Below are 56,588 nucleotides of genomic sequence, written 5' to 3'. Positions count from 1 at the left end.
GCTGGCGCGCCAGAAACCTCAGCCTCGTTGATACGGCTCTGGGCCTCGTTCTGCCGGTTGCGGTCGGGCACAATCCTGTCCGCCAGACCCGTGAGGCCGCCAAGAAGTTTGCCAAGCAACATCCACATCAGCCTTCCTCCCTCTCAAGTTCAGCCAGATACTGGTTCAAGGCTTTGACCCGGTTGCGCCAGCCAGTCAGAAAGACCTGCATGGAGGGCCGCCGCGCGGCGAGGTCCCGGTAAAACATGTCGCGCAGGCGCAGTACCTGACGGGCCGCGAACCAGTGTTTGCCGCCCTGTTCCAGCGCCTCGGCCAGTTGGCCCGTGGCTGGCCCCATGACGCCGTCCTCGGCAATGGCAACATAATGATCCAGTTCAGCTTCCCCCACGGTGTTCATGGCCCGCTGCATCTGGCGCACGGCCCGCGCCGGGCCCATGTTCACGGCCCCGTCATACAGGGTCACGGCCAGGGGCAGAGGAAGTCCGCCGCAGCCGAGCTTGTCCCAGAAATGTTTTTTGAACAGGGCGGCGGCCTGCGCCTTGGTGCAGGCGCGGATGTCGTCGCCGTCCACATCCCCGTCCATGTCCATATCAAGGCTGGCATAGCCGCACCGTGGAGTGCGCGCGTCGGAGCAGCCGTCACAGCTGCGGGTCTGACGCAGGCAGTCCTCGCGGGCTTGCCGGGCAAGATCCTGAACCCAGCGCAGCGAAACGCCGTACTTGGTCAGGCCGCCGGGATCAGCAGGATGGTCGGAAAGGCCGCCTTCCCATCGGGCGGTGAATTCGTGGGCTTTTTGAAAAAATGCGGTCATGGCATGTCTCCCGGTCATGATGGCTGTGAGCGTTGCGCCTCCAGCAGCGGCGGCGTGGGTACAACATGCCAAAAAGGCGGCTCTGCGTAAGACTGAACGGGTTCAGCACCGCTATTTCCCCGTATGGCGCGGGTCGGAACTGTTCAGACCCCCCTTTCAGGTCAAAAATGAAAATGAAAAAGCCCGCGATTTCGCGGGCTTATAAATATTTTTACCTGTGTAGTTTGTCTTTTTTGTTATTTATTGCAGGTGGTTATCCTGATTTTCCTTTTGCGGGCCCATTTCCTTGAACTCGTGGAGCAAATGGCCTTGCGCCGGAGCGGAGGCCACTTTTTTAAGGATCTTCCAGACCTGGCGATCGGACAGCCCGTGCCGCCGGGCCAGGCTGGCCACGGCAGCGGTGCTGCTTTTGCCCTGCGCGGTATGACGGGAAAAAGTATCAATGATCTCCTGCTGGCGCAGCTTTGTGAGCACGGAAGAACAGCGCGGCACGTACAGCGGGGTTCCGCCAAAGGCTGCCACCAGTTTGGCCGCGCAGCGTTTTCCCAAGCGGCGGCACAGGGGGTGATGGCGCTCGGCGGGTATGACGGCGGGCACACGGATGGTCTGCCCGCCATAGGTGTCGAGCAGCCGCCAGAGGTCGTCAAGCCGGCCCAGTTCCCGTCCGCCCAGGGCGTGCCAGATTTGCCGCATGTTTTCGGGCAGATGCTCCAGCAGCTGCTGCCAGCGTTTTTTCTGATCCGCCTTTTGCAGGGCCTGCCCCCACGACCGCCGCCCGCCAGAGGCCGTTGGCCGCTGCGTTTGGTCATGGGGCGCGGGCGCGGCGCTGGCAGTTCGGGCTGCGGAATGCACGCGGGCAGGGGCAGTGCCGGATGCGCTACTGGCGTACATGATGCGCCTCTTGAACCCGCCGCGCGGTTCCGTCCGTGACCGGTCTGAACGAACTGTCCACCATGTGCGAACTGTCCGGCCTGCGCGAACTATTATCCTGCCTGTACGAAGTATCCGCCAGGCACGAAGTATCCGTAACGGGCGGGTATGCGGCCAGCCGCGATGTGTCGGGCGTGGGCGGGCCTGAGGGCAAGTGCGGCGGGCAGAGCGCCGCATCGTCCATGCAGCGGGCAAGCAGGCGCAGGTGGTCGCCCAGCAGGCGCAGCACAGGCTTTTGGGAGGGGAGGGCGTTGTTTTGCAAAATATCCAGCACAGCGCTTATGGTTTCGATGTTGTTATTAAGTTCTGACATGCTATGCTCCCTGAAATGAATATGGAGTGTAGTGCGTATGGGAAGATTTATAATTTTTTGTTTTAACGATCAAGTGAAAAGTTTTTAAATAAAAGAAAAGATTTATTATACTGTTATGTATGAATTATTTTGATATAATAAACCCAATTTCAAGGCAAAAATCCTAGTCATTCGCTGCGTGTTTGCGCAACTTTAAAAGAAAAACTTGTAAATGTGAGAAAAAGTGGCTATGGTCGGGGCGGGTGAATAAAACCTTTCAAGACTTTTTAAAGAAAAGTTTTAAACCGGTATCTTTTGCCAATGGAATCGCCATGAAAACAGCAGCAGGAGTGAGTTTGTCCAGAATGTTCGCACAGCGTTTGCGCCAGCGGCGCGAGGCCCTTGGCCTGCACAAGCAGGATATGGCCAACAAGGTGGGGGTAAGCCTGACCACCATCCAGCAATACGAAAAAGGACAGATGCCCAAGGGCGAGTTTGCGGTGCGCCTGGCCGAGGCGCTGGACTGTTCCCTTGACTGGCTGCTGGCTGGCAAGGAGGCCGTTGACGACGGCGGCACTGGCGAGGCCAGACTGGTCATGGTTCCCATGGTGGAGGCCAGGCTTTCCGCTGGTACGGGCAGCTTTGAAACGGGCGGGGAGGTGCTGCGGCACTATGCCTTTCGCTGGGATTTTCTCCACCGCAAGGGCAATCCTTCGCAGATGGTTCTTTTGCGCGTTTCAGGCGACAGCATGCAGCCGCAGATCATGCATAATGACGTTGTGCTCATAGATCAGGGGCAGCGTGATCCCGTGCCGGGCCGCATCTATGCGGTGGGCGTGGAAGACATGGTGTACCTCAAGGTGGTCAACGCCATGCCGGGCAGGCTCATTCTGACGAGCTTCAATCCCGACTACGCGCCCATTGAGGCGGATACCGGCGAGCAGTTGGCGGATCTTGTGCGCGTTATAGGGCGCGCCGTGTGGGTGGGGCGGGAACTGGACTGAACGACACTGGCCTGAGCGGCACTGGCCTGGACGGAGGGGACGCGACAGCCCGGCGGGCCTTTTGGGGCCATGTCTTTTGCGGCCATGTCTTTTGCGTTCTGACCATTTATGGCATGCCCATACGCAAAAAGCCGCATAGCGGCCTTGGTACAGTATGCTGCGTAGTGGTGGTGCGCTGGCATGATGCCGTCCCGGCCTTTGGGCCAGAGCATTTTTCCTTTAAAATTGCCCTGGCCACAGTGCGGGCAGTTGTCAGCAGTGAAGGCCTCTGTGCCGCTTCGGGCACCAGCTGCGCGAAGACAGCGCCGTTATTTATGTGCGCGGTTACGCGCCGGGGCAAGCGTGGCGTAAACTTTGAGAATATGTATTCACAAAAGTAATCTGCTCTAGTTTTTGAGGGGCGGACGCGGGTTCGCCACTGGCGCGGGGGTAGCGTCCACGTCATTGGCGCTGGCCAGGTTGCGGTTCCACGCCCGGATGGCTGCCCCCTGCGAGACGGACCATTGCTGGGAGGTCTGTCCACATGAGCAAACCACTCGCCAGACTTCCTGCCGCCGTCCTGGCGGCAACATGGATTCCAGAAAAACATTAGTGCCGCCGCAAACCAAGCAAGGGCGAATCGTGTGTGGGTCAAGCTCTTTCATGCCCGGCAGCATAGCAGCTTTGGAACGTGCCCACAAGAAGTACGTGACGGCAGTTCGCCAAAAGCCCTTGACGGGCGCATGTCTTCCCAGGGAAGCACTGATTACAGAGCCTCCTGGAAACGCGCTGGTATTTCCTTTGGCAAGGCGCGATCTTTTTTCAAGCAGGAGTGGACTCTTGTGTCCCCGACTGTTTCAAAAAAAAGTGAAGCAGCGCCGCCAAACGGAATAAATCAGCGTTCCCCTAACGCTTTGCTGACGCCCCGTGGCGCAGGTTGTATCCGCGTGGCGCGTCATGCGCCCCAGCAACATGATAAACAAAATTTCTGGAGGATTTATGCGTTATCTTCTCGTTCTGATTATGGCTGCCGCCATTGCTCTGCCTGTTCAGGCGGCCAATGCCGCTGGAAACACCGCCTCCGTGGGCGATTCCCAGGACGTTGCGGCCCCGGCGCCCCGCAAGGCCAAGGCCTCGCACGATAAAAAGCAGGCCGTGGCAAAGCTGCAGGAAGTGGATTCCGTTTCCAAGGCCCTGACGGCTCCCAACAAGAGCCCGGCCTTGATCGTGGGCACCATTGTGGAAAAGGTCGACGGTCAAAAGAACCACTATATTGTTGAGGACGGCACCGGACGCATGACGGCTGCCATCGGCCCCAAGGTTCTCATGGGTAAGAATCTGGCCCCCGGCACGAAGGTTCGCCTCAAGGGCAGAATCAAGGTTGCCGCCGACAAGGCTCCTGTCATGGGCGTCAGGGCCGTGCACATTATCAAGTAAATTTTTTTCTGTCCCGTGGCGGACGGGAAGCCTCATGCCCTGCGGTCCGCTTTATGCCGCAGGGCCTGCAAATTCCGGCTTGGCATCGCGTGGTCTGTTTTTGATGGCTTTTGAGCTGTCCCACATGAAAAGCCGCGCAATTGTCTTGCGCTAAACCGCAAAAAAATCCACGCTGAAAATCATGTGGCCATATGCCGCAAGCAGGCATACGGCCACGATCAGGTTACAGGGGGCACGGCACGGTATGGCCCAGGCCCAGGCCCAGACCCAGACCAAGGTGCAGGTGCAGGCCAGGGTCAGGCATACGGCCCCTGGGCAAGCGCCAGCGGTGCGCCTGCAAGGCGGCCCATAACTCTGCGCCGACCCTGCCCCTGCGAAGGCCCTGGCCTCTACGGAAGCCCCATGTGCTGATCCTCGGCCTGGCTTCGCAAACGGTTTGCCAATGGCTCCGTACCTCAGTGGGCACAGACCGGGCAGGCCAGGACAAATCAGGCAGGCCAGGCAGGCCCAGGCAGGCCCAGGCAGGCCCAGGCAGGCCGGGCGCCGGGTCGCGCTCCTTCACAGCTTCGAAAAACAAGGATAACAGCTACCGCAAGAAGGCTTCAGAGCCACAAGCCGAAAAGCGTAAGCACAACATATAGGATTAATGCCATGCGTATAGCACTGTTATTGATATTGCTCCTTTTGTCCGTACCGGCCCACGCGGCTTTTCAAGGCCCCGGCGCTGGCGGCTTCAAGGGCCCCACGGTGGGCGTTGAAATCTCCTCAGTCAAGCAGGCGCTGGAAGGCACTGATGATGCCCCGGTGCTGCTTACCGGCACCATTGTGGGCCGCAAGGCAGGCAGTGATGACAAATATATCTTCAGGGACGCCACGGGTGAACTGACCGTGGATATTGACAAAGAGGTCTTTGCTGGCCGCACCGTTACCCCTGAAAATACCGTGAAACTCTCCGGAAAGGTGGACAAGGACCTGCTTGAACCCGCCAAGATTGACGTCAAGGTTCTGGAGATTCTGAACTGATTATGCTGCGCGGCCGGGTGTGCATCTGGCCGCGCGCTGTATGGAGACTGCGTATGCGAGTGTTGGCAGTGCTGTTGGCCCTGGTCATTGGTTTCGCCGGGGAGGCTTTTTCTGGCGGAACCGCGTGGGCTGCGGGCTTTGAAGGCCCTGGCGTGGCGGCCACCGTTACCCGCGCCGCGGATGTGCTGGGCGCGCAGGACGATGCGCCCTGCGTGCTGGAAGGGCATATTGTTGAAAAGCTGCCCCGCCGCAAAAACCGCTATCTCTTTGAGGACCACAGCGGCAAGGTCATTGTGGAAATCAAGAATGACGTGTTCGGGCATCTAACGGTGACGCCGCGCGACAAGGTGCGCCTGCTCGGTCATATTGACTGGAACCGCAAGCGTACCAATGAGGTTCAGGTGGAAGCCCTGGCAATCACCGGCACTGTGGACGCGCACGACTCGCCGGGGCGGTGACCCATGTCGTGCGCTCTTTTGCTTGTGGAAGATAATGAGGACATCCTCGCCAATCTTTACGCTTTTTTTGAGCCCATGGGCTATGTTCTGGACTGTGCCCGCAACGGCAAGGCTGGCCTTCAGATGGCCCTTGAGCACGATTTTGACTGCATAGTGCTGGATGTCATGCTGCCGGGGCTGGACGGCGTGAGTCTGTGCCGCCGCCTGCGGCAGGAGCACAAATGCGCCACGCCCGTCATCATGCTCACGGCGCGGGATGCCGTGGCCGACAGGGTGACGGGGCTTGAGGCCGGGGCTGACGACTATCTGGTCAAGCCTTTTGCCTTCAGGGAACTGGAGGCGCGCATCCGGGCCTTGCTGCGGCGGGGCCGCCTGCAGAGCGCCACGGGAATGGACAGGGGCGGGCTGTGGACCTGCGCCGATCTCACGCTGAACGCAGAGGAACATTGGGCCGCGCGTCAGGGGCGGCGGCTGCGTCTGAGTCCTACGGGATTCCGTATTTTGAAGGAACTGCTGCGCGTGGCGCCGGGGCTTGTGCGCCGTCAGCATCTGGAGCAGGTGCTGTGGGGCGACGAGCCGCCGGAGGGCAGCGCGCTGCGCACCCATATTCATGAGTTGCGCCGCGAGCTGGACAAGCCTTTTGGACTGCCCCTGCTGCACACGGTGCCGCACGTGGGCTACCGCCTGAGTCCCGACCCCGCCGAAGGCGGCGCGCCCGATATTGCGCCCGATGTTGCGGCTGATGTAGCGCCCGATGTTGCGGCAGACGCTGCGGCAGACACTGCGGCCAACGCTGCGGCCAACGCTGCGGCAGACGCTGCGGCCAACGCCACAGTGCGTGAGGCTTCGTCAGGCCCGGCCAACCCGGCCAGCGCCTGTACTGACAAGGATGTGGGCTGATGTCTCCCGCTTTTACGCCGCCCACTTCTTCACGCGTCAGGCCGCCAGCCCGGAGCGGCACCGTTTTTGCGCGCCGTATCCTGGTGGCTTTTGTTTTTCTGGCCCTGGGCATGGGGACGGCCCTGAGCATTGTGGGGCATCTTTCCTTTGATTATCTGGGCACCTATCTGGTGGGCTGGCATGCACGTCCGGTGATGGAAACCCTCATCGAGGCCGAAAAGCGCGCCTGGGAGGCAGAAGACCGCGGGCGCGACCAGCTGTATTATGGAGAAGACCTGGCGACGGCCATGCACTGGACGTTTCTGGTGGGCAAGCAGGTCTCGCCGCAGTGGCGCGACCTGCCCGACGGCCTGCATTTTGTTGAAAGCGATGCCGAGTTTGTTCTCATAGAGCGCCGCGACGGTGTGGAATATATGCTCCGGGGCGGCACTGGCGGCTTTCAGGCGCTGAAGGATCGCCTCAACGGCATTCTGCTGCTTTGCGTGCTGGCGGGGCTGGCCGTGGCGGTGCTTCTGGCCGTGGTTTTGAGCCGCCGTCTTACGGATCCGCTGCGGCGGCTCACCCTGGCGGTGGAGGGGCGTCCCGCTGCGGGAACAAACCGCATGCCCGCAGGCTCTGATGCCGCGCGCGACCCGGACTCCGGGACGCGGGCCGATCTGTCTGCCTACCGGGCCATGACCCTGCTTGCCACGCCCGCCGACATCCCCATGACAGATATGGATGACGAGGTCGGCGTGCTGGCCCGCGCCATTGCCGCCCGCGAGGAGGCGCTTTGGCGTTTTGTGCAGCGTGAAAGCCATTTTACGGGCGATGTGAGTCACGAGCTGCGCACGCCGCTCACGGTTATGCAGGGCGGGCTTGAGGTGCTGGAACTGCGCCTGGAACGCCTGCAGCAGGGCGAAGATCTGGCCCCTGTGGTCAGCAGGCTTTTGCGCACCACAGGCCGCATGAGCGATACGGTGCGCACGCTTCTGCTGCTGGCCCGCCGCCCTGAAGAAATACAGTTTCAGGTGCTGGACTGCGCCGCCTTGCTGCGGGAAGTCATAGGCGAGATGGAGCGGGAGGGGCTGGCGCGCGCGAAAAAAGTGGCTGACGTATCCGACAATGCCTCTGCACCAGGCTGTTTGCCCCACATGGTGGAGCTGATGCTGCGCAGCGAAGCTTCGCCTGCGTCGCACGGCGGCCATTCGTCAGATATTGAGCCGCGAGGCGGCGATTTTTTCGCGCCGGGGCCACAAGACGGCGATTTTTCCGAGCCTGACCCGTCCCGCGAGGCGTCTGCATGGCCGTCCCGCGAGACGTCCGCAGACCCGTCGGCCCGACCGCGTTCCTTCGCGCCCCCAACGGTCGCCCTGGCCACGTCCATACCCGCGCACGCGCCAGCCCGTGCCCAAAGGGAACTTGCGATAATCATTTTCAAAAATTTGCTGGACAATGCCTGCAAGTACACCGAAAATGACCGCGCCTTCGTGCTCCTTGAATCCGGCAGGATGCTGGTGGGCAACAAAGGCCGGACACCAAGTGATGTCGATATTTTTGCGCGCGGCGTGCGTCGGCGCAAATCCACTGACCACAACGGCTACGGGGACGGCGCAGGGTACGGGCTGGGGCTTTCTTTGGCCCAGCGCGCCTGTGAACGCCTCGGCTGGTTGCTTGAACTGCTGCCCTCCGCCTATGTCGGAGCGGAAGAGATAACGGTGTTTCGCCTTATTTTTCCTCCGGCAGCCCAAGGAGAAGACGTGTAATGTCAGGTTCTCAGATCAGTCCTGTTGGCGGTATATTTTCGGGCCGACGCAAGCTGGTGGCGGTGGTTCTGGTTCTGCTGGCCGTGGCGGCGGGCTGGAAGCTGCTGGGCAAGGGGGGCGGCCGCCCCGGCATGAACATGGACGCTCCGCCAGTGCGCGTGGCCACGTCCCTGGCCCAGAATGTGCCGCATTTTCTTAACGGTCTTGGCACGGTGTTGCCGTCTGGCGACGTGCTTGTGACCAGCCGGGTTGACGGTCAGCTGCAGCGTCTGCACTTTACCGAGGGCCAGCGCGTGAAAGCCGGTGACCTGCTGGCGGAGATAGACCCGCGTCCCTTTCAGGCCAGCCTGGATCAGGCCCTGGGCAATCTTTCCAAAGACAGGGCCCAGCTTGAAAACGCCCGCAACGACCTTGGCCGCTACGCCAAGCTTGCCCAGGGCAACTACATAGCGGCGCAGCAGTATGAAACGCAGCGCGCCCTGGTGCGGCAGTTTGAGGGCGTTGTGCGGGCCGATCAGGCCGCCGTGGATTCGGCCCGGCTGCAACTGGAATATAGCCGCGTTACCGCCCCCATCAGCGGGCGGCTCGGCCTGCGCAATGTGGACGAAGGCAACATGATCAAGGCTTCGGACGCCAACGGTCTTGTGCGCATTACTGAAATCAGTCCCTGTGACGTCATTTTCACCCTGCCGGAAAGTCAGGTGCCGCTGGTGGTGCAGGCCTTGCGCCACAGCGAGAGCCTGCCTGGTTCCCCGCCTCTGCTCGTTCAGGCCTGGGACAGGGAACAGAAGCGACTTCTGGCCGTGGGGCAGCTTCTTTCGCTGGACAACCAGATAGACAGCGCCACCGGCACGGTGCGCCTCAAGGCCAGCTTTGCCAACAAGGACGGCGCTCTCTACCCCAACCAGTTCGTCAACGCGCGCCTGCTTGTGCGCATTCTGCCGGGAGCCGTCACCGTGCCTGCCTCCGCCGTGCAGTTGGGCACGCGCGGGGCCTACGTGTACGTGGTTCGCCAAGGTGAAAAAGGGCCAGGCGCAAAGGGGCCAGGCGCAAAGGGGCCGGGCGCAAAGGGGCCGGGCGAAAAAGGGCAGGGTGAAAAAGGGCAGGGTGAAAAGGGACCAGGTGAAAGTGGACAGGATACTGCCCAACTGCAACTGGTGACGCCCGGCGTCAGTTCCGGCGGCCTGACGGTCATCGAAAAGGGGCTGGAACCTGGCGAAAGGGTGGTGGTGGACGGTCTTGACCGCCTGCGGGACGGCATTGCCGTGCGCGTGGCGGCCACAGTGGAAACGCCCAGGGCAGAGTCCGTGGACGGAACCGCCGCCGCAGACCCCGGTGCAGCCCAAAATGCTCCGCAGGGGCAGGTGAGCATGCCGTCGCCCGAATCCGGGCAGGCCCCGTAGAAACGCAGTGCCGCTTTTGCCGTACAGGACAATGCCGCCATGAATCTTTCGCGCATCTTCATTCTCCGGCCCATAGCCACGTCCCTGCTCATGGTGGCCCTGCTGCTGTCTGGTCTTCTGGGCTACCGCTATCTGCCGGTGGCGGCGCTGCCGCAGATAGACTACCCCACCATCCAGGTGCAGACGCTGTACCCCGGCGCTTCGCCCGACGTCATCGCCTCCGTGGTGACGGCCCCGCTGGAGCGCCAGTTCGGCACCATGCCGGGCCTTGTGCAGATGAGTTCGCTCTCGTCCGCCGGGGCTTCGGTCGTGACCCTGCAATTCGACCTTTCAATGGCTCTGGACGTGGCGGAGCAGGAGGTGCAGGCCGCCATCAACGCGGCGAGCAACCTGCTGCCTTCCGACCTGCCCACGCCCCCCATATACAACAAGGTCAACCCGGCGGATCCGCCCGTCATCACCCTCGCCGTCACCAGCGACGCCATGCCCCTGACCCGGCTGGAAGACCTGGTGGATACGCGCATGGCCCAGAAGATTTCGCAGTTGCCGGGCGTGGGGCTGGTAACGCTTTCGGGCGGGCAGCGCCCCGCCGTGCGCGTGCAGATGAATCCCAGGGCGCTGGCCAATGCTGGCCTTACCCTGGCTGACGTGCGCACGGCCATAGCCAAAACCAACGTCAATGACGCCAAGGGCAGCTTTGACGGGCAGGAGCGCGCCAGCACCATTGACGCCAACGACCAGCTCTCCTCGGCGGAGGAATACGCCAATGCCATCATAGGTTACAGGGACGGCGCGCCCCTGCGCCTCCAGGATGTGGCCGATGTGGTGGAAGGGGCCGAAAACGCCCGTCTGGCGGCCTACGTGGCCGGTGACGCCATGAGCTTTCGTCCGGCCATCGTGCTTTCGGTGCAGCGGCAGCCGGGGGCCAACGTCATCGGCGTGGCCAACAGCGTGACGCAGCTTTTGCCCGTATTGCAGCAGACCCTGCCGGGCAATGTGGAAGTGCGCGTGGTTACGGACCGCACCACCACCATCCGCGCCACGGTGCACGACGTGCAGCTTGAACTGCTGCTGGCCGTGGCCCTGGTTATCTGGGTCATCTGGATTTTTTTGCGCAACGCGCAGGCCACCATCATTCCCGCGCTGGCCGTGCCCCTCTCACTGGTGGGGTCGCTGGGCGTCATGCACCTTGCGGGCTATTCGCTCAACAACCTCACGCTCATGGCCCTTGTCATCGCCACAGGCTTTGTGGTGGACGATGCCATTGTGGTCATTGAAAACATTTCCCGCTATCTGGAGCAGGGCATGCGCCCGCGTGAGGCCGCGCTTACGGGCGCGGGGCAGATAGGCTTTACCATCATATCCCTGACCATTTCGCTGGTGGCCGTGCTTATTCCCCTGCTCTTCATGGGCGACGTGGTGGGCAGGCTGTTCAGGGAGTTCGCCGTTACCCTGGCCGTGACCATTCTTATTTCAGCGGCCATATCACTGACGCTGACGCCCATGCTCTGCGCCGTCATGCTGCGGCCCGAACGCCACGCAAGCCAGAAAAGCGAAGGCCGTTTTTTTACGCGTCTGCTCCAGTGGTACGAGGGCAGGCTGGACTGGGTGCTGGCCCATCAAAAGTTCACCCTGGCCGTGGCCGTGGGCACCCTGGTGCTGACCGTACTGCTGTACATTCTGGTGCCCAAGGGATTTTTTCCCGTGCAGGACACGGGCGTCATACAGGGCGTGGCCGAGGCCCCGCAGGACACGTCCTTCACGGCCATGGCCACACGGCAGCGCGAGCTTGCCCAGGTCATTCTTGAAGACCCGGCAGTGGAAAGCGTGGTGTTTTTTGTGGGGGTGGACGGCATCAACCAGACCATGGCCACGTCGCGCCTGAGCATAGAACTGCGCCCACTGGACGACCGTGACGCCCGCGCGCCCGTCATAGCCCGGCGCATCATGCAAAAGGCCGCCACGTTGCCCGGCATGACGCTGTATCTGCAACCCGTGCAGGATTTGACCATTGAGGACCGCGTGTCCCGCAGCCAGTACCAGCTTACGGTGGAAGCTCTGGACAAGGAGCAGCTTGACTCATGGGTGCGGCGCATGGTGGACGCCCTGCGCCAGCAGCCCCAGCTTGAGCTTGTGACCAGCGACTATCAGAGCCCCGGCCGCATGGCCTGGCTCAATGTCAACCGTGACGCGGCCGGAAGGCTCGGCATCAGCATGTCTGATATCGACAACGCCCTGTACGACGCCCTCGGGCAGCGCCTTATTTCCACCATCTTTACCCAGACCAATCAGTACAAGGTCGTGCTTGAGGTGGCCCCGCGCTTCCGTCAGGGGCCGCAGGACATTGAAAATATCTACGTCAAGGGCGGCGACGGCAAGCCCGTGCCCCTCACCAGCATAGCCACGGTGGAGGAACGCCCCACCCAGCTTTCCATAGCGCGTCAGGGGCAGTTTCCCGTGGCGACCATATCCTTCAACGTGGCCCAGAGCTCTTCACTGGGCGCGGCTGTAAAGGCGGTCACCACCACCTTTGAAAGCCTGCAGGTGCCGAGTTCACTGCGCATCCAGTTTCAGGGGGCCACCCAGGCTTTTGTGTCGTCCACCAACAATCAGGTGTGGCTCATTCTGGCGGCCATCGTGACCATGTATATTGTGCTGGGCGTACTGTACGAAAGCTATATCCACCCCGTGACCATTCTTTCCACCCTGCCTTCCGCCGGAGTGGGGGCTTTGCTGGCTATCATGCTTGGGGGCATGGAGCTTGGCGTGGTGGGCATTATAGGCATCATTCTGCTCATCGGCATTGTCAAAAAGAACGCCATCATGATGATAGACTTCGCCCTCGACGCCGAACGCAATGAGGGCAAAGCGCCGCTGGCCGCCATACGGCAGGCCTGCCTGCTGCGCCTGCGGCCCATTCTCATGACGACCATGGCGGCCCTGCTGGGCGCGCTGCCCCTCATGGTAGGCTGGGGCATGGGCGCCGAACTGCGGCGTCCCCTGGGCGTGACCATGGTGGGCGGCCTTATTGTCAGTCAGGTGCTGACGCTCTTTACCACGCCGGTCATCTATCTGTGGTTCGACCGCCTGAGCCGCCGAGTGCGCGGCAAGGGTGAAACTGACCCTGATGTGCCTTCCGATGCCGCAGCCGGTGCCGCAGCTTCTGGCCAAACCTCAGGCCAAATCTCAGGCCAGGCCTCAGGCCAAACTTCCGGCATGAACGCGCCCGCGCGGCCCCAGGAGGGCAGGTCATGAACCGCCCCCCGGAAGCCGGAACAGGCGGCAAACCGGATACCCCCCCTGTGCGCAGAAAACCGGAGCCCGGCCATCGCCTCGGCCCTCTGGTGCTGCCCCTGAATATTTCCGCGCCCTTTATCCGGCGGCCCGTGGCAACAGCCCTTCTGACCATAGCCATCACCCTGGCGGGTATGGTGGCCTTTGGGCTTTTGCCCGTGGCCCCGCTGCCGGATACGGATTTTCCCGTGGTTATGGTGCGGGCGAACCTGCCCGGCGCAGGGGCGGAAACCATGGCCGCCACGGTGGCCACGCCGCTGGAACGGGCCTTGGGGCGTATAGCCGGCGTGACGGAAATGACCTCAAGCAGCAGCCTTGGAGCCACCCAGGTCATCTTGCAGTTTGACCTCAACCGCAATATCGACGGCGCGGCCCGCGACGTGCAGTCGGCCATCAATGCTGCGCGTTCCACCCTGCCGACCATGCCGTCCAACCCCGCCTATCGCAAGGTGAACCCGGCTGGCGCGCCCATCATGATCCTGTCCATCACCTCTGACGTGCTGACCCGCTCGCAACTGTACGATGCGGCCTCCACGGTGCTGGCGCAAAAAATATCCCAGCTTGCTGGCGTGGGTGAGGTCATTGTGGGCGGCGGCGCACTGCCCGCAGTGCGCGTGGAGGTCATACCCGACGCCCTCAACAGGCTGGGCCTGAGCATGGCGGACGTGCGCAAGGCCCTTGCCGCAGCCAATGCCTATCTGCCCAAGGGGCAGATTGAAAGCGACACCAACTACTGGCTGGTGGGCGCCAACGACCAGTTGCACAAGGCGGAAGACTACAAGCCCCTCATCGTGGGCCGCAGCAACGGCAAGGTCATACGCCTCGCCGACGTGGCCGAGGTGGTGGACAGCGCGCAGGACGTGCGCGCCATGGCTGTTTCCAACGGCAAGCCCGCCGTGCTGCTCATTGTGTTTCGCTCACCCGGAGCCAATATCATCGAGACTGTGGACAGAGTGAAAGAAATGCTGCCCCAGTTGCGCTCCTGGCTGCCGGAAAGCGCTGATCTTGATCTGCGCATGGATCGCTCGCTGACTATCCGCGCATCACTGCATGAGGTGGAAAAAAGCCTGGTGCTGGCCATGGCCCTTGTGGTGCTGGTGACCTTTCTTTTTCTGCGCAACGGGCGCGCTACAAGCATTCCGGCTGTGGCCGCGCCAGTGTCGCTCATTGCCACCTTTGGGGTCATGTACCTCTGCGGCTACAGCCTGGACAACCTCTCGCTCATGGCGCTCACCGTCTCCACGGGTTTTGTGGTGGACGACGCCATTGTGGTGCTTGAAAACATCGTCCGCCGTCTGGAACTGGGCGAAAGTCCCCTGCGGGCCGCCCTGCGCGGCGCACGCGAAGTGGGCTTTACCGTTGTGTCCATTTCACTTTCCCTGGTGGCTGTGTTCGCGCCCATTCTGTTTATGGGCGGCGTGGTGGGGCGGCTGTTCCGCGAATTTTCCGTGGTGCTGACCACGGCGGTGCTCGTTTCAATGGTGGTTTCACTCACCACCACGCCCATGATGTGCGCCATGCTTTTGCGGCCCATGAACCAGAGCGCGCACGACGCCAGGGCCGCCGCACAGGCGCAGCGCTTGTGCGCTGGCGGCCTCTGCGGCCTTGTGCGCAGATTCTTCGCCAGGCTGGGCGACGCGTGGGGCCGGGTGCTTTCGGGCATGCAGGCGGGCTACGCCAAAAGCCTGCCAGTGGTGCTGCGGCATCCGCGCCTGACCATGTTTGTGCTGCTGCTCGTGGTGGCGGCCAATGTATGGATGTATATCACCGTGCCCAAGGGCTTTTTTCCCGAGCAGGACACGGGCGTCATCATGGGCGGCATCCGCGCTGACCAGAGCGCGTCCTTTCAGGCCATGCAGGTCAAGCTGGCCAAACTTGTGGAAGTCATACGTGCTGACCCTGCGGTGCAGCAGGTTTCTGCCCATATTTCCGGTGGGCGTGGGGGGGGCGTCTTTATCGCCCTCAAGCCTCTGGCTGTACGCAAGGTGAACGCGCAGGCCGTCATAGGCAGGCTGCGCGGCAAGCTTTCCGGCGAACCCGGCTTGCAGATTTTTTTGCAGCCGTCGCAGGATATCATGATGGGCGGGCGCGGCTCGCGTTCGCAGTACCAGTACACCCTTCAGGCTGACAATCTGGACGATCTGCGCACCTGGGGCCGACGCATGCAGCGGGAGCTTGCGTCATTGCCGATATTCAAGGATGTGGACAGCGATATTGAAGAGCGCGGCCTGCAAACGACGGTCACGGTCAACCGCGACGTCCTGGCGCGGCACGGGCTGACCATGAAGGACGTGGACTCGGCCCTGGGTACTGCCTTTGGGCAGAGCCAGGTTTCCACCATTTATCGCGACAAGAACCAGTACCGCGTGGTGCTGGAATACGGGCCGGACTGGCTGCAAAGCGAAGACGCCCTTGAAAAGGTCTACCTGCCGGGCAAAGAGGGGCTGGTTCCCCTGCTGAGCGTCGCCCATGTGGTTCCGTCCTTTGCGCCGCTCTCCGTCTCGCATCAGGGGCAGTTCGCCGCCGTGACCCTTTCCTTCAACCTTGCGCCGGGCTCGGCGCTTTCGCAGGCGCAGACAGCCATCGATGAGGCGCGGGTCAAGATCGGCATGCCCTCCACCATTGTGGGCAGCTTTCAGGGTACCGCCAAGATGTTCAGCGACACGGCGGGCAATCAGGTCATCCTTATCCTGGCGGCCCTGGCCGCGCTGTATATTGTTCTGGGCATGCTGTACGAAAGCCTCATCCATCCCTTGACCATTCTGTCCACGCTGCCTTCAGCCGGGGGCGGAGCCTTGCTGGCACTCATGCTCTTCAAGATGGAGTTCAGCGTCATTGCCCTTATCGGCGTGCTGCTGCTGTGCGGCATCGTCAAAAAGAACGCCATCATGATGATCGACTTTGCCCTTGAGGCTTCGCGCAGCCGTCATCTGCCCCCGGATAAAGCCATCTATGAGGCATGTCTGCTGCGCTTTCGGCCCATCATGATGACCACCGCAGCCGCCATCCTTGGCGCGGTGCCTTTGGTATTGGGCCAGGGCGACGGGGCCGAGATCCGCCAGCCCCTCGGCGTGACCATCGTGGGCGGCCTTCTGGTGAGCCAGATTCTGACGCTCTACACCACGCCCGTGGTGTACCTGTGCCTTGACCGCGCCCGCTTGCGCACGCGCCGCTGGTGGTGGCGCGTACGCTACGGCGGGGCCGTGGCGGGCAGATTACAGGTTTTGAGCAAGAAGGCGTAGGCCCAGGCAGGACGCAGAGAATGAAGCAACGCCGCCAAACGGTATAAATCAGCGTTTCCTTTGAAATGTCTTGTGGGGGAGGGACCCTTTTGCAAAAGGGTCTCCTCCCCCACGCCCCCTCCCCCCAAAACTCTTATTGTGGGTCTAGTATGTTAGGGCTGCGCGAAACAGCCATCATGTAAACGAAAATGCCGCAACGTGCGTGGCTTCAGCCAAGGCGCAAAGTAAAAACCCCCTGACGGGGGTTTTTACTTTGTACGCGGGGATATTGAGTGAAGTGTCGGGGGGCGCAGGGCAATCTGGATTTCAAAGGCGTACCGCAATGCTGTGGATGTTTCTCACAAGGGTTTACCCATAATGCCACATGCAAGCATCACGAGATCAAACCATATAAACATGGAAATTGGCTGTAAGAACAGGCACATGACAAAAGTGGTCAGGGGTATTTTAATAAGAATTGAAGGGCAGGCCCTACGGCGAAAGCGTAAAAAATACAGCCCTGCTGACAGCAATGCAACTATCCCTGTCCACAGTGCGGCTTCTACTATTCTGTATACCCAAATTTCGTCAAAGGCGTCCTGTTGCAAGGCGCTCGTCAGTTGCGTTAGTTCAACATTAGTGAAGAAGAAAGTAACGCCAACACCTATAAAAACCTGCACATACATCCAGAAGCTACGCTCGAACCGAAATATTTTCAGACAAGCAACCGTACCCGCAAAACTCGTGATAGCAATGGCAGTATTGGTGACAACATCAGCCGTGTCGGTGAGTTCAAACGATAATCGTACATCCTGCATAGCCCATAATGTAAGCAGCAATAACGGCCACTGCCGCACCCATAAATCTACTACGAACCTGGTCGTGGTATTTACCACATACTCAATACGTTCAACGATCATGCGCGCACCCTTTTGAGCAAGTATGTCTCATCGTGGGTTCGTATTGTAGATGATTCCCAAAAGGCTGGAGTCAATTACTGACACGAATGATATTTTTCACTCGGGTATGCCGAGAATGCCATATGCCTGCATTATCAGGATAAACCATGTAAGCATGAAAACCGGTTGTAAGAATACGTACATGCAAAAGACGGTCAGAGGTATTTTAATAAGGGCTGTGGGGCTGATCCTATGCCGAAAGCACAAAAAATAAAGCCCGACTGACAGTGCTATAATGACTCCCGTCCATTGCACTGCTTCTGTAAGTCGCCATATAATATTGTAGTCTAACGCTTCCAGATGCAGAGATTTCTGTATTTCGTGCATATTGACTGGATCAAAGGCTACAAAGGGAAGGCCCATAAACGCCAGTCCGTATATCCAGAAGCAGCGTTCAAGGTGAAACGCCTTTAGGCAAGCAACTGTACCCACAAAACTCGCGGCGAAAACAAGCCTGCTTATGATGTCATCCTCGCCCAGGAAATCCAGAACAGCACACAGGATGAGCAGCAATAACGGCCAGTGCCGCACCCAGAAGTCTACTACGAACCTGGTCGTGGCATTTACCACATGCTCAATGCGTTCAACGATCATGCGCGCACCCTTTTGAGCAGACTTATGTTCGCCGTAATTTTCGCAATACCGGTTCCATAATGGATGGGGCCAGCCACAGGCACAAGGGCAAAAAAAGCAGCAAAAAGGCGCAGCCGCCCAGGGCAAGAGCCAGCAGGGCCGCCCACAGGGCATGCAGGCCAAGATCAGCCGCGCGGTTGAGGGTATAGGCGCTCAGCCACCACGCGGCGGCAGTGCCGGGCAGAGAGCAGCCTATGGCGCGTAACGCAAGACCGCACAGGCCGGCAAAAGCGCCCTGTCCCTGCCGCCTGGCCCACAGCGCCATGAGCCACAGCACGTAAAGGCTCACGCTCAGGCCGGAAAGGGCGGCAATGGCCCATGCCCCGTGCGGCACAGCCCAATAATAGTAAATGGGCAGGCAAACCACTGTCATGATTGTGCCGGTGACAGCAGGAGTAATGGTGTCGCCGTGGGCGTAATAGGCCCGTACCAGCACCATGTAGATGATCCAGAACGGCGTGGCTGCCAGCATGATTTGCGTGAGCGGGGTGGCGGCAAGGGTTTCGGCGGGGCCAAAGCGGCCGCCCTGAAAAATGACGCCCAAAATAGGCCCGGCGCAGGCCGTCATGGCCAGAGCGCAGGGGATGATAAGCCCCAGACTGGCCCGCAAGGCCGTGCGCAGGGTACGGTCAAAGCCCTCCCTGTCGCCATCGGTAAGCAGCTTGACCAGAAAGGGATACGACGCCACAGCGGCGGCCTGCCCCATAAGGCCCACAGGCACTTGCGTGATGCGCCGCGCGTAGTTGAGCAGGCTTACGGCTCCGTCGCCCACCAGCGAGCCGAAAACGCGCAAAAACTGCTCGTCCAGCATCATGATGGTCTGCCCCAGCATGAGGGGCAGGGCGGTGACAAGAAATTTGCCCATGAGGGGATGCCGCCACACGGCCCGCAGGCGCATGCCGTCCTGCAGGGCGACCATGAGGGGCAGAATGAAGGTGCCGATGGCGGCCCCGAAGGTCACGCCCACGCAGTAGCCCGTCATGCCCTCAAGGTGTTTGAGTATGGAGGCGGGCAGCGCGTTCTGCACCAGAGGCAGCCCGGCCAGCCAGGGCAGGGTCAGGCCGCCAAGGATGATGCCGCCGTTGTAGATGATGGGAGCCAGCGCTGGCACGCGGAACTGCCGCCGCATAAAAAGCAGGGCCGTTATGCAGGCCCCGCAGAGAAAGAAAATCTGCGCGGGCAGCACGATGCGCATGAAAAAGGCCAGCCGCAGCCACTGCTCCGGCGTAAAGCCGGGGGCTATCAGGCGGGCCAGGGGTTCGGCGGCCAGCATGCCCGCAATGGTAAGAGCCAGGGAGGCCGTACCCATCCAGCAGAACACGCAGGAAAAAAACTTCCAGGCGTCGTCCTCATCCTCCTGAAAGCGGCGCGACAGCAGGGGGATGATGGTGATGGACATAAAGCCGCCAGCCAGCATGTAATTGATGATGTCCGGCACCACAAAGGCGGCAAAGTACATGTCCGCCTCGCCTCCGGCTCCGAACTGCCACGAGATGACCTTGTCGCGCACAAGGCCCATGAGGCGTGAAATGATGGTGCTGGCGGCCAGAATAAGGGCCGCCGCACCCATGCGCTGTCTGGCGGACAGAAGGCCCATCAGCCGCGTTTTCCTGCTGATTTCTTGCCGGGCCTGCCGGATTTTGCGGGCGCGGTTGTACCATTTTTACCGCCTTTGCCGCCTTGGCCGCCTTGGCCGTTGCCTTTACGGGCCGACGGTCTGCCGGGCTGGGCGGGTTTACCCGCGCCGTTCTTTTTGCCTTTTCTGGCGGGCTTGCCCGACGTTCCTTTTTTGCCGGGGCCATCGCCGTCGCCGGGCGAAACCAGCTTCCAGCCGGAGGATGAACCCTTGCGGCCCCCGGCAGCACGGCCCGCCCCCGCGCCCTTACCGCGCGCGCCTTTACCACGTGCGTTTCGCGCGCCCCGGCTGCCCATGCCCTTGGGCAGTTCCAGCGGCATAAGGCGGATTTCAAGGCGGCCCAGGTTCACTTCGCTCAAGGCCACGTCCAGCTTCTGGCCCATGTGCCAGATGATACCGGAATGCTGGCCCACAAGGCTCATGGTGCGGGCGTCAAAGTCGTACCAGTCGTCGCCCAGGTCTTCCACGCGGATCATGCCTTCCACAGGCATTTCGGTCAGTTCCACAAAAACGCCAAAGTCCGTCACGCCCGCCACAATGCCGCTGAAATGCTCGCCCACGCGGGGCAACAGGGCAAGGCAGCCCAGGCGGCGGTCCATCTCGCGTTCGCAGGCCATGGCCGCCCGCTCGCGCCTGTTCAGCTGGTCTGCTATGCGCAAAAGCTTCTGCCCGGCAGGCACAGGCCCGGCGTCCAGCCCCAGCGACGTTTTGAGCGCCCTGTGGGTGAGCAGGTCGGCATAGCGGCGGATGGGCGAGGTAAAGTGGCAATACGCCACGGATGCCAGCCCGAAGTGCCCTTCGTTAACGGGCATGTAGCGCGCCTGGGGCATGGCCCGCAGGCAGAGGCGGTTGACCAGGAATTCCTGCGGCGTGCCTTGAACTGCGGCCAGTACGCCCTGCATGGAGGCCGCCGTGGGCCGGGGCGGCAGGTTTTCAAAACCCGTGGCCTCCAGCGTGTCAAAAAGGCTTTCAAGCCTTTCGGGGTCAGGTTCGGGGTGTATGCGGTAGAGAAAGGGAATGTCCGCGTCGCGCAGGTGACGGGCCACGGCCTCGTTGGCCGCGATCATGAATTCTTCGATAAGGCGGTGGGCGTCGTGCCGCAGGCGGTGGCCAAGCCAGGCCACGCGGCCAAGGTCGTCCAGGCGGCATTCCGCTTCGGGCAGGTCAAAGTCCAGCGTGCCGCGCTCACGGCGCACGTCGCGCAGTACGGCATAAAGCGCAAAGGCCTTGTCCAGCATGGCCAGCACTTCTTCGCCGCGCTCCTGCGCCTTGAGGTCGGCAAGGGCGGCGGCATCCTTGTCCAGCAGGCAGGCCTTGACCTGATCGTAGGTCAGGCGCGCTGCCGAGCGCATGACAGCCTGCGAAAAACGCGGCTTGCCCGGCTGGCCCTTGGCGGTAAAGGGAATTTCTGCCAGCATGGCCAGCCTGTTCACGTTGGGGCGCAGGCTGCACAGGCCGTTGGACAGAATCTCGGGCAGCATGGGTTCCACGGAACGGGGAAAATACCAGGAATTGCCGCGCGAAAGGGCTTCGGCGTCAAGCGCGCCGGGGCAGCCGCGCCCGCGCGGGCGCACATAATGGCTCACGTCGGCAATGGCCACGCGCAGAATCCAGCCCTTGCCTGCGGGCTGCTCCTCCACGTGGATGGCGTCGTCAAAGTCCCTGGCGTCAGCGCCGTCAATGGTCACCAGCGCGAGGTGGCGCACGTCCTGTCGGCCCTTGAAGTCGGCTTCTTCCGGCTCTCCGGGCAAGGCCTGGGCCTCGGCCAGAACTCCGGCGGGAAAGTCGCGGGGCACTTCGTGGTTGAGCTTGACCAGCTCTTCCTGCACGGCCACGTCGTCCTCGCGTCCGTAGTCGCCCAAAAGGCGGGCGCTCCAGAGATCAGAGGCCAGTGACTTGACGGGTTCCAGCAGCACAAGGGTTCCCTGAGCCGGGGCTGGCGTGCCTTCGGGCAGTTCCACATTGAAGTCGGCGGGCAGGCGGCTGTCCGCCGGGCGGCAGAAGATGGTTTTGCCGTGGCGACTGACCACGTGCGCGGGCACTTCCTTGAGGCCGCGTTCAAGCACTTCAAGGACGCGCCCTTCAGCCGAAGGCCCGCGCGGCGCGCCGGGCGCAAGGGCCACGCGTACCATATCCTTGTGCCATGCGCCGCCGTTCTGGGCAGCGGGGATGTAAATGTCCTTGTCCCCGGCAAACTCCCAGCGCGCACCGCCCAGGTCGTCAGCATCGGCAGGGCGCATGGGCGTCACAAAGCCCGCGCCCTCGCGCAGGGCGCTGAAGCGCCCGGTAATGGTTTTCAGGCTTTCGGGCCGTATCCACAGGCCCCCGCGCAGTCGTAGCGCACGGCCCTGCTGTTCAAGGTCTTCCAGCGCGGCTTCCAGTTCTTTTCTGTCGCGGCGGGCAAGCCCCAGAATGCGTAAAAGGCCGTCCAGGCGCATGGGGCGGTTCTGGGCGGCAAGCGTTTGCAGCAGTTCTTCATGAGAAGGAACGCTGCCAGCGGTCGCGGAAGCACCAGTGCCGCCGCGAATATTTTTTTGTTTTTTCATAAAGTTCATTCACTCTGCAAGGCACGAAAAAGGGGCAAAAGGCCAGACCTTTTGCCCCCCACTACGTGCTTGCTCTCAGGCTGTGCCCAAGGCGCGGCTATCAGTTGCGGTTGCCGCCGAAAAGGCGCAGCAGCATGAGGAAAAGATTGATAAAGTCCAGATACAGGGTCAGCGCGCCCAGGATGGCGCCACGGCGTACTGCCGTCGCATCGTCCAGAGGGGCGCTTTCACCGAACCGGCGCAGCTTTTGCGTGTCATAGGCGGTGAGGCCCGTAAAAATAAGTACGCCAAGGCAGCTCACCACAAAGTCCATCATGGCGCTCTTCAGGAAGATATTGACGACCATGGCGATGACAATGCCGATGAGGCCCATGAACAGGAAGCTGCCCATGGCGGTCAGATCGCGCTTGGTCACTGTGCCGTAGACGGTCATGGCCAGGAAGGTGCCCGTGGTGACCAGAAAGGCGTTGGTGATGGACGCGATGGGATAGATTACAAAAATGGACGACAGCGTGGCCCCTGTCAGCGCCGAATACAGCAGAAACAGGCCTGTGGCCGTACTGCCGGACATTTTGTGCACGGCGGCAGAAAGGGCGATGACCAGGCCGAACTGGGCCACGATAAGGGCGATCATGATCAGCGAGTTGCCGAAAATAACCTGCTGCACGGCGGGCGTGCTTGCGACAAACCAGGCCATAAGAGTCGTGACGCCAAGGCCCACGGTCATCCACTGGTAAACCTGACGCATGTAAATGGAAGCAACGCTACTGACGCCGCTTTGCGCAACACTGCGAGTATTCGACATTATATCCTCCGAAAAACTGTTGAAGCCTGACCGGCCCGGCATTCCTCCACGGGCTGACGCACGGCGCTGCCGCGAGGATGATTTCCTTACGCATGCCGGACAAGCCGTATCTCCTGTCTTCTTGCCTATACTATATGACACAAGCCAGGTTTAGCAAGTCCCGCCCCGCGCAAAACGCCGCCAACGCCGGATGCGGCCACGCGCAAAGGCCGCATGTGGGCGCAGGATGCCGCACGAGACGGCGTGTGACATTTGAGCAATTTAACTTTGAAATTGCTCTGGCGGGTGCGTGATCAGACGCCCGCCGCGAAGGCGTAAGCGCAGTTTATCTGCACGGTTAAACGCCGTAGCGAGCGTGCCTTAAACTTTGAGAATGTACATTCTCAAAGTTACTCTGCGCTTGTGCGGCCAATATGTCGCCAAAACGGCGTACAGCCGTTATCTGACAGTAACTTGATGGCCGTGGGCTGCCGTGGTAGCGTGGCAAAGCGGCCGGGCGGACGTCCGGCCTTCATCATACCGCAGCAATGTAAGGAGTTACATATGAAATTTTTCCGTTCCGGCGTCATGTTTCGCGCCCTTGCCCTGTCTCTCTGTCTGATGGCGGCCCCGCTCATGGCCGTGGGGCTCGGGTTTTCTTCCGCTCATGCCGCCACTCCCGATCCGGCTGTGAAGCTTGAGACCAACTATGGCGACATCATCGTGCGCCTGGACGCCCGTAAAGCCCCCATCAGCACCGCCAACTTTGTGCAGTACGTCAAATCTGGTTTTTACGACGGCACTGTTTTTCACCGTGTCATCAAGAGTTTTATGATTCAGGGCGGCGGGTTCACGCCTGACCTGAAGCAGAAAGAAACCCGCGCCGCCATCCGCAACGAAGCGGACAACGGCCTCAAAAATAAAAAGTACACCATTGCCATGGCCCGCACCGGCGAGCCGCATTCGGCCACCGCCCAGTTCTTCATCAATACCAAGGACAATGACTTTCTGGACTTCAAGAGCCAGACGCCCCAGGGTTGGGGCTATGCGGTCTTTGGCAAGGTGATCAAGGGTCAGGAAGTGGTGGACAAGATCGCCGCTGTCACCACTGGCAAAAAGGGCTATTATGACGACGTGCCTATGGAAAATGTCATCATCAAGAAGGCCGTGATTGTAGAGTAGTGCTGCTGCGCAGTGATGGTTTGCGCTTTGGCGCAGGAAAAGGGCCGCAAGGCCCTTTTTTTGTGCCTGCGGGCACGGTGGCTTTTTATCTTTGATTTTGCGCGGTTGCGGAGCGAGTAAGTGCTCTTTGTGGTCGACTGCTCAAAGCAAAACAAAGCAGGGCTTGTCCTTTGAGAGGTGGCTTCTGTGCCCTGCGGGCACGGGAGCTTTTCTTTATTTTAGTTTGGGCCGCCTCCGGCGGGGGCAGATGGGGGCCTGTTAGGGGCTGCTGCCCCTCCGAGGCCCCCTCTGCACTCCCCCCGGACGACCCCGCTGGGCTTGTCGCACCTCTCCACTCCCACGGGTTAGCCCTTTAGGGCTTTCCATATTCCACCATTCCGCGAGGGTTGCGCGGCTTTTGCTCCGGGAGCTTCCTCGCTTCGCTCTGTGATCTCCCTCCGCGCCGCGTAATGCCAGCGTGCGCTTTCGCGCTGAATGGGAAATCGGGGGCGTCTGGTTGGCTGCAGGAAGTCTCAGGAGTGGCGCTTGGTTGTTAAGAGCGGGCTCGTTGGCAGAGAATTTGGGGTGTGGGCTTGTCCTTTGAGAGGTGGCTTCTGTGCCCTGCGGGCACGGGAACTTTTCTTTATTTTAGTTTGGGCCGCCTCCGGCGGGGGCAGATGGGGGCCTGTTAGGGGCTGCCGCCCCTCCGAGGCCCCCTCTGCACTCCCCCCGGACGACCCCGCTGGGCTTGTCGCACCTCTCCACTCCCACGGGTTAGCCCTTTAGGGCTTTCCATATTCCACCATTCTCCGAGGGCTGCGCGGCTTTTGCTCCGGGAGCTTCCTCGCTTCGCTCGGTGATCTCCCTCCGCGCCGCGCAATGCCAACGTGCGCTTTCGCGCTGAATGGGAAATCGGGGGCGTCTGGTTGGCTGTGGGGGGGGGCAGAAATTACCAATCTCCGTTGGAGAAGAGCGCATACGCACGAACCTGGCCGACGTGTCGACTTCGGTTCTTTATGACGCCGCACCCGGCATCTGCCTGGGCATTGGCCGAGCAATTGCACTGGCTTGAGTGTCTTGCTTGCGTGACAAAAACTTGGGGCAAACCATGCTAAACTGGGCGACTTTTTTGGACGCAACAGAAAAGAGCCACATCGAAGACCAAAACCCTACGTCGCAACGTGTCTTTTTTCAGCAGCCTGACGCCATCCCAGAGACTCCCCACTGCCAACGAGATGTCTCGACCCGTATTCAGGGTGAGATCGTACGCTGGCATTGCGCGGCGCGCAGGGAGATCGCCGACGTGTCGGCTTCGGTTCTTTATGACGCCGCCCCTTCATTCAAGGCGAAGGCGCACGCTGGCATTGCGCGGCGCGGAGGGAGATCGCCGAGCGCAGCGAGGAAGCTCCCGCAGCAGGGGCCGCGCAGCCCTCGTGAAATGACGAGAATGGGAAAGCCCAAGCGGGGTGCTTCGGGGGGGATGCAAGGGGGGCCGAGAAGGGGGCGCAGCCCCATAACCGGCCCCGCCTTGCCCCCGCCGGAGGCGGCCCAAACAACAAATAAAAAAAGGCCTCCGTGTCCGCAGGGCACAGAAGCCGCCTCTCAAAGGACAAGCCCTGCTTTATTTCTTCAGAGCGCCCGTCGCGCATACCCACGCCCCCCCGCCGGAGGCGGCCCAAACTAAAATAAAGAAAAGCCCCCGTGCCCGCAGGGCACATAAGCCACCTCTCAAAGGACAGGCCCTGCTTTATTTCTTCAGAGCACCCACCACGCATACCCATGCCCAGTCGCGCATACCGCCGCCGCGCAGGCAGCCCAAATCGAAGAAGCCTCTACTTCCCCGCTAGGGCGGCAAACCGCCGCATGGTCAAATGGCAGATGGCCACGGCCAGAGCGTCCGAGGTGTCCAGCGCCCAGTCGGCGTTTTTGACGTTGAGCAGGCGCTGCACCATAAAGGACACCTGTTCCTTTTCGGCGCGGCCCGTACCCACCAGGGATTTTTTCACCAGGGTCGGTTCATAGTCGCGAATGACAAGACCGTGGGCGGCGCAGGCGGCCACGGCCACGCCCCTGGCCTGCCCCAGCTTGAGGGCGCTGGCTGCGTTCTTGGCGGTAAAAACCTGTTCAATGGCGGCTTCATCGGGCGTGAGGCGGGCCACGATGGCTGAAAGCTCATGATAGATGCGCGCCAAACGGTCAGAAAATTCCTTGCCCGCCGAGGCGGTGCGCACCACGCCGCAGTCCACCAGTTGCAAGACGCCTGACGTCTCGCGCACCACGCCCCAGCCCGTTCGTTGCGAACCGGGGTCGATGCCCAGAACCGTGACGGTTCCTTTGGTATTGCACGTCGGCATATTACAGCAGAAACGAGGTGATGACGTAGTCTGCCGCCAGAATCAGCACGCAGGATATGACCACGGCCGAGGTCGTGGCGTTGCCCACGGCTTCGGGGCCCACGCTGTCGCGGCGCATGTTGGTGTAGTAGCCCTGGCGGCAGCAGATGGTGGAGACCAGCAGGCCGAATACAATGGCCTTGATGAAGCCGCCGGACACGTCCGTCATGGTTACGGAACTGGCGATGCGGTAAAAGTACGCGCCCTGGTTGATGCCGAGCATGAGCACGCCCGTGAGATAGCCGCCAATGATGCCGATGACGTCAAAAACCGCCGTCAGCAGGGGAAAGCTGATGAGCGAGGCCACAATGCGCGGGCTGACAAGGTAGCCCATGGAGTTGATGTCCATCACGTCCAGAGCGTCGATCTGGTCGGTGATGCGCATGACGCCTATTTCCGCCGTCATTGAAGATCCTGCGCGGCCAGTGAGCATGATGGCCGTAAGCACCGGGCCAAGTTCGCGGATGAGCGTCAGCGACACGGCGGAGCCGAGCATGCCCACGGAGCCGAACTGCACCAGGCTGTAATAGCCTTGCAATCCCAGCACCATGCCACAAAAAACGCCGATGAGCATGATGAGAAAAAAGGACTTGGAGCCGATGATATACAACTGCTGCAGGGTGCGCCGAAAGATCTTTCTGCTGGTGAATATCTGGGCGATCCCATCAAACATGAAGATGGCCGTGCCGCCCAAAGCGTCCATGCCGCGCAGGCAGGGGCGGCCAATAAGGCGTAAAAAGCCTGTGAAGGTATGGGCTTGTGTCATGTAAACTCCTTCTTACAAGCTCTAGCGGCCCGTGCTGCGGCTTTTGCCGGGTACGGCTTTTTTGGACTTCTGTATGGGCGCGCCGAGCTTCATGCGGCCAAGCTCTTCACGCAGATTGCTTGCGTCAAGATCTGAGCCGCGCAGGTTGACCATGACCAGTTGAACCTTGCCGCTTTTCTCAAGGCGTGTGCGGATGCCGCGCTCTTCAAGCTTTTTGCGCAGCTTGTCGGCGTCATCGGCGCTCTTGAAAGCCGCCACCTGAAAAACAAAGTCGAACTGCGGCGCTTGCGGGGCCGCAGGCTTCTGGGCCTGAGCCGATGCCTGGGCCTGCGTCGCGGGAGTTTTTGCTGCCTGCGCACCCGGTTGCGCGCCAGCCTGCGCTCCTCCCTGAGGTGATTTGCCGCCATGCCAGGCGGCAAGGCTGTTGGCGCTGGGGCGATCAAAGGGATAGGCCGAGGGGTTGGCCGGGCTGGCAGCCTCGGCGGCTGCAGGAGCGGCGGGAGCAGCCGGAGCCGCCGCCTGCGGGCCAGCCGCAGTGCCGTCGGGGGCGGGCGCTTCCTGCCCTTTGGGGGCTGCGGCGTCGGGGCCAGCCCCGGCAGACGCCGCTACCGGCGTATTCGGGGCATCCACGCCGCCTTGCGCCGCCTGCGGGGCCTGTTTGTCCAGCTGCAGGCCGGTCATCTGCTCGACGCGCTGCTCCGGGTTTTGCCCCCGGCCCACCATAAAGCCCATAAAGAAAGACCAGCCCACGGCGGCCATGAGTATAAGTCCCAGCAGGGTAGCCATGGGGGCCGACAGACGTAGGACAAGCCGTTTTTTATCGCTTGCGGCGGGGCTTGCGGCAGTTTTTTGTCTGGGCTTGCGTAGCGGTGGGGGCATTCCTGATCCTTGTGTGTGTTCTTGGAGCAATTTCACCAGCAATGCTGTCGCCATCCGTAAGGCTTCTTCGTCGCCTGACGGCTGTTGCCTGAAATTGCTCTGGCGACTGCGTGAGCAGGCGTCCGCCGCGAAGGCGTAAGCGCAGTTTATCTGCGCGGTTAAACGCCGTAGTGAGCGTGTCTTAAACTTTGAGAATGTATATTCTCAAAGTTAATCTGCTCTACTGGCGTATGCGCCGGGCGGGCAGGCTGAACCGCGCCCGCCCGGCGTCACAAACAAATCCTGCTATACTACATGCTTTCCGGCGCGCTGACGCCGAGCACGTCCAGGCCGTTGCGCACGACCTGTCCCACGGCCCGCAGCAGGGCCAGGCGGGCCAGGGTGCGCGGGGCATCGTCGGCCAGCAGCACCTGATGTTTGGCGTAATAGCTGTGCAGAAGCCCGGCCAGTTCCGTCAGGTAATGGCTCACATGGTGCACGCCCAGGCACTGCGCGGCGGACTGCAGCATGTCTTCAAACCCGGCGACCTTGCGCAGCAGGGCCATGTCTTCGGGCGTATCCAGCGGAGCCAGCAGGGCGGCGTCCGTTTTTTCAGGCAGCTCGAAGCCGCGTTCGGCGGCCCGGCGCAGCACAGCGCAGATGCGCGCATAGGCGTACTGCACGTAGTAGACAGGGTTGTCCATACTGCGCTGTTTGGCAAGCTCCAGGTCAAAGTCCAGCGGGCTGTCGCTCTTGCGCGATAAAAACATGAAGCGCGCCGCGTCCGCGCCCACTTCCTTGATAACGTCGGACAGGGTTTCAAAGGTTCCCGCCCTGGTGGACATGCTCACGGGCTGGCCCTCGCGCAGCAGGTTCACAAGCTGGATGAGCACCACGTCAAAACTGCTCTGATCCTTGCCCATGGCCGTGATGGCCGCGCGCATGCGGGGGATGTAGCCATGGTGGTCAGCGCCCCAGATGTCGATAAGCCAGTCAAAGCCGCGCTCGAACTTGTCATGGTGATAGGCAATGTCGGAGGCAAAATAGGTCAGCGTGCCGTCGGACTTTCTGAGCACGCGATCCTTGTCGTCGCCGAGCTGCTCGGTGGCAAACCAGAAGGCATTGTCCTTGTCGTAGGTATAGCCCGATTTGCCCAGCGCCGCAAAGGCCGCGTCCACCGCGCCGTCTTCCACAAGGGTTTTTTCAGAAAACCAGCGCAGATGCTCCACGCGAAAATCACGCAGGTCGTCCTTGATGCCGTTGAGGATGTCGTTCATGGCCTTGTCGTAGCACACGTCCTCGCCTTCGGCTGCGGGCATGTCGGGCAGGGCGGGGTTGGCTTCAAGCATTTCGCGGGCGATATCAATGATATAGTCGCCCTTGTAATAGTCTTCGGGCCATTCCACCTTGCGCCCGGCCAGTTCCAGCACGCGCAGCCATACAGAAAGGCCCAGCAGGCGCATCTGGCGACCGGCGTCATTGATGTAGTATTCCGTATGCACGTGGTGCCCGGCCTTGCGCAGCAGGCGGGCCAGGCTGTCGCCCACGGCGGCCCCGCGCCCGTGGCCCACATGCAGCGGGCCTGTGGGGTTGGCCGAAACATATTCCAGAAGCACCCTGCGGCCGGGTTCCTTGCTTTCGCCGTAGCTCTGGCCCGCGCTTTCGATGTCGGCGACGGTTTCACGCCAGAAGGACTGGCTGAAGGTCACGTTGCAAAAGCCCGGCCCGGCGACTTCGACCTTCTCCACGTCCGGGCAGCGCTCCTGAAGCTTTTGGGCAAATTTTTGCCCAAGCTCGCGGGGATTGGTTTTGGCTTCTTTTGCCAGCAGCATGGCCGAGTTGACGGAAAGATCGCCGTGGCGGGGATCGCGGGGCGGCTCGATGACCGTTTTGGCGGGCCAGGCAAGGCCCTCTTCTTCAATAATGGCCGCCAGGGCCGTGCGCAGGGTTTCAATGGCGCGCATAGTGCTTTCGCATCCTTTACGTATACAGGTTCTTCTGGTGCAGTTTGTCACTGCGGCGGGGCAGTCGGCCCGCGTCCGTCAGTCGGCTCCGGCGGTAGTCCGGAGTATTCTGAAAACACTGATTAAAGAGCCTCTTGGAAACGCGCAGTTGTTTCGTTTGGCAAGGCGCGATCTTTTTTTGAAGCAGGAGTGGACTCTTCCGTCCTCGACTGTTTCAAAAAAAGTGAAGCAACGTCGCCAAACGGAATAAATCAGCGTTTCCTTTTGTCTTGTGGGGCCGCGCACCTTGCAAAGGTATCATCGCAAGGGTTCAGACGTTCCCGCCCGGGCGCGCAACGCCCATTTCATTCGTTAGCGGCGCTAACCCGCCAGGGCTGCGGCGCTTTCGGCATTATTGACAAGCTCTACGGTCAGTTGATCCGCCTGGGCGCGGTCGGCCAGGCAGGGAGCGACCATCTTGCCGAGCACGGCCTTGGGGCCCAGTTCCAGCCAGCGGCGCGCGCCTTCATCATACTGATTGCGCATGGTGTCAATCCACTGCACGGATGAGGTCATCTGGGCCAGCAGGCTTTCAAGCGCGCTTTCGCCCTCGTGAACGGCCTTGCCGTGGGCATTGCAGTAGACGGGGAATTTGGGTCTGCTCCAGGTGGCCTTGCGCAGTTGCGGGGCGAGCTCCTTGCTGGCCTCAGCCATCATGGGGCTGTGAAAGGCTCCGCTGACCTTGAGCTCAATGCCGCGGCCCTTGGCTTCCTTGGCCTTCTGGCAGGCCAGGGCCACGGCGGCCCTGGTGCCGCTGACCACAAGCTGTCCCGGCGTATTATAGTTGGCCACAAGGATCATCTCGCCGCATGCAGCGGCGGTGTCGGCCACAATTTTTTCCACCTGGGCAGGATCCAGTTTGAGCAGGGCGGCCATGGCCCCCTTGCCTTCAGGATCCGCCTCGGCCATAAGGCGGCCGCGCAGGCTGGTCAGTTCCAGCACGCTTTGGGGCGAGAGCACCCCTGCGGCGGCCAGAGCGCTGAATTCGCCAAGGCTGTGCCCGGCGGCGGCCAGAGGCTTCACACGGCCGGCCACGGCGCTCCAGAGGTTCAGGTTCACCACGGTCAGGGCCGGTTGCAGGGCGCGCGTGTCGTTCATGGCGGCGTCGTCGCCGTCCCAGTAAATTTCGCGCAGGGGCAGGCCGCTGGCCCGCTCGGCCAGTTTCCAGAGGTTCATGGCGTCGGCTGAGGCTTCAGCCAGATCGCGGCCCATGCCCGCTTCCTGTGATCCCTGGCCGGGAAAAAGCAGAACGGCTTGTGTCATCGGAACGTATCCTCCAAGGGCGCGGCAGGCGGGCCGCATATGGTCAAAAATGGCGCGGCGTGACCGCAAGCCCCCTTTTTTACGTTATCGGCGCGGGGCTTGCAAGTCCCGGTCGGCGGGGCTATGAGTATGCACCGGCATGCACAGTGAAACGCCGGACGGTAAACAGTACAGGAGCAGCACAAGACCATGCAGCGACAAGCGGTAGACAGGAAGGAACTGGCCCGGCTGGCGGCGGCCACAGGCGCGGACGTGCCGGAGGAGGCCCTGGAGCCCCTTGGCGTGTACCTCGAGATGCTCTGTCAGTGGAACAAGGCCATGAACCTTGTGGGCCCGCACTCCTGGCAGGATATGCTCACCCGTCTTGTGGCGGACAGTTTTCATCTTGCGTCCTTTCTGGACAGCCTGTCCGTGCCGGACGCTCCGCTGACCTGGGATCTTGGCGCTGGCGCGGGACTGCCCGGCATACCCCTGCGCATGTTGTGGACCAGGGGCGCGTATTATATGGTAGAAGTGCGGGAAAAACGGGCGCTTTTTCTCTCCAGCGTGCTTTCGCAGACCCAGTTGCCCAACACGCACGTTTTTCGCGGCCCTGTGGAGCATTTTTTTCACGGCCAGTACTATCAGGCGGATTGCATTGTAAGCAGGGCCTTCATGCCCTGGCGGCAACTTCTGGATCTGGCTTTGCCCCGGTTGCAGCGTGAGGGGCACCTTGTGATCCTGGCGCTGGAACCCGCGCCGGAAGTTCTGCCAGCCCCCTGGCGTCTGGCCGGACAGCGCAGCTACGTGGTGGCGGGCAGCGGGCGCTGGTTCTGGGCGCTCACCCCCGATATGCCGGAAAACGACCGTAAAAATTTCAGCGCCGATTCGCATAAAGAAGACGGAGCATAGCATGCCCCAGCAGAGCCCTGCCCCTGAGCACAATCACTCGCCGGAACTTTCGCCGGAAAACGCGGCGCACGGCCTTTCCGCCAGTGCCGGGCCTATGCCGGAAGCCTCTGAAAATCCCGGCGCCACTGAGAGGGCCTTGGGCGAAGCCAGCGTACATGCGGGACGCGAAGCGCGCGTAAACCCGCAGGCTATGGCGCACCCGTGGGCCTTGCCGCGTGCCACGCACCTTGGTTTTCCGCCAGGGCCGGATGTGGCCGGGTACTGGTGGCGGGGATTTTTCTGGGGCGTAGTGACGCTTGTGATGGCTTTTGGCCTGCGCATGCTGGAATGGCCCTGCTGGCAAAACCCCGAATACCGTCTGGGCAGCCAGTGGCTTCTGGCCACGCACGACGCCTATCACTGGGTGGCCGGAGCAGAGGGCATAGGCCTTGCCGTGGGGCACCCCATGGCGGAAATGCTGCGCTTGCTGGCCGACGCCCTGGGCACGTATCCCGCCGCTGTGGCTTTCTGGTTTCCGGCGGTGCTGGCAAGCTTTGTGGCCCTTATCGTCTATGCCTGGGTATGGGCTTTGGGCAGCATGGAAGCGGGCGTGGCGGCAGGGCTGCTCACATCGCTTGCGCCGGGCTTTCTGGCCCGCACCATGCTCGGCTATTATGACACCGATCTGGTGACCCTGTTTTTTCCCCTGCTCATGACCCTGGCCCCGGCCAGCTGGGCCATGCGTTACATGTTGCTGCCGCAGATGGTCTTGCGCCGTCTGGCCATAGGGTCTGGCATCATGACGGCCCGGCGGCTGTTCAGCCGGGGCCTGCCCGAAGACGGGCTGGTCGAGCGGCTGCGCCATGCCGAGCACCTTGGCAATCCTCTGCGTTGGCAGTGGATTGTGCTGCTGGGCTGTTCGGGCGTCATTTCGTGGTGGACGCAGGAATGGCACTCGGTTTTTCCCTATCTTATCCGCTACAACGTGATTCTGCTGGCCTTCATGAGCCTCATCATGGCTCCGCGCGGGCGGCGCGCGCTGCTGCTCCTGGGCAGCCTCGCGTACGCCCTGCCGACGCTCTCTGGCCCGGTGGGTTTTGGCTTCAGCCTGTTGCTTCTGCTGGCGGGCACAAAGTCCGGCCTCAAGGCGCGGCGCATGCTCTGCCGTCCGTGGGTTCTGGTGCTGCTGTGGGTGGGCGTTGCGGCCCTGCTGGTGCACGGTGAAATTCTCACCACGCTCATGAACCACGTCAACGCCTACATGAAGCACGCTGGCGACGTCAAAAGCACGGGCGAGGGGGCGGTGCTCATGTACCCCTCGGTGAACCAGTCCATCATCGAGGTGCAGGATCTGAGCTTCGCGGCCCTGTTCCCCTATTTCCATCCCTGGATGGAAGCCGCCATCCTCGGCCTTCTGGGCTTTTTTGTGGTCATAGTGCGTCGGCCGGGAGCGCTTTTTCTGCTGCCCCTGGCGGCCCTTGGTATTCTGAGCACCAAACTTGGCGGGCGCATGGTCATGTTCGGCGCGCCTGTGGTGGCCCTGGGCCTTGCCCTGCCCCTGTACTGGATCTGGCAGCGCCTCCTGCGCACGAGCCTGCGCGGCTCCGTGGCCGGGCTGCTGACCTCCGCCGTGCTGGTGGCCCTGATGGTGGTTCCCTTTGTGGAGATGATCCCCGCCATGTCGCAGGGGCCCATGATCAACCGCCGCCACGCCGAAGCCCTGACGCGGGCGCGCACCATGACGCCTCCGGATTCCATGCTCTGGTTGTGGTGGGACTGGGGCTACGCTGCCCACTATTTTTCACACCGCGCCACCATTGCCGACGGCGCGCAGCACGCCGGGCCGTCGCTGTACTTGCCCGCCGCCGTTTTTGCCACCGACAACGCCCGTTTTGCCCGTCAGCTCATCCGCTACACGGCCTTGCGCGGCAATGAGGCTGGCAATGTTTTTGAGGGGCTGGACGGAAACTCGGCCCAGGCCCTCATGGACAAGCTGCGCTCTGACGAAACGCCGCTCATTGAGGCCAAGGGCAAGCTCTATCTTGTGGTAAGCTTTGAAATGCTGCGGCTGGGCTTCTGGATAAGCAATTTCGGCAACTGGAATTTTGTCACGCACTCTGGCGAGGGCGGGGCGCTGTCCATTGTGCCGCAGGAGCTTGCCTATCGGCTGGACACGGGCGAAGTGCGCCTTGAGGGCAGCACCAGCGCCATCTACGCCTCATCCATCACCGTGTTTGAGGAAACCGGCGTCACGCGGCACAACTATATTCAGGAGTGGTTTGACGCGCACCCCAACGCCACGCAGCAACAGCAGCAGGAATTCTTGTCCAATCGGCGCAATATCAACTTTTTCTTCAACCGCGTCACAGACGAAAAACTGGCCATGGACGAAGGGCTGTACAACTCGCTCATGGTGCAACTGCTTATGGGCGAGCCGCAGAATCCGCGTTTTTCGCCCTATTTCAAGCTGGTGTATGACAACGTGTTCGCCAGGATTTACGAAGTGCTGTAAGAATTCGCGCTGTTTGCAGGGGCCGGGGCAAGGCTTGCGGTTGTGCGCCCCCTGAAGGGCCGTGCCGCACAGACCATGAAATTCCGCACTGTCCCGGCAGCCTGCGCCGTGCAGCGGCCGTAGCCCGCGTCGCGCTGCCGCAGGAGCCTCAGTGGTGGTAGGGAACCTTGCGCAAAATGCATTCCGCGCGGTAAATCTGCTCCAGCAGCACCACGCGGGCCAGTTCGTGCGGCAGGGTCATGTCCGACAGGCGGATCATTTTACAGGCTTTCTGGCGCACGCAATCGTCCAGGCCCCAGGCTCCGCCGATAATAAAGCAGGCCCGGCCGCGCGCGTCCTGATCCATCTGTTGCAGCAGGGCGGCCATCTGGGGCGAGGTAAGCCCCTGGCCGCGTTCGTCCAGCACAAGAACCACGTCCTGAGGCGTCAGGGCCTCAATGATACGCCTTCCCTCAAGGGCATTGCGCTGATCAGGGGGCAGGGCGGCGTCGCCGTCGCGCACTTCGGTGTATTCCAGGGGCCGCCAGCGGTTGATGCGCATGAGGTAGTGGGCTGCGGCGTCTTTCCAGAAAGGTGTTTTTAACTTGCCCACGCTGATGCATCGTAAGGGTTTGCCTGCCATGTCTCTCCAATCATTCTGTCAGGATCTGCAAGAGGCCGTCGCCTGTCTGCGCGGCGGTCATGCGCTGATTTTTCCCACCGAAACCTTTTATGGTCTGGGCTGTCTGGCCACAGACAGCGTGGCCGTGGCCAGAGTCTACCAGTTGAAGCGGCGTCCCGTCCATAAGCCCTTGCCACTGCTGGCGGCCAGCGTGGAGCAGGTGCGGGCCGTGGCCTGCCTTGAGGCCATGCCCGAAGCCCTCGCCGCCTTCTGGCCAGGGCCGCTCACGGTGCTGCTGCCCGCAAGACCCGCATTGCCTGCGGCTCTTGTGAATGAACGCGGACAGGTGGCAGTGCGGGTGACGCCGCATCCCGTGGCGGCGGCTCTGGCCCTTGGGGCGGGCGGCCCGCTGACGGCCAGCAGCGCCAACCTCAACGGGCGGCAGCCCGTGTGCCGCGTGGAACAACTGGATCCCGAACTTCTGGCTGCGCTGGAAAACCAAGGGCAGATGCCCTGCGTACTGAACCTTGGCCCGAACCCGCAGGGAGGCGAGCCTTCAACCCTTGTGGAACCCCTGGCGGACGGACAAAGCGCCGGAGGGAACGTGCGGCGGCTGCGCATGGTTCGCGCCGGGGCTGTGAGCGCTCAGGCCCTGGAGGCTGCGGGCTTTACGGTCGTCTAAGGTCACGCTGAAATATTTTTGGGCATGCTTTGTGGGGGAGGGACCCTCTTTAGACTAGATTACCTTTGAAATGTTTTACATTTCAAAGGTGTCATTCTGCCGGAAATGCGATTTTCGGCAGAATCCACGCCACGTTGTGGCGCGCTGCACTTTCGTGCAGCGTTAGAGCATTTAACCTTCTTTAAAGGTTAAATGCTCTAAAAAAGGGTCTCCTCCCCCACGCCCCCACCCCCTAAAACTTTTATTGTCGCGGTATGCCCGTGCAGGTGTTCCTCGAATGGCGGCCCGGCGCGCCGTTGACGCAGGGTCGCAGCATGCCCGCGCAGGCGGCTGGCCACGCAGCCAACAGGCAATGCTGCTATGGTTGGCGGGTGATTGCTGGTCAGGAGCGTTGCGTGGCAACCCTTACGGCAGCGCAGATTGCCGGGGCAAGGGGCAAGCGGGCTGCCAGAGCCAGATGGAGTCTCAGGGCTTCACGAAAACCTGCCGCCGTATTATGGCGTTGATGTACTGGTCTTCGGTCTGAATCAGCCCCAGCTTTGCGCAAATGTCCGCATAGCTGTTTTCGCGGTTGTCACGAAATTTCTCCGTCAGGGCCATGAGCGGGCGCAACACAAGGCCCCACCCGCGCAAAAGCGGTTTTGCCACATCCACCAGCAGGAATTTGCCGCCGGGTTTCAGCATGCGGGCAATATTGCTCAAGGCGGCGCGGCGCACCTCCGGGCTTGCCTCGTGCAGGGCCATTGAGGTCATGGCAATATCCAGTGCCCCATCGGGAAAAAGCGCGTCATCCATAGACGCCGTACTGAAGTGCAAGGCCCCGCCCTGGCCGCCAGGCCGGTTGCTGGCATAGATCGTCTGGTCTTCGGAAAGATCAATGCCATGAATGGTGCAGCGCGGTGACGATCTGTGCGCCAGCGCAAAACTCAGGGCCCCCGTGCCGCAGCCCATGTCCAGAGCCTTCATGCCGTCTTCAAGGCGCAGGTCGCCAATGGCCCGCTTGTAAAAATCATCGTTCAGCCCGAATATTCTGCCCATGCGCTCGTAGTGCTTGCCCGCGCGCATGCCTGTAAAGGCATCGCCTTTTTTTACCGTGGTGTGGCTGTTCATATTTTTTCCTGGCTGGTTAGGGTGAGGCCGCGCAGGTCGTGCGGGATAGGTGTATGGGCAGTGCGCTGTCCGCCACTGCGGCCTGCAGCAATAGTGCGGTCTGTAGCATTGGCGGCGCCTGCACTGTTGCCCCTTGCGTGCGCGGGACCGGACGCGCCTTGCGTCAATGATGCCGGACGCTTGCGGCATGCGTCGGCATGTTCTGGAATTTTGTATGGCACCCATACAAAATATCCCAAAAAAAGGGCGCCGTGATCAGCTCTTGCTGAAGGCGGCGAGCCGCGCCAGAATGCCATTGAGCAGGCTGGTAAAACTGTTCAGCATTTCCGGGCCATGCTCCGCCGCCGCTTCAAGCACAAGATTGTCGAGCTTTTTGTGCAAACAGATGTGGTTTTGGTGGGCGAGCAAGCCTTTATCGGTAAGGAAAATGTTCAGCCTGGTCATTTTCAGCGGATCCTTTTCCTTGCGCACAAGCCCTTTGCGTTCAAGCTTGCGCAGCATTTCAGAAACGCTGCCCTTGGTTATCCCAAGTTTTTCGGCCAGCCCGTTCACATGAATGCCCTGGACATTGTGAATGGTCATGATCATCTGGATTTCCCCCAGATGGATCTCCACATCAGTGCCGAAATTGCGGCATTGACGTTCCAGCATGTAAAACTGGTTTACCAGTGAGAGCAGCGCAAAGCAGATGTGGTTGTTGCGCAGACGCTGGATGTCCGGATCGTCGTGGTCGTCGAGAATTGACTGCTGGATGCGCAGTTCGACGGCGGTTTTTTTGTAGTCCTTATCGTACATGCGAGATATGTATGGCAGCCATACTATTATGTCAAGAACCGGAGCCGCCCCGCCTTTGCATGCTTGCGGCCCGACCCGTGCTGGCTTAATATGCCTGTGCCTGCGGCTGTCGTCGCCTGGCAAAGACACTGAGGCTGAAATGAAAAAAGACGTTGTCTGCCCCCACTGCGGCAAACCCTATTCCTGCTTTCGCAATCCCGCGCCCACGGCGGACGTGATCATTCACGAGCCGGGCAGAGGGGTGGTGATCATCCGTCGCAGGCACACGCCCATCGGCTTTGCCCTGCCTGGCGGATTCATAGATGAGGGCGAGCAGGCTGAAGAGGCCGCCGTTCGCGAAATGCGCGAAGAGACAGGGCTTGATGTTGAGTTGACGGGCTTGCTGGGCGTGTATTCACGGCCCAAGCGCGATCCCCGCCAGCACACGCTTACCGTGGTTTTTACGGGCAAGGCGCGTAATCCTGACGCCATCTGCGCCGGGGATGATGCGGCCCAGGCCGCCTTTTATCCGCTGGACGCCCTGCCGCAGCCTCTGGTCTTTGACCATGCGGAAATTCTGGAGCATTTCAGGCAGGCCCTGGCCGGGCAGCGGCAGGTGGCGGCCGTGCAGCCCCTGGCCTGTCACCATCTGCCCGATGGTAACGCCGGAAAGGAAAAAAGCGTGGTGTCGTTCGGTTCCGACGGTGTATCCACCGGCGCATCCGCCGCCGCATCCTCCAGCGTATCCGCCGCGCCCGCCACACCCGCCACACTGGCAGCGCATAAAGGGGAGAAGTGCTGATGGGCTACCGCAACATGCAGGAATGCCTCGCCGATCTGGAGAGCCGTGGGCACCTCAAGCGTATTGACGCCGAGGTGGACCCGCATCTGGAACTGGCGGCCATCCAGCGGCGGGCCTTCAGGGCCAAGGCTCCGGCCCTGCTGTTCACGCGGGTCAGGGGCACGTCCTTTCCCATGCTGTGCAACCTTTTCGGCACACGTGAGCGCCTGCACTATATTTTCAGGGACAGCCTGCCTGCCGTGCGGGCCGTGCTGGCCGCCAAGGCCGATCCTGCGGCTGCCCTTAAAAAGCCCTGGGCCGCGCTGCCCGCAGTGCCGGGCCTCTGGCACATGCTCCCCCGGCTGCGGCGCGGCAAGGGTGGCAGCGAAGGCGGCAACGTGCCCGTGCTGGAGCGCCGTTGCGCGCCCGCCGATCTGCCGCAACTGACCTGCTGGCCCATGGACGGCGGGGCCTTCATCACCCTTCCCCTTGTGTACAGCGAAGACCCCGCCAACACGGGGGCCGACGCGTCAAACCTTGGCATGTACCGGGTACAGCAGAGCGGCAATGACTACGCGCCGGACGAAATGGGCCTGCACTACCAGATCCACCGTGGCATAGGCGTGCACCACGCCCACGCCATCGCGCAGGGGCGTCCGCTGCCCGTGCACGTGTATGTGGGCGGCCCGCCAAGCCTCACCGTGGCGGCGGTGATGCCCCTGCCCGAGGGCCTCAGCGAATTGCGCTTTGCCGGACTGCTTGGCGGACGCCGCATGGATATGGCCAGGGTTGACGGCCTGCCCTTGCCCGTTTTGGCAGAAGCGGATTTTTGCATCAGCGGGCACATCATGCCCAATGCCAAGCCCGAGGGCCCCTTTGGCGACCATGTGGGGTATTACAGTCTTACCCACGATTTTCCCGTGCTCAAGGTGGATGCCGTGTACCACCGCAAGGGGGCGGTGTGGCCATTTACCGCCGTGGGGCGGCCGCCGCAGGAAGACACGGTTTTTGGCGAATTCATCCACGAGCTTACCGGGCCGCTGGTGCCGCAGGTTTTTCAGGGCGTACGCGAGGTTCATGCCGTGGACGCGGCAGGGGTGCACCCCCTGTTGCTGGCCCTGGGCAGCGAGCGCTATACTCCCTATGAAGCCACGCGCAGACCGCGCGAGCTTTTGACCATGGCCCTGCACCTGCTGGGGACCACGCAAACGGCTCTGGCCAAATATGTTCTTGTGGCCGCCCACGAGGATGCCCCCGGCCTCAGCGCGGCCCATGCGCCGCAGTTCTTGCGTCATCTTCTGGAACGCACGGATTTTGCGCGCGATCTGCATTTTATCACGCACAGCACCAATGACACGTTGGACTATACGGGGCTTGGCCTCAATGAGGGGTCAAAGCTCATATGGGCTGCCGCCGGGGAAAAACGGCGTGACCTCGGGCTGGAACTGACGGGCCAGGCGGCCGAACTGCCGCCCCTGCCCCAAGGCTTTGGCGACGCGCACGTGGCTGGCCCCGGTCTGCTTGTGCTGCGCGGCCCACGGCATGCCCTGGGCAGAAACGAGCCTGATCCGGCAATGGAAACCCTTGCGGACGCCCTGGCCCACTGGCCCGGACGCGAAGCCTTTCCCCTGGTGGTGGTTGCGGACGATGCGGCGTTCTGCGCCAGGGATATGGACAACTTTCTCTGGGTGGCCTTTACCCGGTCAGACCCGGCCACGGATGTGTACGGGGCCCGTGCGCAAACGCGGGCAAAGCACTGGTCGTGTGAAGCGCCCCTGGTTATGGACGCCCGCCTGAAGCCCTTCCACGCTCCCCCCCTGGAAGAGGACCCGGACACCACCCGCAGGGTGGATGCCCTGGCCGCACCAGGCGGGCCTTTACACGGATACCTTTAACATGGGGGAGAGAGCGGCATGAAAATAGCCCTTTTGCAGTGCAACAGCGTCACAGGCGATGTGGCCGGAAATATGGAACGCATACTTGACGACGTGCGGCAGGCCGCCGCAGCCGGGGCAGAGTTGTGCGTGACGCCTGAACTGGCCTTGTGCGGCGTGGCTCCGGGACACTACCTTTGCGCGGATGATTTCGCGGCGGGGTGCCGCAAGGCGCTGGATCATATGGCTGAAGTTCTCAAGGGCGGCCCGGCCCTGCTGGTGGGCACGCCCGTGCCCAGCGTGTACGCGTCGGGACTGCTTTCCAATGCCGCGGTGCTGGTTCACAATGGCGCGTGGCAGGTGGCCTCGCGCAAGGTCTACCAGGGCGGGCAGGGCGGAACACAGGGAGCCGGGTCGGATGGCGAAGACAGCCGCTATTTCGACAAGGGCATTTCCTGCGGCATTCTGACGCTGGGCGGCTGGCGCATGGGCGTTGTGCTGTGCGAAGACGCCCAGCGCGAAGAAGACGCCTTTTGGAAAACCCGCTACGCCAGCGGGCACAATCCACTTATGGAACTGGTGCAGCGCGGCGTTGACGCCCTCATCCACATGGCTGCGGCTCCGTATACAGAGGGGGCGCAGGCCGCAGGCGAGCATATGCTTTCGCACGTGGCCGCCCGGCACCATGTGCACCTTCTTTCCGTCAACCTTGTGGGCGGCAACGACAGCCGCGTGTATAACGGGCAAAGCCTGGTTTTTGATCCCACGGGGCAGCTGCTGGCACGGGGAAAGGCTTTTGACGAGGACGTGCTTCTGGTGGATACCGCCCGCAATACCGCAAGCGGCGCGCCATCGGGCGGCAAGGCTCCGGAGCCGCTGTGCGCCAGCGTTGAGGAAGACTGCTGGCGGGCGCTTACCCTGGGCACACGCGACTTTGTGCGCAAATGCGGCGCTGCAAAGGCCATTGTCGGTCTGTCGGGCGGTATGGATTCGTCCCTTGTGTGCTGCGTGGCCGTCGAGGCCCTGGGCGCGGAAAACGTCACCGGCGTGCTCATGCCCTCGCCCTACAGCAGTGAAGGCTCGGTCAGTGATGCCCTCGGTCTTGCCAGCAACCTTGGCATCACCACGGTGACGCTGCCCATTGAGCCTGTCATGAAAGCCTTTGCCCAGACGCTGGCTCCCGGCCTTGATCTTTTTGAGGCCCGCCCCGGCGACACAACCTTTGAAAACCTTCAGGCGCGCATACGTGGAACCCTGCTGTCCTCCCTGGCCAACCGCGCCGGGGCTCTTGTGCTCAATACGGGCAACAAGAGCGAGGCCGCCATGGGGTACAGCACCCTGTACGGCGACACCGTGGGGGCACTGGCCGTCATAGGCGATCTGACCAAGACGCGCACCTATGCCGTGGCGCGCTGGTATAATGAACACAAGGGAGAGCAGATCATTCCGCAGCAGGTCTTTGACAAGGCGCCCTCGGCGGAACTGCGCCCCGGCCAGAAAGATGCGGACAGCCTGCCGCCCTACGAAGAGCTTGATCCCGTGCTTGAAGATCTGCTGCTGCCCACGACGCCGCCTGTGACCGGGCATTCTTCACCCCTGCGCCTCGAGGTGCGGCAGAAGCTTTTTGCGGCCGAATTCAAACGCAGGCAGGAGCCATTGACGCTTTTTGTCAGCCGCATGCCCTTTGGCGAGGGCTGGCAGGCCCCCGTGGCCGGGCGTTACCGGCTGCCATAGGCTCTGCCGGGGCTGGATGCAGGAATTTTAGTAGTATTGTGCTGTGAATGGGAGGCCCTTTTGCCGTGCCTTCACTGCGGGGATCTTTTGAGCGAGGGCCGGGCGCGTCGCGTCAGGCCGGATTGGCTGTGGTCATGTGGCCCGGCGCTGTGGGCGTGCCTGTAGGCTCTTCGCCGTACGGCGTAGCGGCTGCGGACGCGTAGAAGGCCTGAAAAGGGGGGCCCGCCTGAGGCTTGGCGGGCTGGGGTTTTTTCTTGAAGACGGCGGCGCGCTGGGGTAAGAGCAGTGTGTTGCATAACGCAGAACGAGTGGAGGAAGGTATGGTGGAAGCACCGGAGAAAAATCTGGCCCTGGATATTGTGCGTATTACCGAGGCGGCGGCCCTGGCGTCAGCCCGCTGGCTCGGGCGCGGCGACAAGGAGGCCGGAGACGGCGCTGCCGTTGACGCCATGCGCATCAGCTTTGCCACTCTTCATATCGACGGTCTGGTGATCATCGGCGAGGGCGAAAAAGACAACGCCCCCATGCTGGCCAATGGCGAAAAAGTGGGCATGGGCGTTGGCCCCTGCCTTGATGTGGCCGTGGACCCGGTGGAAGGCACAAGCCTTCTGGCCTATGGCCGCCCCAATGCCATCTCCGTGGTGGGCGTCGCCCCCCAGGGCAGCATGTTCAACCCCGGGCCGAGCTATTACATGCAAAAGCTCGTGGTGTCCCGCGAGGCGCGCGATGTGGTCGATCTGGACGCGCCCGTCAAGGTGAACCTGGCCAACGTGGCCAAGGCCATGGGCAAGAGCGTGCAGGATCTGGTGGTCTTTGTGCTGGACAAGCCCCGGCATGAAAAACTCATCAGTGAAATCCGCCAGGCAGGCGCGCGCATTCAGCTCCACACCGACGGCGACGTGGCTGGCAGCCTTATGGCTGTGGACCCGCGCTCTGAAGTGGACATCATGATGGGCACGGGCGGCACCCCTGAAGGCGTGCTGGCCGCTTGCGCCATCAAGGGCATGGGCGGGCAGATACTGGCCCGTCTTGATCCCCAGTCCTATGTGGAAAAAGAGGCCATCAACGAGGCCGGTGTCGACGCGCGCGAAGTGCTCACCGTCAATGACCTTGTGCGCAGCGATGACTGCTTTTTTGCCGCCACCGGCATCTCCGGCGGTGATTTTTTGCGCGGCGTGCGCTACAGTTCCAAATACGCCGTGACGCATTCCCTTGTTTTACGTGGTAAAACGGGAACGTTGCGGTATGTGGAGTCGTATCATAATATGGATAGGCTCTCGAAATTCAGCGCGGTTCGGTATTGAATGAATACATTGCTGTCAGGCTCAGGGGCGCAGTCGCGCCCCATGGCGTCACAGAACATGAATTTTTCTGCACGTGCGGCCTCCATGGCTGCACGTGCACTTCTGGTCGGAGCGGCCATCCTCTGCCTGACCCTGTCGTCCGGTTTGCCGGGCGGGTTTTTTTCCGGTCAGGCCCTGGCTGCTACCAGCCATGCAAAAAAACCGGCTCCAACCCCTTCCACTGTCTATGAAAAGCAGCCGCCGGTCACGGACAAGGAGTTGCTGAACTTTCTTGAAATGCTGCCGCAATTCCGTTCCTGGGCCAAGGCCAATAATGAAGAGGCCCACCCCACGCTGAACAACGGCAAGGCGGACTTCATGTACTCGCCGCAGGCAGCCGCCTGGGTGCAGCAGCATGGATGGGATCCGGTGCGCTTTTTCTGCGTCATGGGCCGCATGGCCGCTGCTCTGGCCATTGTTGAAGAAGGCAACGACATGACCGGCGTCCGTTCCAAAGACATGCCGGAAGTGACGGAAAGCGAACTGGCTCTGGCCAGGCGTCACCTTGGCACCATGCTGAAGGTCAGCACGGATGTGCCGCCCATAAGCCGGTAGGCGAGGGCGTAGCCCGCGCGCGGCGCGGCTGGCGACGATGCTTTTGACGGCGGCGCAGACACGGAAAAAACGGTTCGAACTCCTAACATGAAAACCAGCCCGCAGGCTTTCCACCCGCGGGGCCTTGTGGGCGATCCGGGGCGGATCGCGTCAGTTTTCGAGCCTGCTCGAGCGTTAGTGCCACGCAACGCAGGCTGCACAAAATCTGCAAAGGTGGTTTGGCATGTCAACCCGGCAGTATGCGTTCAGTTGGGATTATGTCGGCAATGTTCATGACGGTCGGCCAAATCTTGGCAACAGCGCGCGCATCGAGGTGTATCGGCTGTTTCAGTACACCCTGCGTGACGTCATTGAGGCACGCTATGGTACGGCCGAATCCGAAGAAGTCATGCGTGAGAGCGGAAAGCTGGCCGGGCAGAAATTTTGCGAAAGATTTGTCGGCCGCCGTGAGCGGTTTGACGATTTTGTGGCGGCGGCGCAAAAGGCCCTGCTGGACTTTGGCATCGGCATCATGCGTATCGAAAGCGCCGACTATGAATCCTTGCATTTTACCCTGACCATGGCCGAAGATCTGGACTGCTCCGGCCTGCCGGACAAAGATCATACGGTCTGCCACTATGATGAGGGCTTTCTGGCAGGCTTGCTTCTGACCCAGACCGGCGAGGAGTTTCACGTGCGTGAAATTGATTGCTGGTGCACTGGCGACAGAACATGCCGCTTTGAGGTCAAACCGCTGCCCAGGCAGATCCCGGCCTGAAGGATCCCGGCAAGGTCTGAGGCAAATCCCGTGGCGGCTTATTTTTTCACGGGTTACAAAACGCCCCCTTTGGCGTTTTGAGAATGCCCCCACCGCGCCAGCAAAGCGCACGATTTTCTCGCCACTGCAAAGGGCCAGACTTGGGCAATCAGCAAGCCATCAGGGCTGCATCCGTAGGGATGCAGCCCTGATGGCTTTTTCAGGCGTGAAAAATCCTGCAAAATTCAGCAACGCCAACGCAAAGGGGCCAGCCCGGGCGGGCCACAGGAGAGAAACCAGCCCGGACCGACCGATGGAAGGCGGCTAGTCCGGTGCGGCCAGGGTGTGGCGGCCAGCCCGGACCGGCCACAGGGGAGAAACCAGCCGGATCAATCAAGTAAAGCGGGCAAAACTGAAACATTCGCCCTTGGGATCTGCTCGAATAAATGGGGGGTGCAGACGCGATGCACCCCCCTTTGGCCATGGGGCTTGAGGAGAATTGATTCTGAATCTTGTACAGCCGGAGTTGCCCTAGGCGACGTCGCCCAGCGCAGCCTCCTTGCGATTGCGCTGTTGCCCGCGCCACATGCCGCCAAGGATCATGCCCGCGCCAACGAGCAGACCGGCGCACATGGTTATAAAACTGACGACCTTGAGTACGTAGAGAAGTCCCGGCCCCATCTGGATGAGTCCCAGCGCGCTGAGATACCCCGGCAGGGCCACAATGCGGCTTGCCGCAACAATGAGCATGATGGCGGCCATGACGTACTTGATCATGATGGGCTTGACGTAGGTGGTGCCTATGGCCCCAAGCTGCACGCCAAACAGGGAGCCAGCCAGGATGATGAAGACAAGACGGATGTCTATCATGCCGTGCATGGCCCAGTTGACCGAGCCGCACAGACCCATGACAAAGGCCGTGACCAGTTCCGTGCCGGACGCGATGAGTCCGGGCACGCCGATGACATAGATAAGCCCCGGCACGCCCACAAATCCGCCCACGGCGATGGTGGCGGCCAGCATGCCCGTAGCTATGCCCACGGGCAGGGTGAACCACAGCGAAATACGCAAACCGGATTTGGGAAAGGAAATCATGGGCGGCAGGTTGATGGCCTGCAGCTTTCTGGCAAGCGGCGGCGTGCTTTCGTCATCGTCCTTGCCGCAATGGCTGGAGCGCAGGGCGTCTTTAAGGATATAGCTGCCCACCACAACCAGCACCACCACAAAGGAAACGCTGACGTAAAGGTCAGACCCGGCCTGCCCCCAGTTTTCCAGAATAAAACGCTGGATGCGGATGCCGATCTGCACGCCTATGCCCGCAGTGGCGGCAATCACCATGCCCAGCTTGATGTCCACCTGGCCGAAGCGGTAGCGCTTGATGGCTCCCACCATGGCCTTGGGAAATTTGTGGCACATGTTGCTGGCCACAGCCACTGCGCCGGGCACGCCCAGCCCCATCATGCCCGGCGTGAGAATAAAGGCCCCACCGGAGCCGATAAATCCGCTCACAAGCCCGCCCACAAAGCCCACGGCCAGCAGAAAGGCCACGGAAACGGGCGTGAGCGTTATGAATTGCGTTGGGTCAAGACTAAGCAGATCCATGTTTTCCTCCGACTTGTAAGCTGATTGCCGCAATTATTTGGCGCAATTATTTGGCGCAATTACTTGGCGCAATTACTTGCCGCAATTACTTGGGTAACAGCCTGGCAAAACTGCCTGCCAAAGACTGTCTGTCCGGCCTGGGCGGGGTTGCCGCGCCCTGGCTGCCGCGCATTAGAGCATTTTCGCATTAAGAATATCCATTCTCAATGCTTCCAAAACGCTCGCTTCGGCGCGTAACCGCGCAAATAAATTGCGCTTACGCCTCTGCGGCGAGCGTCTGCTTACGCAGCCGCCAGAGCAATTTTACTTTAAAATCGCTCTAATTGATGCGCATGGGCCCGGCGGCGGCCAGGCCAGGCCATGCACTGCATATGTGTTTAGCCGTGCGCCACCGCAGTCGTGTCCAGCCGGGGAGCGGGCGCGGTGGTGTGGCGGGCCGCAGGTTTGGCTGCGGTATTTGCGCTCTGCTTCTTGATGCCGGTAATGCCGCACAAGTCCCAGAGGGCTCCGGCAAAATGGCCGTGCACGTAGGAGAGCAGCAGCACCGAGGCAATGGGCAGGGCCGTCCACAGCCCACCCTTGGCACACAGGGCGGCAAAGACGTCGGCATTGGCAAAGGCCAGCACATAGATGCATATGCTGCCAGCACCATAGAGCAGCGTCTGTTTCAGCGCCGGGCTGTGCCGCTTGCCGGGGATGCTCCACAAATCGTCTGTCCAGCCGGGTTGCCCGGCATCAGCGTATGCCACAGCGGTAAACCAGTTTTCCATCGTTTTTTGCAGGGTATTCATGTCGGCCTCCTGCAAGGGCAATTACAACTATTGTGCCAAAAAGCTCAATTTGTAACATACTGTATTTAAATAATTTTTTATTTAGGAGGGGGTGGTGGCACCTTGTCTGCCACCGTTGCATTATGACATGGCAGGGCGTGTTGCGGCCGCAAATTAGTGCTGCGCAAGGCTTGTCAGCGTTGTTTTATTTTTATACGCTGTCGCAAAATGAAACGGCGTCGGGCGCATGTCTGTAAGCATGTGCCTGCGGGGGTGAGAGCATGCTTCCCCATTTTTCTGTCTGGCATACCATTCGCGGCAAGATCGCCCTGGGCACGAGCCTGTTTCTGGCCATGCTCCTGCTCCTGGGCGGCATAGCCTGGTACGATCTTGAACGTATCGACAGGGCGACCCGCCTCATCGACATGGTGGACGACCTGCGCAGCGATGTGCTTGAGATGCGCAGGTACGAAAAGAATCTGCAGCTTTTTTCCGGCAGAAAGGGCGATCTTGTTGCCCTGCGCAGCTTTGTGGATCTGGCGCGGGATCGGGCCACATCCGTGGGGCAGGATTATAACGCCGCCATGGGCCGCCGGGTGGGCGATGGCGCGCACCACAATCTTGACCTGCTGCTTGAAGGCATTGGCGTTTACGAAGCCCTGCTGAACGCTGTGCCCACAGACGGCGCGGCGCTGACAGATCAGGGGCAGCGCCTGAGCGAACTGGCGGATTCGGCGGTGCGGCGCATGCGCCAGGGCATCTTTACCGCCGTGGGCGACCTGCGCACCCAGCTGCTGGGGGCCATTGCGGCCCTGCTGGCCTGTGGCGTGGCCTTTGCCTGGCACATAGGCAGGCACATCATGCGCGCGCTTGGGGCCATAGAAAACGCCGCGCGCAGTGTTGGCGCAGGGCAGCCCCTGCCGCCGCCCCCGGCGCAGCTTGAGGAAGAAGCGCGCCATGTGCTCCAGACCCTCGACGGCATGGCGGTGGAGCTGGAAAAGCGGCACGCCCTGCTGCTGCAGGAAAAAAAGCTGGCTTCGCTGGGCGTGCTGACTTCGGGCGTTGCCCACCAGCTGAACAATCCCCTCAACAATATTTCTGTGGGCTGCCAGCTGCTCGGCGAGGACGTCAACGACGCCAGGCAGGGGCTGCGCCCCATGCCCACGGCCGATGACGTGACCGCGCAACTTAACGAGATTCAGGCCGAAGTTGTCCGCGCCCGCGACATTGTGCGCGGTTTGCTGGATTTTGCGCGCGACAGGCCCTTTACCGTTGCCCAGCACGATCTGGCTGGCGTGGTGCGCAGGGCTGTGGCCCTGGTGCGGCACGACATGGGCGCGGCGGTGCGCATTGTGGAGGACGTGCCTGCCGGCCTGCAGCTGCCCATGGATGCCCAGCGCATTCAGGAAGTGCTCATCAACCTGCTGCTCAATGCCAGCCAGGCCATGAACGGCAGCGGCGAGGTACACATATCCGCCCGTGTGGACGAATCTGCTGGCATGGCGGAGTTGCGCGTGCGCGACACGGGCAAGGGCATAGCGCCGGAACACCTGGGCCGGGTGTTTGATCCCTTTTTCAGCCTCAAGCCCGTGGGCGAGGGAACGGGCCTTGGCCTGTCCATAGCCTTTGGCATTGTGGGCAAGCACAAGGGAACACTGGAGGCGCAGAGCGAGCTGGGGCAGGGCGCGTGCTTTACCCTGCGGCTGCCCCTTGCGGCCCGGCGCGACGCAAACGTTTCAGGAGCAGAGTCATGACTACGGAACGGTTCCGGCTTGCGGAACAAGCCTCCACGCAGGCAACGCCCGACGAACCCCGGCGCAGCACCCACGGGCGCGACGCTGCGCAGCGTGCCGGCGGCGGTGGACGCCTGCTGATTATTGATGATGAACGCATGGCACGCGCAAACCTCGCGCGCGCCCTGGAGCGCGGCGGGCACCAATCGGCTCAGGCTGGCAGCGGCGAAGAAGGACTGAAGCTGCTGGCAGAGCAGGATATCGACGTGGTCATCACCGATATCGCCATGGCTGGCATGAACGGCATGGAGGTGCTCAAGGCGGTGCGCTCCAGCAAGCCGGATGTGGAAGTTATCATGGTCACGGGCTACCCCATGATTGAAAGCGCCGTGGAAGCCATGCGGCTTGGGGCCTTTCATTATCTGGCAAAGCCGTATTCGCTGGAGGAGGCGCGCATACTGGTGGCGCGCGCACTGGAAAAGCGCCGACTGCGGCAGCAGGTCGTGCAAATGCGCGCCCAGCTTGAGGCCAGCGGCTCCGTGCCAGAGATGGTGGGCGCATCGCCAGCCATGGGCGGTCTGCGGCAGGCGCTCATGCGCCTGGCCCCCACGGACGTGGCCGTGCTGCTGCAGGGCGAAACGGGCACTGGCAAGGAACTGGCGGCCCGCACCATGCACGCCCAGAGCCAGCGGGCGCGGCGACGTTTTCTGGCCATCAACTGCGGCGCGCTGTCGCCAGAGCTTCTTGAAAGCGAGCTTTTCGGGCATGAGCAGGGGGCGTTTTCCGGCGCTGTGCGGCGCAAGGAAGGGCTCTTTGAGGCTGCCAGCGGCGGAACGCTCTTTCTGGACGAAATTGGCGAAATGCCCGCAGGCATGCAGGTCAAACTGCTGCGCGTGCTCCAGGAGCAGACGCTGCGCCGCGTGGGCGGCACTGTGGACATACCTGTGGACGTGCGCATCATCGCCGCCACCAACCGCAACCTCAAGGAAGAAGTGGAGGCAGGGCGTTTTCGCCGCGACCTTTACTACCGTATTGCCGTGGTGACGCAGGAACTGCCGCCCCTGCGCAGCAGGGTTGAGGACATCCCCATGCTGGCGCGCTTTTTTCTTGCGCGGCTGGCGGAGCAGGGTGGGGCTGCGCCGCTGGATATCGACGAAGCAGCCCTTGATGCGCTGCGGCTGTATCCCTTCCCCGGCAATGTGCGCGAGCTTGCCAATATTCTGGAGCGGGCGGCGGTGTTCTGCCCGCCGGGCGGCAGCATAGGGCTGTCGCACTTGTCGCCGGAAGTTTCCGAGCCGGGACAGCAGCCTTCAACGGCAGCTTCTGCCGCGCCTGCACCCACAATCCTGCACCCCTCCACAACGGCTTCTGCCGCGCCTGCCGCCATGAGGGCGGGGCAGGCGGACACTGCATCTGCCATTACCGCTGCGCCCATGGCGTCTGCGACGCCAGTGCCGCCAGCGCCAGCGCCGCCTGGGCCGCAAGCGTCGCCCGCGCCCCCTCTACCCCTGGTACCCTCTGCGCCACAGCACGAGCAGGGGCAGGATCTGCCGCTGGTTTCACTGGCAGAAATGGAAAAGCAGCACATTCTGCGCGCTCTTGAACTGGCGGGCGACAACCGCACTCTGGCTGCCGATATGCTGGGCATCAGCCGGTCGTCCCTGTGGCGCAAGCTCAGGGAATACGGCGTGTAGTGCCTGTGGGAACAGGCATTTTCTGCAACGGGCTGTCCGCGTCATGAAAAACTGTTCGTGCGCCCTGCGTCTGCCACGTGTGTGGCAGCACTTCCCGGCGGGGAACCGGCTTGCTTCCAGAACCGGGCATCGTTGAAAAAGGGTGCGTGCTCTGTATTTTGTCCAGCGAAGAGCCTGATGTGATTAAGGGGCTTTGGGGCTGGCGCAGCATAAAAAAATCCCTGAATAAACTTCAGGGATTTTTCGCTGTAGCTGTGTTGCCACGCCAGAAGACCGAGCGGCCCGCAGCGGGTGAACAGCGTTGTCCATTCCCCGAGGAAGAGATTTTCCGGCCCCGGCGCCTGCCAGGGGCCGGAAAATCATGTGGGGAGGGGAGTATGTTTTGGCAGCGGCATGGCCCGGGGGCCATGACTACGCGGCCATTGTGTCAAAAAGTTCTTTGGCGTTGCTGTTGGCGGGGTTGGCGCCAAGCACAGTTTCCAGATGCTGACGGGCATCTTCACTGCGGCCAAGGTAGATAAGGCATCCGGCCAGGGTCACGCGAACGGCTTCGGCTTCAACACCGGTGCGCAGGGTGTCTTCCAGATGGGGCAGCACGTTTTCAACGCGGTCCAGCTGATAGGCTTCACGCACAAGGCAGTTCAGGGCGATGATGTTTTCAGGGTTTTTGTCCATGGCGCGGGCAAAGTAGTCAAAAGCGCCTTCGTGCTGACCCTGTTCCATAAGAACCAGGCCGATGCCGCACAGGGCCTTGTCGGTCTCTTCAACCGCGGCGGCCTTTTGGTACAGAACCAGAGCCTTGTCAAGCTCGGAGCGCTGCACGGCCACAGTGGCCAGGCCCATGTAGGGGGCCGCGTTCTGGGCATTGCTGTTGGCAGCCTTGCGGTAATATTCTTCAGCCTTGTCAAAATCGCCCATGAACAGGTAGCATTCGCCCAATTCTTTATTGATTTCGTAATCCAGTTGATTGCTCATTTTTTCCTCCCCAACTGAGGCTGGTTTGCGAAGACGCAGAATGCGCCTTTGGCTTGCCCCGTACTATGCACTGCTCGTGCCAATTGTGAATTGTACAATCAAATCAGCATATTGCTTTTTCGATAGAAGGAGGACTGCAGGGGAGCGGCAAAGGCCGCCGCGCAAAAAACGCCAAAAATCCGCCACAGACGGGGCGAGCGGCAGATTTTGCCGCCAGATTTTGCCGCCGAATCGTGCCATCAGATACGTAAAAAGCCTTTTGCTCACAGGCAAAAGGCTTCAGGAAGGGCAGGAAGGGCAGGAAGGGCAGGAAAGGCAGGCTCGTCCAGATCAGGCCAGATCAGCTTCGGCCAGACCATGCCAGACCATGCCAGACCATGCCAGGCCATCCCAGGCCATCCCAGACCAGACCATGCCAGACCATGCCAGACCATGCCAGACCATCCCAGACCAGACCAGGCCATGCCAAAGCAGGCCAGAGACTCTTTGAAACAATGTGATGGCTGAAGGGGCTGTATCCCTTCACGCATCAGATATGCAAACACCGGGAGTGCGGTACCCTGCCATGCCCGTAACGGTGCTCAGCCCCGCAGGTACACGGCGTTGATGTTGACTCGGCGGGTGACTGCACGCAGCCGCCGGGGCATTTCACCATTGGACTGCCTTGGCGTCATAGTGCAATACAATAAGAGTTTTAGGGGGTGGGGGTGTGGGGGAGGCGACCCTTTTGCAAAAGGGTCCCTCCCCCACAAAGTGTTTCACAGCGTAACTGCCACTCCGCGCGCAAAAACGCCGGTTCAGGCGTGCAGGCTCTGGCTGCCCCCGTGCACATTGATGTGGTGGAGCATGACGCCAAGAACGCCTTCAATGTCCAGGCGCGACGTATCCACAATGAGGGCGTCCGGGGCAGGGCGCAGCGGGGCCACGGCCCGGTTGCGGTCAAGGGCGTCACGCTGGCGTATCTGTTCTGTGAGGCTGGTCAGTTCAGCGGCTTCCCCCCGTTCTTCGAGGTCGCGCAGCCGCCGCATGGCGCGCACTTCCGGGGCAGCATCCAGAAAAAACTTGAAGCGCGCGTCGGGAAAAACCACGGTGCCCATATCGCGGCCCTCGGCCACCAGGGGCGAGTTCTCGCCAATGGCTCGTTGCGTCTGGCGCAGGATGTCGCGCACCACCGGCACTGTGGCGATGCGGGCTGCCAGCATGCCCACCTGTTCGGTGCGGACTTCACCGCGCACGGCCACGCCATTGCAGAACAGGGTGGACTGTTGCCCCATGCCACTGAGGGTGAAGGTCCATTGCCCACAGCGGCTGCGCAGTTCGTCTTCCGGGAGTTTTTCCGCACCGGGGCCCAGCTTGAGGGCCATACAGCGAAACATGGCGCCGGTGTCCAGATAGGCCAGCCCCAGGCTTTCGGCCATGCGGCGGGCCAGGGTGGTCTTGCCGACCCCGGCGGGGCCGTCCAGCGTCACGACAGGCAGGCGGGCGCTCATTTGTGTCCCCTGGGGGCGGCATCAGCTTCGGCATGGCGGTTTTCCAGAAGAATTTCGTCCATGGCCAGCAGAAAGGCCCTGTTTTCCTGTTCATTGCCGACGCTGACGCGCAGATGGTTGGGGAGATTGTAGCTTTTGAGCGGGCGGATAATGATGCCCCGGCGGAGCAGTGCCTCAAAACAATCCTCGGCTTTCAGCGTGTTTTGCGGCAGCTGGAAAAGAATAAAGTTTGCAGCGCTGGGCCAGACGTAGCAGCCCAGGGCCGTCAGGCCAACGGTAAGGGCATTGCGCCCCTGCCGTACGGTCTGCATGGTCAGCGCGTAGAACGTGGTGTCTTTCTGTGCGGCCAGGGCGGCTTCTTCCGCCAGAATATTGACGGAAAAGGGCAAACGTGCCCGCCAGCAGTAGTCGGCTATGGCCGGAGGCAGGATGCCGTAGCCCACGCGCAGGCCCGCAAGGCCGAAACTTTTGGAGAAAGTGCGCATAAAGGCCGTGTTTTCGGGCAAATGGCCGCTGGCCAGAAGGGAAGATTCCGGCTCGTTTTCTGCAAAATCCATATAGGCTTCGTCCACGACCAGCAGGCAGGCGGGTGCAATTTTGGCCAGTTTTTCGGCCAGTTGCGCCACGTCTTCACGCGGCGGGCAGTAGCCGGAAGGATTGTCGGGCGTGGTGACGAACACAAGGCGTGTATTGGCGTCCACCCTGGCGAGCAAGGCGTCAAAGTTGAAAGAAAAATCGTCATTGAGCGGCTGGCGGCGCACTTCGACGCCGCAGACGCGCCCCTGGATGGGGTAGATGCTGAAGCAGGGTTCAAAGCAGACCAGGTTGTGCACGCCGGGTTCTGCCAGGATGCGGATGAGCAGGTCTATGATCTCGTCGGAGCCGTTGCCCACCACGATGCGGCGGGCATCAACACCGTGGAGCTTCCCCAGCGCCGCCGCAAGGCGGGGATTGCCCCCCTGGGGATAGCGAAAGCCCATGGCCGCGTGCCGCTGTACGGCATCACACGCCAGGGGCGACATGCCCAGCGGATTTTCGTTGCTGGCCATCTTGATGACCTTGGCGAGATTGTACTTCTGCTGAATTTCGGCAATGGACAGACCGGGAACATAGGCCTTCAGGGCAAGAATTTCCTGCCGCACGCTGATCTCAAACATGTCTTCTCCACAGCCGGGCATGGGGGCGCTCTCGGCAACAAGAGGATTGTTGACGGGCCGCGCCTCTATTACGGAGACGCGGCCCTGATGTGACGTCATGCCTGGGGGATGTGCGGCGCATCCGGCTGGATGCCCGGCAACGCCAGGCGTTTTTGCGAGTGGCCGCATGGGCGGCGTGGCGTACTGTGCACCTGTACGCCCTCAAGGATATTTGGCACTAGCTGGGGCGTACGGTCAGCACGGGCATGTCGGCGTTCTTGACCACCTTTTCGGCAACGGAGCCAAAGAGGATTCTGTCAATGCCCTTGCGGCCGTGGGTGCCCATGACAATGATGTCCACCTCTTCTTCCTTGGCGTGGGCCAGGATTTCTTCGGCGGCGTAGCCGATGAGTACCTTGCCCGTGGCTGTTACGCCAGCAAAGTTTTCAGCGACAAAAGATTCCATGGACTTTTCAGCACCGGAGACGATTTCGCCCACAAAGTTTTCTATGGTGTTGGGGGGCACGTGAAAGCCCACATACTGGCTCAGCGAGGGAGCGGTGTATACAACCACAACGCTTGCGTTCAATCCCTTTGCAAGCAGAACGGCGTATTCAGCCACATCCTTGCTGTGTTCGGAGAGGTCTACCGCGCAAAGAATCTTCTTGATTTCCTTCATGGCTAGCTCCTGTTCCCCGAGGGAAGATAAAGTTATAAAAGGCGTAGCCTGCATACGTTCAGTGTTTTCGCCATGCGGGCGGGTTCGCGACTGTTTGCCGTAATCTTTGTTAAATTTTAGTTTTTTTTACAACAATAGACAAGGTCTTTTGGACAGCATATGCTTGCGCCGTGGGAAATTTTTTCCCTTCTGCAAATTCGGTATGTTATAAAATCAGCTAGTTGAGTCGTCCAGCGACTTGGCAGACTTCTTGCACAAATGGCGCAAATGCGGAACGCCAACCCTGGAGGCGACATGAAGATCAAAAATGAGCAACTGGAAGCCCTGCTTCGCCAGCAGGAACAATCCTCCGGCACAATCCGCAAGTCTGGCGGTCAGAGTTCGGGCTTTGAGGCCGCTCTGGCCGAACAGTTGGGTCTTGTGGACGGTGGCGCGTCTTCCACTGCCGAGGGTACGCTCTCGGTGGGCGGCATGCAGACGGCCCAGGCGTCACAGGCATCCATGATAAGCCAGATGCTGCTGGGCGCTACCGGGCAGACCGACGAAGCCAATCCCACTGAAGACGTGCTGCAGGAGGCCTTTACCCAGGCATCCGGCACGCTGGACATGTGGGATTCTTACGTCAGCACCCTTGGCGATGCCGGCAAAAACGGCTCTCTGCGTCAGGCCTATGCGCTTTTGCAGGGCATTGACGGACAGGTTGCCTCACTGAAGGAAAATACCGCGGGCCTGCGCGGGCAGAACCCCGGCCTGGATACCCTGGTGAACAATCTGGAGGTGCTCGCCACCACAGAAAAGTTCAAATTCAATCGCGGAGACTATAACGTCTGATTTTCCCTCAGTAGCAGATTGCAAAAAAAGCCGTGAACATCAGGGGTTCACGGCTTTTTTGTGTTTGTGGGAGTGTCGTTGGAGAGGGAGTGTGCGTGTCTGTCTGCGTGTCAGGGATGGACTTTTGCGATCCCCCGGGGCGCTGAAGGGCTGGTGCGCCCCGGAGAATCGGTTCAGGGAAGTGTCTCTATGAAGTGGCTATATATCAAGAGAGTGGCGCTCTCGAAGTCAACGGGCTTACCGTCATGAACGTGCGCGGGCAAATAGCGCGGGTTCTGTTGCCGGGCGGCCGCCTCAGGCAGCCGCCCGTGGGTTGGCGGTATTCGTAAAGTTTAGTTGGTCTTGGAGTCCGTGGAGTTGCTGGTGGACTGGTCCATCATGCCCATGCCGTAGCCGTGCATGCCAGGGCCGCCGTAGCCGCCGTGATTGCCGGGGCCGCCATGATTACCGGGGCCGCCGTGGCCGCCGCGCGGGCCCATCATGCCCCTGCCGCCCATGCCGGAGCAGTCGCCCATGCCGCCCGCCATGCCGCGGCCCATGCCGTGGCCGCCCATGTAGGGAACGCCCTTGTCCTGCATCTGCTTGCGCATGGCGCCGTCAAGCTGGT

47 protein-coding genes and 1 pseudogene (2 of these 48 cut by a window edge) are annotated in these 56,588 nt (G+C 61.4%); 23 read left to right on the top strand and 25 right to left on the bottom strand.

What is annotated here, in order from left to right; genetic code table 11:
- From RBR41_RS06660 to RBR41_RS06645, 4 genes are all read right to left on the bottom strand, one after another.
- Positions 1–128 carry the 5' end (the start) of a hypothetical protein gene (locus RBR41_RS06660; protein WP_320351804.1) on the bottom strand. It extends 184 nt beyond the left edge of the window, so 128 of the gene's 312 nt are visible here — the first part of the coding sequence; its start codon is at positions 126–128; its stop codon lies off the left edge, out of view.
- The gene (locus RBR41_RS06655) at positions 128–811 is read right to left on the bottom strand and encodes a glycoside hydrolase family 108 protein (RefSeq protein WP_320351803.1); all 684 of its coding nucleotides are present in this window, start codon (positions 809–811) and stop codon (positions 128–130) included. Before RBR41_RS06655 ends, RBR41_RS06660 begins: the two co-directional genes overlap by 1 nt.
- Positions 812–1,051: 240 nt before the next feature.
- Positions 1,052–1,702: a Mor transcription activator family protein gene (locus RBR41_RS06650; RefSeq protein ID WP_320351802.1), complete on the bottom strand. Its 651-nt coding sequence runs from the start codon at positions 1,700–1,702 to the stop codon at positions 1,052–1,054.
- Entirely contained in the window at positions 1,689–2,054 is a 366-nt protein-coding gene (locus tag RBR41_RS06645) for a hypothetical protein (protein WP_320351801.1), read from the bottom strand. Before RBR41_RS06645 ends, RBR41_RS06650 begins: the two co-directional genes overlap by 14 nt.
- A 344-nt stretch (positions 2,055–2,398) precedes the next feature.
- Between RBR41_RS06645 and RBR41_RS06640 the strand changes: the two genes are divergently transcribed.
- The 9 genes and pseudogenes from RBR41_RS06640 (at position 2,399) to RBR41_RS06600 (ending at position 16,518) form a co-directional block, all read left to right on the top strand.
- Positions 2,399–3,037, top strand: coding sequence for a helix-turn-helix transcriptional regulator (locus RBR41_RS06640; RefSeq protein ID WP_320351865.1), 639 nt, complete (start codon positions 2,399–2,401; stop codon positions 3,035–3,037).
- Positions 3,038–4,015: 978 nt separating this feature from the next.
- On the top strand, positions 4,016–4,453 hold the full coding sequence (locus RBR41_RS06635) for a NirD/YgiW/YdeI family stress tolerance protein (RefSeq protein WP_320351800.1): 438 nt from the start codon (positions 4,016–4,018) through the stop codon (positions 4,451–4,453).
- A 651-nt stretch (positions 4,454–5,104) separates the two neighbouring features.
- Entirely contained in the window at positions 5,105–5,476 is a 372-nt protein-coding gene (locus RBR41_RS06630) for a NirD/YgiW/YdeI family stress tolerance protein (RefSeq protein ID WP_320351799.1), read from the top strand.
- A gap of 53 nt (positions 5,477–5,529) precedes the next feature.
- Complete coding sequence (locus tag RBR41_RS06625) at positions 5,530–5,934, top strand: NirD/YgiW/YdeI family stress tolerance protein (protein ID WP_320351798.1); 405 nt, start codon at positions 5,530–5,532, stop codon at positions 5,932–5,934.
- A gap of 3 nt (positions 5,935–5,937) precedes the next feature.
- A pseudogene (locus RBR41_RS06620) lies at positions 5,938–6,624 on the top strand (response regulator transcription factor); the annotation flags it as partial.
- A 209-nt stretch (positions 6,625–6,833) separates the two neighbouring features.
- Positions 6,834–8,579, top strand: coding sequence for a sensor histidine kinase (locus RBR41_RS06615; RefSeq protein WP_320351796.1), 1,746 nt, complete (start codon positions 6,834–6,836; stop codon positions 8,577–8,579).
- Positions 8,579–9,982 carry an MdtA/MuxA family multidrug efflux RND transporter periplasmic adaptor subunit gene (locus RBR41_RS06610; protein ID WP_320351795.1) on the top strand — a complete coding sequence of 468 codons (1,404 nt, stop codon included), beginning with the start codon at positions 8,579–8,581 and terminating at the stop codon, positions 9,980–9,982. Before RBR41_RS06615 ends, RBR41_RS06610 begins: the two co-directional genes overlap by 1 nt.
- A 39-nt stretch (positions 9,983–10,021) precedes the next feature.
- Positions 10,022–13,237 (top strand): MdtB/MuxB family multidrug efflux RND transporter permease subunit, encoded by a 3,216-nt coding sequence (locus RBR41_RS06605; protein WP_320351794.1) that lies wholly within the window; start codon positions 10,022–10,024, stop codon positions 13,235–13,237.
- On the top strand, positions 13,234–16,518 hold the full coding sequence (locus RBR41_RS06600) for an efflux RND transporter permease subunit (RefSeq protein ID WP_320351793.1): 3,285 nt from the start codon (positions 13,234–13,236) through the stop codon (positions 16,516–16,518). The genes RBR41_RS06605 and RBR41_RS06600 overlap by 4 nt, the downstream gene beginning before the upstream one ends.
- Before the next feature lie 338 nt (positions 16,519–16,856).
- Here RBR41_RS06600 and RBR41_RS06595 read toward each other — a convergent pair whose 3' ends face one another.
- The 5 genes from RBR41_RS06595 to RBR41_RS06575 all read right to left on the bottom strand — a co-directional run bounded on the left by RBR41_RS06595 (position 16,857) and on the right by RBR41_RS06575 (position 23,076).
- Positions 16,857–17,417 carry a hypothetical protein gene (locus RBR41_RS06595; RefSeq protein WP_320351792.1) on the bottom strand — a complete coding sequence of 187 codons (561 nt, stop codon included), beginning with the start codon at positions 17,415–17,417 and terminating at the stop codon, positions 16,857–16,859.
- Positions 17,418–17,513: 96 nt separating this feature from the next.
- Positions 17,514–18,050, bottom strand: a complete 537-nt coding sequence (locus RBR41_RS06590; protein WP_320351791.1) for a hypothetical protein — start codon at positions 18,048–18,050, stop codon at positions 17,514–17,516.
- Between the two features lie 22 nt (positions 18,051–18,072).
- Entirely contained in the window at positions 18,073–19,686 is a 1,614-nt protein-coding gene (gene murJ / locus RBR41_RS06585; protein WP_320351790.1) for a murein biosynthesis integral membrane protein MurJ, read from the bottom strand.
- A complete protein-coding gene (rnr, locus tag RBR41_RS06580) occupies positions 19,686–22,271 on the bottom strand; it encodes a ribonuclease R (protein WP_320351789.1) in 2,586 nt (861 codons plus the stop codon). Before rnr ends, murJ begins: the two co-directional genes overlap by 1 nt.
- 100 nt (positions 22,272–22,371) lie before the next feature.
- The gene (locus RBR41_RS06575) at positions 22,372–23,076 is read right to left on the bottom strand and encodes a Bax inhibitor-1/YccA family protein (RefSeq protein ID WP_320351788.1); all 705 of its coding nucleotides are present in this window, start codon (positions 23,074–23,076) and stop codon (positions 22,372–22,374) included.
- 543 nt (positions 23,077–23,619) lie between these two features.
- Between RBR41_RS06575 and RBR41_RS06570 the strand changes: the two genes are divergently transcribed.
- Positions 23,620–24,237: a peptidylprolyl isomerase gene (locus RBR41_RS06570; RefSeq protein WP_320351787.1), complete on the top strand. Its 618-nt coding sequence runs from the start codon at positions 23,620–23,622 to the stop codon at positions 24,235–24,237.
- Positions 24,238–26,048: 1,811 nt separating this feature from the next.
- Here RBR41_RS06570 and ruvC read toward each other — a convergent pair.
- From ruvC to RBR41_RS06545, 5 genes are all read right to left on the bottom strand, one after another.
- The gene (ruvC, locus tag RBR41_RS06565) at positions 26,049–26,570 is read right to left on the bottom strand and encodes a crossover junction endodeoxyribonuclease RuvC (protein WP_320351786.1); all 522 of its coding nucleotides are present in this window, start codon (positions 26,568–26,570) and stop codon (positions 26,049–26,051) included.
- 1 nt (position 26,571) lies between these two features.
- Positions 26,572–27,375 (bottom strand): MlaE family ABC transporter permease, encoded by an 804-nt coding sequence (locus RBR41_RS06560; protein ID WP_413785137.1) that lies wholly within the window; start codon positions 27,373–27,375, stop codon positions 26,572–26,574.
- Between the two features lie 21 nt (positions 27,376–27,396).
- A complete protein-coding gene (locus RBR41_RS06555; protein WP_320351785.1) occupies positions 27,397–28,161 on the bottom strand; it encodes an SPOR domain-containing protein in 765 nt (254 codons plus the stop codon).
- Positions 28,162–28,544: 383 nt separating this feature from the next.
- Complete coding sequence (gene argS, locus RBR41_RS06550) at positions 28,545–30,197, bottom strand: arginine--tRNA ligase (RefSeq protein ID WP_320351784.1); 1,653 nt, start codon at positions 30,195–30,197, stop codon at positions 28,545–28,547.
- Between the two features lie 360 nt (positions 30,198–30,557).
- Positions 30,558–31,499 (bottom strand): ACP S-malonyltransferase, encoded by a 942-nt coding sequence (locus RBR41_RS06545; RefSeq protein WP_320351783.1) that lies wholly within the window; start codon positions 31,497–31,499, stop codon positions 30,558–30,560.
- A 189-nt stretch (positions 31,500–31,688) separates the two neighbouring features.
- Between RBR41_RS06545 and RBR41_RS06540 the strand changes: the two genes are divergently transcribed.
- Positions 31,689–32,390 carry a 16S rRNA (guanine(527)-N(7))-methyltransferase RsmG gene (locus RBR41_RS06540; RefSeq protein WP_320351782.1) on the top strand — a complete coding sequence of 234 codons (702 nt, stop codon included), beginning with the start codon at positions 31,689–31,691 and terminating at the stop codon, positions 32,388–32,390.
- 1 nt (position 32,391) lies between these two features.
- Positions 32,392–34,881 carry an STT3 domain-containing protein gene (locus tag RBR41_RS06535; protein ID WP_320351781.1) on the top strand — a complete coding sequence of 830 codons (2,490 nt, stop codon included), beginning with the start codon at positions 32,392–32,394 and terminating at the stop codon, positions 34,879–34,881.
- Between the two features lie 148 nt (positions 34,882–35,029).
- Here the strand turns inward: RBR41_RS06535 and RBR41_RS06530 are convergent, their stop codons facing one another.
- Positions 35,030–35,503 carry a 23S rRNA (pseudouridine(1915)-N(3))-methyltransferase RlmH gene (locus RBR41_RS06530; protein ID WP_320351780.1) on the bottom strand — a complete coding sequence of 158 codons (474 nt, stop codon included), beginning with the start codon at positions 35,501–35,503 and terminating at the stop codon, positions 35,030–35,032.
- Between RBR41_RS06530 and RBR41_RS06525 the strand changes: the two genes are divergently transcribed.
- Positions 35,502–36,164, top strand: coding sequence for an L-threonylcarbamoyladenylate synthase (locus RBR41_RS06525; protein ID WP_320351779.1), 663 nt, complete (start codon positions 35,502–35,504; stop codon positions 36,162–36,164). The two genes, RBR41_RS06530 and RBR41_RS06525, sit on opposite strands and share 2 nt — an antisense overlap.
- Before the next feature lie 465 nt (positions 36,165–36,629).
- On the opposite strand, the gene RBR41_RS06520 is transcribed toward RBR41_RS06525, so the two are convergent.
- Positions 36,630–37,274 (bottom strand): class I SAM-dependent methyltransferase, encoded by a 645-nt coding sequence (locus RBR41_RS06520; protein ID WP_320351778.1) that lies wholly within the window; start codon positions 37,272–37,274, stop codon positions 36,630–36,632.
- A gap of 255 nt (positions 37,275–37,529) precedes the next feature.
- Positions 37,530–38,069, bottom strand: a complete 540-nt coding sequence (locus RBR41_RS06515) for a MarR family winged helix-turn-helix transcriptional regulator (protein WP_320351777.1) — start codon at positions 38,067–38,069, stop codon at positions 37,530–37,532.
- Between the two features lie 139 nt (positions 38,070–38,208).
- On the opposite strand from RBR41_RS06515, the gene RBR41_RS06510 reads away from it, so the two are divergent.
- The 7 genes from RBR41_RS06510 to RBR41_RS06480 all read left to right on the top strand — a co-directional run bounded on the left by RBR41_RS06510 (position 38,209) and on the right by RBR41_RS06480 (position 45,092).
- On the top strand, positions 38,209–38,850 hold the full coding sequence (locus RBR41_RS06510) for an NUDIX hydrolase (protein ID WP_320351776.1): 642 nt from the start codon (positions 38,209–38,211) through the stop codon (positions 38,848–38,850).
- Positions 38,850–40,724 carry a UbiD family decarboxylase gene (locus RBR41_RS06505; RefSeq protein ID WP_320351775.1) on the top strand — a complete coding sequence of 625 codons (1,875 nt, stop codon included), beginning with the start codon at positions 38,850–38,852 and terminating at the stop codon, positions 40,722–40,724. The genes RBR41_RS06510 and RBR41_RS06505 overlap by 1 nt, the downstream gene beginning before the upstream one ends.
- Positions 40,725–40,742: 18 nt before the next feature.
- The gene (locus tag RBR41_RS06500; RefSeq protein ID WP_320351774.1) at positions 40,743–42,437 is read left to right on the top strand and encodes an NAD+ synthase; all 1,695 of its coding nucleotides are present in this window, start codon (positions 40,743–40,745) and stop codon (positions 42,435–42,437) included.
- 65 nt (positions 42,438–42,502) lie between these two features.
- Complete coding sequence (locus RBR41_RS06495) at positions 42,503–42,640, top strand: hypothetical protein (protein WP_320351773.1); 138 nt, start codon at positions 42,503–42,505, stop codon at positions 42,638–42,640.
- 120 nt (positions 42,641–42,760) lie between these two features.
- A complete protein-coding gene (gene glpX / locus RBR41_RS06490) occupies positions 42,761–43,741 on the top strand; it encodes a class II fructose-bisphosphatase (protein WP_320351863.1) in 981 nt (326 codons plus the stop codon).
- Between the two features lie 84 nt (positions 43,742–43,825).
- Positions 43,826–44,335, top strand: coding sequence for a serine/threonine protein phosphatase (locus RBR41_RS06485; protein ID WP_320351772.1), 510 nt, complete (start codon positions 43,826–43,828; stop codon positions 44,333–44,335).
- 223 nt (positions 44,336–44,558) lie between these two features.
- Positions 44,559–45,092, top strand: a complete 534-nt coding sequence (locus RBR41_RS06480; protein WP_320351771.1) for a V4R domain-containing protein — start codon at positions 44,559–44,561, stop codon at positions 45,090–45,092.
- 510 nt (positions 45,093–45,602) lie between these two features.
- Here RBR41_RS06480 and RBR41_RS06475 read toward each other — a convergent pair.
- Both RBR41_RS06475 and RBR41_RS06470 read right to left on the bottom strand, forming a co-directional pair.
- Complete coding sequence (locus RBR41_RS06475; RefSeq protein ID WP_320351770.1) at positions 45,603–46,673, bottom strand: sulfite exporter TauE/SafE family protein; 1,071 nt, start codon at positions 46,671–46,673, stop codon at positions 45,603–45,605.
- Between the two features lie 377 nt (positions 46,674–47,050).
- On the bottom strand, positions 47,051–47,464 hold the full coding sequence (locus RBR41_RS06470; RefSeq protein ID WP_320351769.1) for a hypothetical protein: 414 nt from the start codon (positions 47,462–47,464) through the stop codon (positions 47,051–47,053).
- A gap of 260 nt (positions 47,465–47,724) precedes the next feature.
- Here RBR41_RS06470 and RBR41_RS06465 point away from each other — a divergent pair, with 260 nt between their 5' ends.
- Both RBR41_RS06465 and RBR41_RS06460 read left to right on the top strand, forming a co-directional pair.
- A complete protein-coding gene (locus RBR41_RS06465) occupies positions 47,725–49,197 on the top strand; it encodes a sensor histidine kinase (protein WP_320351768.1) in 1,473 nt (490 codons plus the stop codon).
- A complete protein-coding gene (locus RBR41_RS06460) occupies positions 49,194–50,870 on the top strand; it encodes a sigma-54 dependent transcriptional regulator (RefSeq protein ID WP_320351767.1) in 1,677 nt (558 codons plus the stop codon). Before RBR41_RS06465 ends, RBR41_RS06460 begins: the two co-directional genes overlap by 4 nt.
- A 411-nt stretch (positions 50,871–51,281) precedes the next feature.
- Here the strand turns inward: RBR41_RS06460 and RBR41_RS06455 are convergent, their stop codons facing one another.
- From RBR41_RS06455 to RBR41_RS06435, 5 genes are all read right to left on the bottom strand, one after another.
- On the bottom strand, positions 51,282–51,845 hold the full coding sequence (locus tag RBR41_RS06455; RefSeq protein WP_320351766.1) for a tetratricopeptide repeat protein: 564 nt from the start codon (positions 51,843–51,845) through the stop codon (positions 51,282–51,284).
- Positions 51,846–52,108: 263 nt separating this feature from the next.
- Positions 52,109–52,375: a hypothetical protein gene (locus RBR41_RS06450; RefSeq protein WP_320351765.1), complete on the bottom strand. Its 267-nt coding sequence runs from the start codon at positions 52,373–52,375 to the stop codon at positions 52,109–52,111.
- Positions 52,376–52,642: 267 nt separating this feature from the next.
- A complete protein-coding gene (gene cmk, locus RBR41_RS06445) occupies positions 52,643–53,335 on the bottom strand; it encodes a (d)CMP kinase (protein WP_320351764.1) in 693 nt (230 codons plus the stop codon).
- A complete protein-coding gene (gene hisC, locus RBR41_RS06440; protein ID WP_320351763.1) occupies positions 53,332–54,492 on the bottom strand; it encodes a histidinol-phosphate transaminase in 1,161 nt (386 codons plus the stop codon). Before hisC ends, cmk begins: the two co-directional genes overlap by 4 nt.
- A gap of 217 nt (positions 54,493–54,709) precedes the next feature.
- Complete coding sequence (locus RBR41_RS06435) at positions 54,710–55,150, bottom strand: universal stress protein (RefSeq protein WP_179980993.1); 441 nt, start codon at positions 55,148–55,150, stop codon at positions 54,710–54,712.
- Between the two features lie 294 nt (positions 55,151–55,444).
- On the opposite strand from RBR41_RS06435, the gene RBR41_RS06430 reads away from it, so the two are divergent.
- A complete protein-coding gene (locus RBR41_RS06430) occupies positions 55,445–55,981 on the top strand; it encodes a hypothetical protein (protein ID WP_320351762.1) in 537 nt (178 codons plus the stop codon).
- Between the two features lie 332 nt (positions 55,982–56,313).
- Here the strand turns inward: RBR41_RS06430 and RBR41_RS06425 are convergent, their stop codons facing one another.
- Positions 56,314–56,588, bottom strand: partial view of a hypothetical protein gene (locus tag RBR41_RS06425; protein ID WP_320351761.1) — the 3' end only. 340 nt of this gene lie beyond the right edge of the window; 275 of the gene's 615 nt are visible here — the last part of the coding sequence; its start codon lies off the right edge, out of view — the gene reads right to left on this strand; the stop codon is at positions 56,314–56,316.

Source organism: Desulfovibrio sp., from assembly GCF_034006445.1.
Classification (GTDB): domain Bacteria; phylum Desulfobacterota; class Desulfovibrionia; order Desulfovibrionales; family Desulfovibrionaceae; genus Desulfovibrio.
The sequence above is the reverse complement of the archived record's forward strand: the minus strand, read 5'-3'. Positions and strand labels throughout refer to the sequence as shown.

Bases quoted from the DNA above. Each gene is read 5' to 3' on its own strand.
- RBR41_RS06655 (WP_320351803.1), bottom strand. From the start codon at position 811: ATGACCGCATTTTTTCAAAAAGCCCACGAATTCACCGCCCGATGGGAA.
- RBR41_RS06650 (WP_320351802.1), bottom strand. From the start codon at position 1,702: ATGTACGCCAGTAGCGCATCCGGCACTGCCCCTGCCCGCGTGCATTCC.
- RBR41_RS06645 (WP_320351801.1), bottom strand. From the start codon at position 2,054: ATGTCAGAACTTAATAACAACATCGAAACCATAAGCGCTGTGCTGGAT.
- RBR41_RS06640 (WP_320351865.1), top strand. From the start codon at position 2,399: ATGTTCGCACAGCGTTTGCGCCAGCGGCGCGAGGCCCTTGGCCTGCAC.
- RBR41_RS06635 (WP_320351800.1), top strand. From the start codon at position 4,016: ATGCGTTATCTTCTCGTTCTGATTATGGCTGCCGCCATTGCTCTGCCT.
- RBR41_RS06630 (WP_320351799.1), top strand. From the start codon at position 5,105: ATGCGTATAGCACTGTTATTGATATTGCTCCTTTTGTCCGTACCGGCC.
- RBR41_RS06625 (WP_320351798.1), top strand. From the start codon at position 5,530: ATGCGAGTGTTGGCAGTGCTGTTGGCCCTGGTCATTGGTTTCGCCGGG.
- RBR41_RS06615 (WP_320351796.1), top strand. From the start codon at position 6,834: ATGTCTCCCGCTTTTACGCCGCCCACTTCTTCACGCGTCAGGCCGCCA.
- RBR41_RS06610 (WP_320351795.1), top strand. From the start codon at position 8,579: ATGTCAGGTTCTCAGATCAGTCCTGTTGGCGGTATATTTTCGGGCCGA.
- RBR41_RS06605 (WP_320351794.1), top strand. From the start codon at position 10,022: ATGAATCTTTCGCGCATCTTCATTCTCCGGCCCATAGCCACGTCCCTG.
- RBR41_RS06600 (WP_320351793.1), top strand. From the start codon at position 13,234: ATGAACCGCCCCCCGGAAGCCGGAACAGGCGGCAAACCGGATACCCCC.
- RBR41_RS06595 (WP_320351792.1), bottom strand. From the start codon at position 17,417: ATGATCGTTGAACGTATTGAGTATGTGGTAAATACCACGACCAGGTTC.
- RBR41_RS06590 (WP_320351791.1), bottom strand. From the start codon at position 18,050: ATGATCGTTGAACGCATTGAGCATGTGGTAAATGCCACGACCAGGTTC.
- murJ (WP_320351790.1), bottom strand. From the start codon at position 19,686: ATGGGCCTTCTGTCCGCCAGACAGCGCATGGGTGCGGCGGCCCTTATT.
- rnr (WP_320351789.1), bottom strand. From the start codon at position 22,271: ATGAAAAAACAAAAAAATATTCGCGGCGGCACTGGTGCTTCCGCGACC.
- RBR41_RS06575 (WP_320351788.1), bottom strand. From the start codon at position 23,076: ATGTCGAATACTCGCAGTGTTGCGCAAAGCGGCGTCAGTAGCGTTGCT.
- RBR41_RS06570 (WP_320351787.1), top strand. From the start codon at position 23,620: ATGAAATTTTTCCGTTCCGGCGTCATGTTTCGCGCCCTTGCCCTGTCT.
- ruvC (WP_320351786.1), bottom strand. From the start codon at position 26,570: ATGCCGACGTGCAATACCAAAGGAACCGTCACGGTTCTGGGCATCGAC.
- RBR41_RS06560 (WP_413785137.1), bottom strand. From the start codon at position 27,375: ATGACACAAGCCCATACCTTCACAGGCTTTTTACGCCTTATTGGCCGC.
- RBR41_RS06555 (WP_320351785.1), bottom strand. From the start codon at position 28,161: ATGGCTACCCTGCTGGGACTTATACTCATGGCCGCCGTGGGCTGGTCT.
- argS (WP_320351784.1), bottom strand. From the start codon at position 30,197: ATGCGCGCCATTGAAACCCTGCGCACGGCCCTGGCGGCCATTATTGAA.
- RBR41_RS06545 (WP_320351783.1), bottom strand. From the start codon at position 31,499: ATGACACAAGCCGTTCTGCTTTTTCCCGGCCAGGGATCACAGGAAGCG.
- RBR41_RS06540 (WP_320351782.1), top strand. From the start codon at position 31,689: ATGCAGCGACAAGCGGTAGACAGGAAGGAACTGGCCCGGCTGGCGGCG.
- RBR41_RS06535 (WP_320351781.1), top strand. From the start codon at position 32,392: ATGCCCCAGCAGAGCCCTGCCCCTGAGCACAATCACTCGCCGGAACTT.
- RBR41_RS06525 (WP_320351779.1), top strand. From the start codon at position 35,502: ATGTCTCTCCAATCATTCTGTCAGGATCTGCAAGAGGCCGTCGCCTGT.
- RBR41_RS06530 (WP_320351780.1), bottom strand. From the start codon at position 35,503: ATGGCAGGCAAACCCTTACGATGCATCAGCGTGGGCAAGTTAAAAACA.
- RBR41_RS06520 (WP_320351778.1), bottom strand. From the start codon at position 37,274: ATGAACAGCCACACCACGGTAAAAAAAGGCGATGCCTTTACAGGCATG.
- RBR41_RS06515 (WP_320351777.1), bottom strand. From the start codon at position 38,069: ATGTACGATAAGGACTACAAAAAAACCGCCGTCGAACTGCGCATCCAG.
- RBR41_RS06510 (WP_320351776.1), top strand. From the start codon at position 38,209: ATGAAAAAAGACGTTGTCTGCCCCCACTGCGGCAAACCCTATTCCTGC.
- RBR41_RS06505 (WP_320351775.1), top strand. From the start codon at position 38,850: ATGGGCTACCGCAACATGCAGGAATGCCTCGCCGATCTGGAGAGCCGT.
- RBR41_RS06500 (WP_320351774.1), top strand. From the start codon at position 40,743: ATGAAAATAGCCCTTTTGCAGTGCAACAGCGTCACAGGCGATGTGGCC.
- RBR41_RS06485 (WP_320351772.1), top strand. From the start codon at position 43,826: ATGGCTGCACGTGCACTTCTGGTCGGAGCGGCCATCCTCTGCCTGACC.
- RBR41_RS06480 (WP_320351771.1), top strand. From the start codon at position 44,559: ATGTCAACCCGGCAGTATGCGTTCAGTTGGGATTATGTCGGCAATGTT.
- RBR41_RS06475 (WP_320351770.1), bottom strand. From the start codon at position 46,673: ATGGATCTGCTTAGTCTTGACCCAACGCAATTCATAACGCTCACGCCC.
- RBR41_RS06470 (WP_320351769.1), bottom strand. From the start codon at position 47,464: ATGAATACCCTGCAAAAAACGATGGAAAACTGGTTTACCGCTGTGGCA.
- RBR41_RS06465 (WP_320351768.1), top strand. From the start codon at position 47,725: ATGCTTCCCCATTTTTCTGTCTGGCATACCATTCGCGGCAAGATCGCC.
- RBR41_RS06460 (WP_320351767.1), top strand. From the start codon at position 49,194: ATGACTACGGAACGGTTCCGGCTTGCGGAACAAGCCTCCACGCAGGCA.
- RBR41_RS06455 (WP_320351766.1), bottom strand. From the start codon at position 51,845: ATGAGCAATCAACTGGATTACGAAATCAATAAAGAATTGGGCGAATGC.
- RBR41_RS06450 (WP_320351765.1), bottom strand. From the start codon at position 52,375: ATGCGTGAAGGGATACAGCCCCTTCAGCCATCACATTGTTTCAAAGAG.
- cmk (WP_320351764.1), bottom strand. From the start codon at position 53,335: ATGAGCGCCCGCCTGCCTGTCGTGACGCTGGACGGCCCCGCCGGGGTC.
- hisC (WP_320351763.1), bottom strand. From the start codon at position 54,492: ATGTTTGAGATCAGCGTGCGGCAGGAAATTCTTGCCCTGAAGGCCTAT.
- RBR41_RS06435 (WP_179980993.1), bottom strand. From the start codon at position 55,150: ATGAAGGAAATCAAGAAGATTCTTTGCGCGGTAGACCTCTCCGAACAC.
- RBR41_RS06430 (WP_320351762.1), top strand. From the start codon at position 55,445: ATGAAGATCAAAAATGAGCAACTGGAAGCCCTGCTTCGCCAGCAGGAA.